General features: G+C 64.4%; 40 protein-coding genes and 1 tRNA gene (1 of these 41 cut by a window edge). 21 read left to right on the top strand and 20 right to left on the bottom strand.

Annotation, left to right across the window (positions count from 1 at the left end; genetic code table 11):
• The 5 genes from BMW72_RS04285 to BMW72_RS04265 form a co-directional block, all read left to right on the top strand.
• Nucleotides 1-486: transposase (locus BMW72_RS04285; RefSeq protein WP_208598212.1), on the top strand; the 486-nt coding region annotated here is incomplete at its 5' end.
• A 388-nt stretch (nucleotides 487-874) separates the two neighbouring features.
• Entirely contained in the window at nucleotides 875-3439 is a 2565-nt protein-coding gene (locus BMW72_RS04280) for a glycosyltransferase (protein ID WP_092107558.1), read from the top strand.
• A gap of 277 nt (nucleotides 3440-3716) precedes the next feature.
• Complete coding sequence (locus tag BMW72_RS04275; protein ID WP_092107556.1) at nucleotides 3717-4622, top strand: ABC transporter permease; 906 nt, start codon at nucleotides 3717-3719, stop codon at nucleotides 4620-4622.
• A 54-nt stretch (nucleotides 4623-4676) separates the two neighbouring features.
• Nucleotides 4677-5888, top strand: coding sequence for an ABC transporter ATP-binding protein (locus BMW72_RS04270; protein ID WP_092107554.1), 1212 nt, complete (start codon nucleotides 4677-4679; stop codon nucleotides 5886-5888).
• Between the two features lie 54 nt (nucleotides 5889-5942).
• Complete coding sequence (locus BMW72_RS04265) at nucleotides 5943-6833, top strand: glycosyltransferase family 2 protein (RefSeq protein WP_241983952.1); 891 nt, start codon at nucleotides 5943-5945, stop codon at nucleotides 6831-6833.
• Between the two features lie 58 nt (nucleotides 6834-6891).
• On the opposite strand, the gene rfbA is transcribed toward BMW72_RS04265, so the two are convergent.
• The 3 genes from rfbA to BMW72_RS04250 all read right to left on the bottom strand — a co-directional run bounded on the left by rfbA (nucleotide 6892) and on the right by BMW72_RS04250 (nucleotide 9303).
• Nucleotides 6892-7752 carry a glucose-1-phosphate thymidylyltransferase RfbA gene (rfbA, locus tag BMW72_RS04260; protein ID WP_092107552.1) on the bottom strand — a complete coding sequence of 287 codons (861 nt, stop codon included), beginning with the start codon at nucleotides 7750-7752 and terminating at the stop codon, nucleotides 6892-6894.
• Between the two features lie 5 nt (nucleotides 7753-7757).
• Entirely contained in the window at nucleotides 7758-8366 is a 609-nt protein-coding gene (locus tag BMW72_RS04255; protein ID WP_092107550.1) for a dTDP-4-dehydrorhamnose 3,5-epimerase family protein, read from the bottom strand.
• Nucleotides 8367-8427: 61 nt separating this feature from the next.
• Nucleotides 8428-9303, bottom strand: coding sequence for a class I SAM-dependent methyltransferase (locus BMW72_RS04250; protein ID WP_092107548.1), 876 nt, complete (start codon nucleotides 9301-9303; stop codon nucleotides 8428-8430).
• 267 nt (nucleotides 9304-9570) lie between these two features.
• Here BMW72_RS04250 and rfbB point away from each other — a divergent pair, with 267 nt between their 5' ends.
• From rfbB to BMW72_RS04215, 7 genes are all read left to right on the top strand, one after another.
• Nucleotides 9571-10557: a dTDP-glucose 4,6-dehydratase gene (gene rfbB / locus BMW72_RS04245; RefSeq protein WP_092107546.1), complete on the top strand. Its 987-nt coding sequence runs from the start codon at nucleotides 9571-9573 to the stop codon at nucleotides 10555-10557.
• 1 nt (nucleotide 10558) lies between these two features.
• Nucleotides 10559-11413, top strand: coding sequence for a dTDP-4-dehydrorhamnose reductase (rfbD, locus tag BMW72_RS04240; protein ID WP_092107544.1), 855 nt, complete (start codon nucleotides 10559-10561; stop codon nucleotides 11411-11413).
• On the top strand, nucleotides 11410-12552 hold the full coding sequence (locus BMW72_RS04235) for a glycosyltransferase family 4 protein (RefSeq protein ID WP_092107542.1): 1143 nt from the start codon (nucleotides 11410-11412) through the stop codon (nucleotides 12550-12552). Before rfbD ends, BMW72_RS04235 begins: the two co-directional genes overlap by 4 nt.
• A 3-nt stretch (nucleotides 12553-12555) precedes the next feature.
• A complete protein-coding gene (locus BMW72_RS04230; protein ID WP_092107540.1) occupies nucleotides 12556-12999 on the top strand; it encodes a GtrA family protein in 444 nt (147 codons plus the stop codon).
• An 81-nt stretch (nucleotides 13000-13080) separates the two neighbouring features.
• Nucleotides 13081-13341 carry a helix-turn-helix domain-containing protein gene (locus BMW72_RS04225; RefSeq protein WP_092107538.1) on the top strand — a complete coding sequence of 87 codons (261 nt, stop codon included), beginning with the start codon at nucleotides 13081-13083 and terminating at the stop codon, nucleotides 13339-13341.
• 58 nt (nucleotides 13342-13399) lie between these two features.
• Nucleotides 13400-13609 (top strand): type II toxin-antitoxin system HicA family toxin, encoded by a 210-nt coding sequence (locus BMW72_RS04220; RefSeq protein WP_092107536.1) that lies wholly within the window; start codon nucleotides 13400-13402, stop codon nucleotides 13607-13609.
• A 12-nt stretch (nucleotides 13610-13621) separates the two neighbouring features.
• Nucleotides 13622-13999 carry a hypothetical protein gene (locus BMW72_RS04215; RefSeq protein WP_092107534.1) on the top strand — a complete coding sequence of 126 codons (378 nt, stop codon included), beginning with the start codon at nucleotides 13622-13624 and terminating at the stop codon, nucleotides 13997-13999.
• Between the two features lie 120 nt (nucleotides 14000-14119).
• Here BMW72_RS04215 and BMW72_RS04210 read toward each other — a convergent pair whose 3' ends face one another.
• The 3 genes from BMW72_RS04210 to BMW72_RS04200 all read right to left on the bottom strand — a co-directional run bounded on the left by BMW72_RS04210 (nucleotide 14120) and on the right by BMW72_RS04200 (nucleotide 17156).
• On the bottom strand, nucleotides 14120-15484 hold the full coding sequence (locus BMW72_RS04210; RefSeq protein ID WP_241983951.1) for an LCP family protein: 1365 nt from the start codon (nucleotides 15482-15484) through the stop codon (nucleotides 14120-14122).
• Nucleotides 15481-15948 (bottom strand): 5-(carboxyamino)imidazole ribonucleotide mutase, encoded by a 468-nt coding sequence (gene purE, locus BMW72_RS04205; protein ID WP_092107647.1) that lies wholly within the window; start codon nucleotides 15946-15948, stop codon nucleotides 15481-15483. The genes BMW72_RS04210 and purE overlap by 4 nt, the downstream gene beginning before the upstream one ends.
• Nucleotides 15949-16019: 71 nt before the next feature.
• Nucleotides 16020-17156: a 5-(carboxyamino)imidazole ribonucleotide synthase gene (locus BMW72_RS04200; RefSeq protein WP_092107532.1), complete on the bottom strand. Its 1137-nt coding sequence runs from the start codon at nucleotides 17154-17156 to the stop codon at nucleotides 16020-16022.
• A gap of 125 nt (nucleotides 17157-17281) precedes the next feature.
• On the opposite strand from BMW72_RS04200, the gene BMW72_RS04195 reads away from it, so the two are divergent.
• The gene (locus tag BMW72_RS04195; RefSeq protein WP_092107530.1) at nucleotides 17282-17872 is read left to right on the top strand and encodes a GtrA family protein; all 591 of its coding nucleotides are present in this window, start codon (nucleotides 17282-17284) and stop codon (nucleotides 17870-17872) included.
• Here BMW72_RS04195 and BMW72_RS04190 read toward each other — a convergent pair.
• On the bottom strand, nucleotides 17849-18424 hold the full coding sequence (locus BMW72_RS04190) for a PH domain-containing protein (RefSeq protein ID WP_092107528.1): 576 nt from the start codon (nucleotides 18422-18424) through the stop codon (nucleotides 17849-17851). The genes BMW72_RS04195 and BMW72_RS04190 overlap by 24 nt on opposite strands.
• Nucleotides 18425-18432: 8 nt before the next feature.
• The gene (locus BMW72_RS04185) at nucleotides 18433-19302 is read right to left on the bottom strand and encodes a biotin--[acetyl-CoA-carboxylase] ligase (RefSeq protein ID WP_241983950.1); all 870 of its coding nucleotides are present in this window, start codon (nucleotides 19300-19302) and stop codon (nucleotides 18433-18435) included.
• 224 nt (nucleotides 19303-19526) lie between these two features.
• On the opposite strand from BMW72_RS04185, the gene BMW72_RS04180 reads away from it, so the two are divergent.
• Together BMW72_RS04180 and BMW72_RS04175 are read left to right on the top strand one after the other, a co-directional pair.
• Nucleotides 19527-21134, top strand: coding sequence for an acyl-CoA carboxylase subunit beta (locus tag BMW72_RS04180; RefSeq protein ID WP_092107524.1), 1608 nt, complete (start codon nucleotides 19527-19529; stop codon nucleotides 21132-21134).
• On the top strand, nucleotides 21134-21373 hold the full coding sequence (locus BMW72_RS04175) for an acyl-CoA carboxylase subunit epsilon (protein WP_134361023.1): 240 nt from the start codon (nucleotides 21134-21136) through the stop codon (nucleotides 21371-21373). The genes BMW72_RS04180 and BMW72_RS04175 overlap by 1 nt, the downstream gene beginning before the upstream one ends.
• Nucleotides 21374-21839: 466 nt before the next feature.
• Here BMW72_RS04175 and BMW72_RS04170 read toward each other — a convergent pair whose 3' ends face one another.
• From BMW72_RS04170 to BMW72_RS04155, 4 genes are read right to left on the bottom strand one after another with little or no spacing between them, the layout of a single operon-like run.
• The gene (locus BMW72_RS04170; protein ID WP_092107520.1) at nucleotides 21840-22937 is read right to left on the bottom strand and encodes a hypothetical protein; all 1098 of its coding nucleotides are present in this window, start codon (nucleotides 22935-22937) and stop codon (nucleotides 21840-21842) included.
• Nucleotides 22934-24289, bottom strand: a complete 1356-nt coding sequence (locus tag BMW72_RS04165; RefSeq protein WP_134450390.1) for a sensor histidine kinase — start codon at nucleotides 24287-24289, stop codon at nucleotides 22934-22936. Before BMW72_RS04165 ends, BMW72_RS04170 begins: the two co-directional genes overlap by 4 nt.
• A complete protein-coding gene (locus BMW72_RS04160) occupies nucleotides 24282-24989 on the bottom strand; it encodes a response regulator transcription factor (RefSeq protein ID WP_092107516.1) in 708 nt (235 codons plus the stop codon). Before BMW72_RS04160 ends, BMW72_RS04165 begins: the two co-directional genes overlap by 8 nt.
• 38 nt (nucleotides 24990-25027) lie before the next feature.
• Complete coding sequence (locus tag BMW72_RS04155) at nucleotides 25028-26344, bottom strand: class I SAM-dependent RNA methyltransferase (protein ID WP_092107514.1); 1317 nt, start codon at nucleotides 26342-26344, stop codon at nucleotides 25028-25030.
• Nucleotides 26345-26429: 85 nt separating this feature from the next.
• Between BMW72_RS04155 and BMW72_RS04150 the strand changes: the two genes are divergently transcribed.
• Complete coding sequence (locus BMW72_RS04150; RefSeq protein WP_174721729.1) at nucleotides 26430-27080, top strand: Maf family protein; 651 nt, start codon at nucleotides 26430-26432, stop codon at nucleotides 27078-27080.
• A gap of 85 nt (nucleotides 27081-27165) precedes the next feature.
• Nucleotides 27166-28938 carry an acetyl/propionyl/methylcrotonyl-CoA carboxylase subunit alpha gene (locus tag BMW72_RS04145; RefSeq protein WP_092107643.1) on the top strand — a complete coding sequence of 591 codons (1773 nt, stop codon included), beginning with the start codon at nucleotides 27166-27168 and terminating at the stop codon, nucleotides 28936-28938.
• A gap of 394 nt (nucleotides 28939-29332) precedes the next feature.
• Here the strand turns inward: BMW72_RS04145 and BMW72_RS04140 are convergent, their stop codons facing one another.
• Entirely contained in the window at nucleotides 29333-30769 is a 1437-nt protein-coding gene (locus BMW72_RS04140) for an NAD(P)H-quinone dehydrogenase (protein ID WP_092107641.1), read from the bottom strand.
• Nucleotides 30770-30951: 182 nt separating this feature from the next.
• On the opposite strand from BMW72_RS04140, the gene BMW72_RS04135 reads away from it, so the two are divergent.
• Complete coding sequence (locus BMW72_RS04135; RefSeq protein WP_092107512.1) at nucleotides 30952-31785, top strand: purine-nucleoside phosphorylase; 834 nt, start codon at nucleotides 30952-30954, stop codon at nucleotides 31783-31785.
• A gap of 452 nt (nucleotides 31786-32237) precedes the next feature.
• Nucleotides 32238-33920 (top strand): phospho-sugar mutase, encoded by a 1683-nt coding sequence (locus tag BMW72_RS04130; RefSeq protein ID WP_092107639.1) that lies wholly within the window; start codon nucleotides 32238-32240, stop codon nucleotides 33918-33920.
• A 74-nt stretch (nucleotides 33921-33994) separates the two neighbouring features.
• Here BMW72_RS04130 and BMW72_RS04125 read toward each other — a convergent pair whose 3' ends face one another.
• The 4 genes from BMW72_RS04125 to BMW72_RS04110 form a co-directional block, all read right to left on the bottom strand.
• Nucleotides 33995-34270: a PTS sugar transporter subunit IIB gene (locus BMW72_RS04125; protein WP_092107510.1), complete on the bottom strand. Its 276-nt coding sequence runs from the start codon at nucleotides 34268-34270 to the stop codon at nucleotides 33995-33997.
• Complete coding sequence (locus BMW72_RS04120; protein ID WP_092107508.1) at nucleotides 34267-34722, bottom strand: PTS sugar transporter subunit IIA; 456 nt, start codon at nucleotides 34720-34722, stop codon at nucleotides 34267-34269. The genes BMW72_RS04125 and BMW72_RS04120 overlap by 4 nt, the downstream gene beginning before the upstream one ends.
• A gap of 60 nt (nucleotides 34723-34782) precedes the next feature.
• Nucleotides 34783-35901, bottom strand: coding sequence for an adenosine deaminase (locus BMW72_RS04115; protein ID WP_092107506.1), 1119 nt, complete (start codon nucleotides 35899-35901; stop codon nucleotides 34783-34785).
• A gap of 186 nt (nucleotides 35902-36087) precedes the next feature.
• Nucleotides 36088-36717 carry a DNA-directed RNA polymerase subunit beta gene (locus BMW72_RS04110; RefSeq protein WP_092107504.1) on the bottom strand — a complete coding sequence of 210 codons (630 nt, stop codon included), beginning with the start codon at nucleotides 36715-36717 and terminating at the stop codon, nucleotides 36088-36090.
• Nucleotides 36718-36811: 94 nt separating this feature from the next.
• Between BMW72_RS04110 and BMW72_RS04105 the strand changes: the two genes are divergently transcribed.
• Nucleotides 36812-36884: transfer RNA gene (locus tag BMW72_RS04105), tRNA-Lys, on the top strand.
• 272 nt (nucleotides 36885-37156) lie between these two features.
• Here BMW72_RS04105 and BMW72_RS04100 read toward each other — a convergent pair.
• The 3 genes from BMW72_RS04100 to BMW72_RS04090 form a co-directional block, all read right to left on the bottom strand.
• Nucleotides 37157-37714 carry a pyridoxamine 5'-phosphate oxidase family protein gene (locus BMW72_RS04100; protein ID WP_092107502.1) on the bottom strand — a complete coding sequence of 186 codons (558 nt, stop codon included), beginning with the start codon at nucleotides 37712-37714 and terminating at the stop codon, nucleotides 37157-37159.
• Between the two features lie 107 nt (nucleotides 37715-37821).
• Nucleotides 37822-39048, bottom strand: coding sequence for a GAF domain-containing protein (locus BMW72_RS04095; protein WP_092107500.1), 1227 nt, complete (start codon nucleotides 39046-39048; stop codon nucleotides 37822-37824).
• A 91-nt stretch (nucleotides 39049-39139) separates the two neighbouring features.
• A complete protein-coding gene (locus BMW72_RS04090; protein WP_092107498.1) occupies nucleotides 39140-40462 on the bottom strand; it encodes a DUF445 domain-containing protein in 1323 nt (440 codons plus the stop codon).
• 534 nt (nucleotides 40463-40996) lie between these two features.
• On the opposite strand from BMW72_RS04090, the gene BMW72_RS04085 reads away from it, so the two are divergent.
• Nucleotides 40997-42072, top strand: partial view of an HAD-IC family P-type ATPase gene (locus BMW72_RS04085; protein WP_422386311.1) — the beginning only. 1084 nt of this gene lie beyond the right edge of the window; the window shows 1076 of its 2160 coding nt (coding positions 1-1076); its start codon is at nucleotides 40997-40999; its stop codon lies off the right edge, out of view.

Here is a 42072-nt window from a genome sequence, read left to right as displayed (position 1 = left end):
GTTGAACAGGTCGTGCCGATGATCGAGAAACTCCACGCCACGATGGGTACTCTCCCCGCCGAAGTGCTGGTGGATGCCGGGTATTGTTCAGCAGCAAACTTGGACTACGCCAAGACCGTGGAAGCCGCGAGCGACGGACGGACTGAGTTCTTCATCGCGACCGGCCGGGTGAAGCACGGGGAACGTGTTCCGGATGTTCCTCGGGGCCGGATCCCCGCTGACGCGACGTTGCGCGAACGCATGGCGCGGAAGCTGAAGACGAAGAAGGGCCGCGCGGCCTATGCGCGGCGGAAGGCAATCGTGGAGCCCGTGTTCGGTCAGATCCACACCCGACAAGGAAAATTCGTTCTGCTACGAGGGTTGGAGCAAGCAGCCCACGAGTGGGACCTGATCGCTGCCTGCCACAACCTGATGAAGCTGCACACCGTGCACACCAAGGCTCTCCTCGCCACGCAAGCCGCGCTGACAGCCCGCCCGGCAACCTAAGGTCCAGTGCAGAACCGCCCTGCCGGGCGCCAGCGGCCTCGACCTACTGCCGCCAACGCGGCACTGGCCCTATTTTCAGTCGGCACGAGAACAACGCAGACCCCGCAGTCCACGACGACCGCCACAGCAACGCCCCGCCCGCTGCGGCCAAATCGGCCCGAATCTCGTCGCATCAACTTCGAATAGGCGTTACTGACACACGCTCCTAGCGGGCGCATGGATGCGGTGCATAACGGGGGTGCATGATTTGCTGGTCTCCAAGCCACCGATCGCGCGTTCGTTATAGTTGCATGGTGGCTCGGGTAATCTCCCGGTCACCCGTGTTGACGTGGTTCTTCCGGTTACGCTGCAGGGCCCGGTACCGACCACCAAGTTTTTGGAGTGTTTCGTGCAAGAGTACAAGCCCGGATTCGTGTCAGTTATTGTGGTCAATTTCCGCGGCGCAGCGGACACTCTCGAATGCGTTCGGGCGGTGGTGGACGTCGACTGGCCCGAAGATAAAATCGAGATCCTCGTGGTAGAAAACGGATCCGGCGATGACAGCGAATCACTCCTTCGTGCCGCGATGATTGACCTCCCAAACGTCCGACTGATCGTTTCAGAGGAGAATCTCGGCTTCACTGGAGGAAGCAACCTGGGAGCGCGCCATGCTGGCGGCGAGTTCTTAGCATTTCTCAACAATGATGCGAAACCCGACGCGGGCTGGGTCCGCGGCGCTTTGAAGCAGTTTGAAGTAAGCCCCCAAGTGGCCGCAGTCGGAAGCAAAGTTCTTGACTGGGAGGGACTGAACGTCGACTTCGTTGGTGGGAGCGTGACTTGGTTCGGCATGGGATACAAAGACCATGTGACGGAGCCCGATGGCGACCAGTTCAATCGCCCGCGCGACATCCTCTTTGGAACGGGTTCTGCACTCTTCGTACGAGCTGAGGTGTTCAAATCAGTCGGTGGCTTCGACGAGCGCATGTTCATGTTTTACGATGACGTTGATCTAGGTTGGCGGCTGAATCTCCTGGGTTACCGTGTTCGTTACGCCCCGGATTCAAAGGTATTCCACAAGCATCATGGATCGATGAAATCGTTCGGACAGTACCGCGAAATGTACTTGCTCGAGCGAAATGCTCTTTTCATGCTTTACAAGAACTTGTCTACCGAGTCCTTGGCATCATTTCTGCCCGCGGCTCTGCTGCTCGCGGCTCGCCGCTCAGTTTCAAAGAGTGGGCTCGATGCAGAATCCTTCGATATCCGACGATTCTCGGGAGCACCAGATGAATTCGACCAAAAGATCTCCGTAGACAAAGAAGCCATTGCCGGGCTCTTCGCACTGGACCAGTTCGTTGCGGCCCTTCCGGGCTTGGATGTGGATCGCCTAAAGATTCAGACGCGCCGGACAAAGACCGATGCCGAACTTTTCCGCCTCTTCGGGGACATGTTCGTACCTCTGTTTGATTCGCCATATTTTGCCGATGGGCTTGAGCGAATTGTGTCGGCCTTTAACATCGATTCGTTGAAGCAGCGCCGCCGCGTACTTGTGATCACGGGAGATGCCTTAGGTCAGAAGATGGCTGGGCCTGCCATGCGGGCCTGGAAGATTTCTGAGGCCCTTTCTGTTGAAAATGATGTGCGCCTCCTGACCTGGAATGCTGCTAGCCGAACTTCTGATCTCTTCGAAGTTTCGCGAGTACGCCTTGGCAATGAGCGCGAGATGAAGGTGCACGAGCAGTGGGCTGACGTGATCGTCTTTCAAGGACATGCACTACATCACTTCAAGACACTTCTCGACTCTGACAAAATAATTGTTGCGGATCTTTACGATCCGATGCATCTGGAACAGTTGGAGCAGGGCCGCGAATTCGGCACAGACACCTGGGTGTCGCAGGTCCGTGGGGCAAATGATGTTCTAAATCAGCAGCTCGAGCGCGCGGATTTCTTCCTATGTGCATCGGACCGCCAACGAATGTTTTGGCTTGGACAGCTAACTGCACTAGGTCGCGTGAACCCCCACACCTACGCTGCCGATGAGAATCTCGAGGGACTCATTGCCATTGCTCCTTTTGGTATGGACGCGAAATCGCCAGTCCATACACGATCGGCAATTCGAGGCATCGTCCCGGGAATTGGCGACGACGACAAGGTCGTCATCTGGGGCGGGGGCATTTACAACTGGTTTGACACGCTCACCTTGATTCGCGCCATCGCTGAGGTTGCAAAGACTCATCCAGATGTTCGGTTGTTCTTTCTAGGAGTGGCACACCCCAATCCCGATGTTCCAGAAATGGAAATCGTCTCCAAAACTCGAGACCTCGTCGATCAGCTGGGGCTGACCGGGAAGAATGTGTTCTTCAATGAGCAATGGGTCGCACTAGACGACCGGCAGAATTACCTACTTGAAGCTGACGCGGGCGTGAGCACTCACTATGCCCACATCGAGACAACTTTCTCGTTCCGTACAAGAATTTTGGACTACATGTGGGCAGAGCTTCCTATCGTCACTACGAATGGTGATGGGTTTGGCGACCTGGTGGAACGCACTGGTATGGGGATATCAGTGCCTGAGCGCAACGTCACGGCCCTAGCCGATGCGCTGACTAAGGTTCTGTATGACGATGATTTTCGTCAGACCGCGCATGATGCGGTCGTTGAGGTTCGTAGGCAGTTCACTTGGACGGAAGCCCTCCGACCTCTCATCGAATTTTGTCGAGACCCGCAAATCGCTCCCGACCGAGCGATTCGCCTTGCCGGGCACCAGCCCACTCGTTCCCGCTCATCACGAAAGCCATCACTCCTGAACTCAACACCTGAGGCCCGTCTCCATGAGGCGGCAGCATCAGTAACGGGCCTCGCGCGAGAAGTCGCCCTAATCCGGCACTACGTCACAGAAGGTGGCGTGACAATGTTGGCCCACAAAGCCGGTGGACGTGTAATTAGCGTTCTTGGTGGAAAAGCCACGAAATAGCGTCCAGCCGACAGGATGTGCTGACGCAAGTGCTGGCTGTGGTCGCGCTCGCCCATGCATCACGCGGGCTGAGAAGGGTTCCTGAAAGAATCATCTGAGCGCGTGCCATCTTCGACCATTAAATTCGTGCCCTGACGCACGCCATGGCTCACGAACCTACCCGAGCATCCTCTCCGCGTAGCTACGCTGCTCCCTTGATACACGGCGTGAGAGCTGGTTCTCAGCCCAACGTTATACTGTACGAGTCCTAATCTCCCGGAAGAATTGTGGTGCTACCTTGTCCTCAGCTCAAGATCGTTTCGTCGCCCTGAGCAAGCAGCCCCTGCAGGCTGTTGGCACGGCCAACGGGGGGGCCCTGAGCACTTGGACAACCATAAAAGCGGTATTTGCGCACCGCGAAGTCCTCGCCCTGATGGTTCGACGGGATACGAAAGCACGATACAAGGACAGCGCCTTGGGCATGGTGTGGACCCTTATCCGTCCGTTGACCCAGTTGTTCATCTACTACATAGTCATGGGCAAGTTTTTGGGTGCGGAACGCGGAATCCCTGATTTCGCAATCTACGTGTTCACGGGACTGACCGCCTACGGGCTGCTTAGCGAGATTGTCTCGGGTGGAACGTCATCCATTGTCGGCAATGGCGGCTTAATCAAGAAAATCTATCTGCCCCGCGAGGTCTTCCCGCTCGCAAGCGTAGGATCAGCGCTCTTCAACTTTTCCATCCAAATGGGAGTGCTGATCGTTGCGCTATTTGCCGTCGGACACCCATCGCTGCACACTGGACTGCTGTACTTCTTTCCAGCTCTCGCGATAATTGTTATCTACGCAACAGCTTTCGCTTTTCTGCTCTCTGCGACAAATGTCTACTTGCGTGACGTCCAATATCTCGTTGATGTAATCCTCCTGATTCTGTTGTGGGCCTCACCGATCGTCTATTCCTGGGAGATGGCACGCAACATCATGGGCGAAGGCCTCCTCCTGAATCTCTATACAAACAACCCGATCACCTTGGCCGTCCTCGGATTCCAACAAGCATTCTGGGTGGGCGGCGCGCCCGCTGCTCAGTTCCCGGCTGAACTTATGATGCGCATGCTGATCGCCCTGGCAGTTGGCTTAATCCTGCTGTTCGGATTTCATCGCGTCTTCGCACGACTTCAGGGCAACTTTGCTCAGGAGCTTTAGGTGAAGGCGTCTCACACGACCTCACTTCCCAAACAGAACGAAGGAGAGCCAGCCATGGCTGATTCCCCAGAAATCGTCGTCGTCAAGGACGTATCGAAGCGGTTTGTAATTCGAAAAGACAACTCACTCAAAGAGCGAGTCGTAACTCTTGGGCGCGCTGGTAAGCGTCACCGCGAAGAGTTTTGGGCATTGCGGAACGTCAGCATGACGATTCAAGCCGGAACGACTGTGGGGCTCATCGGTCATAACGGCTCCGGAAAGAGCACGCTCCTCAAAGTGCTCGGTGGGATCTTGGATCCCACGACAGGAACAGTCGCCCGCCGCGGGCGGATTGCCGCTCTCCTAGAGCTCGGGGCTGGATTTCATCCAGACCTGACAGGCCGCGAAAATGTCTTTCTGAATGCCTCCATTCTTGGCCTGAGCAGGGAGGTAACTGAAGCTCGATTCCCGGAAATTTTATCCTTCTCCGGCATCGGAGACTTCATTGATACACAGGTAAAGTTTTATTCCTCTGGCATGTACGTTCGGCTAGCATTCGCCGTTGCAGTCCACACCGACCCAGATTTGCTCCTGGTGGACGAGGTTCTCGCTGTCGGCGACGAGGCGTTTCAGCGGAAGTGCATGGACAAGATCCGGTCGTTCCAAGAGGAAGGCCGCACGATCGTGCTGGTGACCCATTCTCTCGGCCAAGTGGCCGACCTCTGCGACCGTGCCATCCTACTCAATCAAGGTGAAGTAGTTTTTGATGGAGACCCTCGCCAGGCCGTCGTCAACTTCAGAAATATTCTGGAAGGTCGACGAATCGCGGAAGAGGAGGTCGCCCCCGTTCAAGCACACGTTGAACGGGATGCGCAAATCGTCTCGGCAAGTGCGCATGCCGTAAATCGTCGTCCTGATGAGATGCTGCAAACGGGGGATGACCTTGTTCTATCGGTAGAAGTCGAGCACCTCACGGACACTGATGAGGCGTGGGACTGCGCCATTCAGATCGATAGCGCACAAGGTCAAGCCGTGTACGCAACCTCAACCCAACTCCTAGGCGAACAGCTGCGGCCCAGCAAGGGGCCCCGTTGGGTACAATTTATTTTGAAAGATACGCGATTCGGTGCCGGCAAGTACTTTGTTAGTGTCTCGATCATGCACAAGTCAGGCGTGCACATTGCTGACTTACCCCAAGCATGCTCTTTTGATGTGGCGTACACTCCTCTCGCAATTGGTACCGTCTATGCGGCGCCCGAATTCAGCGATCTCGGCTCCTTAAAATAGAAGCAGTTTCGCTGCGTGTATCCAGCGGTGCCTCGAAATAGAATTAGAAGTTACATGTTTACCTCCCCAAATGACCCCATGGCCACGTGCCGCATTGCTGTAGTCACCGTCAGTTATGGTTCGGAAGATGTACTGGGGCCATTTCTGAACTCCCTTGGGCTCGCATCTCTCCACCCGCTGTTCGTAGTCGTGGCAGATAATAAACAGTCGAAGGGCACGAGCAAAGTTCGAGAGCTTACCGAGGAGTCGGGCGCCCTCTACCTACCGCTTGACGTGAACCGAGGCTACGGTCACGCCATCAATCAAGCTGTGCGACATTTGCCGTCGAACATTGAATTCATCGTGATTAGCAACCCTGATGTAGTGGCGGAACCGGGCTCGATCGACATTCTTGTCCAGACTCTGTCCGCGGATTCCACTATCGCGGCAGCGGGCCCCCGGATATTGTCTTCGGACGGGCAGGTCTATCCCTCCGCTCGAATGATCCCCACCCTCACGGGCGGGGTTGGCCATGCGTTATTCTCGTCAATTTGGCCAGGCAATCCTTGGACGCGATCCTACCGAAGGGACGCGGTTGCCGTTCCTGCCCGCCGGGACGCGGGTTGGCTATCGGGAGCCTTCCTCGTTGCACGTCGTTCGACAATTGAGGACTTGCACGGCTTTGACGAAAACTACTTCATGTACTTTGAAGATGTTGATCTCGGCTATCGAATCGGCAAGAGTGGTCTCCGCAACGTTTACGAGCCGTCGGCGATCGTGACCCACACGGGTGCGCACTCTACGGCGACCGATTCGCTGAACATGCTCACGGCCCATCACCGAAGTGCGAGACGCTTCCTTTCCAAGCAGTACCCCGGACCGTCACGTTGGCCGATCCGTGCAATTCTTTCAGTTGGGCTAAGCGCCCGATCGTGGCTGTTGGAGAGGAAGAATAGGCGAACCTAGGCTCTGATACCGACTTGTCACACTGGACAAGTCGGCACACATCAGAGTCGGAGTTTGCCTACTTCGCAAGTTGCGCGAGGTAGCGTCCATATCCGCTTTTGAGCAGGGGCGCTGCAAGAACGGCAAGCTGCGCATCGGTAATCCAGCCTGCCCGCCAAGCGATCTCTTCTATACAGCCCACTTTGAAGCCCTGGCGATCTTCGATAACACGAACGTACTCGGAAGCTTGCATCATGGACTCGAACGTGCCGGTGTCGAGCCACGCGGTGCCTCGATCTAAAACCTGCACCTGGAGCTTAGCTTCGGCGAGGTAATGTTCATTGATCGTGCTGATCTCGAGCTCGCCTCGAGCACTTGGCTCAATCGTTTTAGCGATGGCGACTACGGAATTGTCATAGAAATAGAGTCCAGGTACTGCGTAATTGCTCTTCGGCTTGGTCGGCTTTTCTTCAATCGAGATTGCGATGCCAGATTCGTCAAATTCGACCACTCCATACGCGGTCGGATTACTGACGTGGTAGGCGAAGATGCGAGCCCCTTCTATCTCGGCGTTGCCCCGAAGGGAGGATCCCAAGCCCGCCCCGTGGAAGATGTTGTCGCCGAGCACGAGCGCGACGCTGTCATCACCAATGAACTCTTCGCCGATGATAAATGCCTGGGCGAGGCCGTCTGGAGAAGGCTGAATGGCATACTCGATGCGAATGCCCAAATCCGAACCGTCGCCGAGCAGTGCCCTGAATTGTTCGTTGTATTCAGGCGTGGTGATGATCAGAATTTCCTTGATATCGGCCATCATTAGCGTCGACAGAGGGTAGTAGATCATAGGCTTATCCCAGATCGGCATGAGCTGCTTCGAGATGCCTTTGGTGATCGGCCACAGGCGCGTGCCCGAGCCACCGGCGAGAATGATTCCGCGCATGTGCGTCAGTTCCTGTCGTTCAATGTGGCGTAGTATTCACGAGCTGCATCCCACATTGGAAGCAGGCCGGCAGCTGCAGCAGCAGCAAGAGTCGGCGCGTCGGTGTCTTTGGCAGACAGCAACAGATCGCCGGCCTCGGGCGGGAACACGAGCGCGATCTCTTCGTCGAGAGGGCTGATGCCGTGTTCGCGGCCCGGACTGAAGGTGCTGTTCACGAGATAGCTGACAGTGGCGTTGTCGGTCAGGGCAACGAAACAGTGACCGAGTCCTTCAGCGATGTAGACCGCGCGGCGATCGATGTCGTCAAGTAGCACGCTGTCCCACTGGCCATACGTTGGCGAGCCGACTCGAATATCGACGATGTAGTCGAGAACGGCACCGTGTATGGCGGTGACGTACTTTGCCTGGCTCGGCGGGACGTCCGCAAAGTGTATACCGCGCACTGAACCTCGTTTGGACACGGAAGTGTTTGCTTGGGCAAGGTCGAGTTTGTGCCCGACCATCTCTTCGAGCTTGTCGAAGCGGTACCACTCGAGGAATACTCCTCGGTCGTCACCAAACTGTTTGGGGGTGATCTCGAAGGAGTCAGGGATTGAAAGTTCACGAATCTGCACCTTCGGAGTCTAGCAATCGCAGTTCGCGGACATCAAAAGGCGCAACGTTGGGTGGTTTTCTTCAACCTTTCTTCAGTCTTGAACCTACTACCCGGAGAGGCCGGGTCAACCTCCAGCTCGTACTGGCGCGGACAGCGAGTAGCTGCTGATTGAGTCCCGTAACGACGGCCTCGGCGGCCGATTGGCTCCTCGTCAAGTCCAGAATTTGCTTTCTCAGATTCTCGAGCGCGTCCTCCTGAAGGGAGAATTGGTTTGCCAAGAATTCCGCCTTCTGAAGTCGAACGTGAAGCGCCGCGAGACCTTCAATCTCTCCGCCAAGGCGCTGATATGATGCCCTCACCTCGTCGGGCATCGATGCGCCGGCATCGAAGAAGTCCCTCATCGCAGACGAAATATCGGCACCCACCCCGAGCACGCCCAGCCCATGAGAATGCTCGAATGAAAACGATGGATATTGATCTTTTATCGCATCCCAGAATTTCCACACTCCAAAACCGTCCTGATGTTCGACAATGTCATGAAATATGACGACACCGCGACTTGACATCTTTGGCAACCAAGCGTTGAAGTCATGACTGACATCCTCAAACCCATGCCTGCCGTCGATGTGGAGCAGGTCCACGCTTGCGTCCGGAATGGAGATCAAAGAGTCATCAAAATATCCACGTAGCAGCGTTGAGAACGCCGCGTAGTCACTCTCATTAACCGACCTAACGTAATCGAACACCTCTTCGCCATATACGCCAGCATGATCATCGCCTTCCCACGTGTCTAGGGCGAATGCCGTGGACGCTAAGCGCAGCCGTGCGATTGCTTCACAAAATACGAAGTAGGAGAAACCTAAGTGCGTTCCTAGCTCAACTACGGAACGGGGCCGAATAGCGTCCACTAGCCAAAAGGCAAACGGGGCGTGACCGAACCAGGCGGAAACTGGCATGTGGGTTGGTTTCCAATACGACGTCGATCCCAACCAAGCCTCGCTTGATATGGTTGACGAATTGGTCTCGGCTAAATCGTTCAAGTGGATCTCCCTCGATAAAGTCAGTCGAATTCTGGATTCTTTCCCAAACAAGTGGGTTCATAGTACCCGGTACGAATCCTCACACCCCGCGAATTGTTCGAGTTGCACGCGCACTCAGGAACGACCGCCCGGCCACGGTAGAATCGCGGAGGCCATTGAAGCGAACGGAACGGTTACTCCTATATGAAGATCCTCGTCACCGGCGGCGCCGGTTTTATCGGCTCCAACTTTGTTCGACGCACGATTGAAGACAAGTACCCGGGGCTGGAAGGCGCCGAGGTTGTCGTGCTCGACGCCCTCACCTACTCAGGCAACCTCGAAAACCTCGCCCCGATCGCCGACTCCCCGCGCTACTCCTTTGTGCACGGCGACATCCGCGACGGTAAGCTGCTCGACACCCTGTTTCCCGGGCTCGACGCGGTGGTGCACTTCGCTGCCGAAAGCCACGTGGACCGTTCCGTGATGGACTCGACGATCTTTGTCGAGACCAACGTGCTCGGCACGCAGCAGCTGCTCGACGCGGCGCTTCGCCACAAGCTGGCCCGGTTCGTGCATGTCTCCACCGACGAGGTCTACGGCTCCATCGCCGAAGGCTCCTGGAACGAGGAGCGTGCCCTCGAGCCCAACTCTCCCTACAGCGCGTCGAAGGCCGGCAGCGACCTGCTCGCCCGCAGCTACCACCGCACCCACGGACTCAACGTGTCGATCACCCGCTGCTCGAACAACTACGGCCCGTACCACTTTCCCGAAAAGGTCATTCCACTGTTCGTCAGCAACCTGATCGACGACCTGCACGTTCCCCTCTACGGCGAGGGCAACAACATTCGCGATTGGCTGCACGTAGACGACCACACCCGCGCCATCGCCATGGTGCTCGTTGGCGGCCGCGCCGGAGAAATCTACAACATCGGCGGCGGCACCGAGCTCACCAACAAGGAACTCACCCAGCTGCTGCTCGACTCGACCGGCAAGGACTGGTCCTACGTGGACCGCGTCGCCGACCGGCTCGGCCACGACCTGCGCTACTCGGTGGATATCAGCAAGATTCAGGCCGAACTGGGCTATGCCCCCGAGGTTCCGTTCGAACAGGGTCTCGCCGACGTGGTGCAGTGGTACCGCGACAACCGCCAGTGGTGGGAACCGCTCAAGGCTCGTGCGGCTCTGATCTAATATGACCCGTTATCTGATCACCGGCGCCACGGGCATGCTGGGCCGCGACCTGCGCATTGCCCTGGCCGGCCGCGACGTGACGGCTCTCGGCCGTGCCGACCTCGACGTGACCGACCTTGACGCGGTCACAGCCGCTGTCGCCGGGTACGACGTCATCATCAACTGCGCCGCATATACCAAGGTCGACGACGCCGAAACGAATGAAGACGAGGCCTACGCCGTGAACGCGGTGGGACCGTGGAACCTGGCGGTGGCGGCATCCGCTATGCAAGCGAAGCTCGTGCAGATCTCGACGGACTACGTCTTCGACGGCAGTGCCACCGCGCCCTACGCCGAGAACACGCCGCACAGCCCGATCTCGGCCTACGGCCGTACCAAGGCGGCCGGCGAAGACTTCGTGCAGGTGGAGAACGGGCCGCGCAGCTACATAGTGCGCACCGCGTGGCTGTATGGCAAGAACGGCCCGAACTTCGCCAAAACCATGCTCAAGGCCGCTGCCACGCGCGACACGCTGAACGTCGTCAACGATCAGGTGGGCCAGCCCACCTGGACGGTGGACCTGGCCGCGCAGATCGTGCTGCTGCTCGACTCCAACGCGCCCGCCGGCATCTATCACGGCACGAACTCCGGCCTGGCGTCGAAGTTCGACCAGGCCCGCGACGTGTTCGCTTTGGCCGGGCTCGACCCGGAACGCGTGCTGCCGACCGACAGCTCGGCCTTTGTGCTGCCCGCACCGCGGCCGGCTTACTCGGTGCTCGGCCACGCCCACTGGGCCGCCGCCGGGATTGCGCCGATGCGCAGCTGGCAGGACGCCCAGGCTGAGGCTTTCGCTGCGGGAGTTTTCGAGACTGCATGATCACTCTGCGGGTAGTCGTCGACCAGATGGTCGCCCCGGTTCCGGGCGGAATCGGGCGGTACACCGAGGAACTCACCCGCGCGCTGATCGCGAGTGCGCCGGCCGGGTGCGACGTTGAGGGCATCGTCTCGTCGTCGACCCCCGCAGAGTACGAACTGATCGAGGCCGCGCTGCCCGGCCTGGGCAACCTGCACAAGACGTCGCTGGCCCGACGCGAGCTCGCTGCGGCCTGGGCGCTCGGCGTGACCGCGTCGTCGGGCACCGGCCTGATTCACGCGCCGGGACTGCTCGCACCGCTGCGCCGCCACAACCGGGCCGAGGACGGCACCCAGATTGCGGTGACGCTGCATGACGTGCTGGCGTGGACGCATCCGTCGTCGCTGACCCCGGCAACCGTGGCCTGGACCAAGGGCATGCTCAAGCGTGCCCGCAAGCACGCCGACGCCATCGTCGTGCCCAGCCACGCCGTGGCACGCCAGCTGACCGAGATCATGAACCTCGGCGACCGGGTGCGCGTGATCGGCGGCGCCGTGGGGCGGGGCCTCGTGCTGCCGGCCATCCCCCTCGTAGAAGAGCGCCTGCAGGCGCTGGACCTCCCGTCGCAGTACCTGCTGACCTCCGGCTCGCTCGACCCGCGCAAGGCCGTGACAGCGCTGATCACGGCGCTCGGGCTGCCGGGAGCACCCGACCTGCCGCTGATCGTGCTCGGACCGGACACCTGGGGCGAACTCGACCTCGCCTCGGTCGCCGATGAAGCCGGGCTGGCACCGGGCCGCGTACGTGCCCTGTCGGGGCTGAGCGACTCCGATCTGGCCGTGGTGATTGCCCGGGCCAGCGTGTTCGTCTACCCGAGCCTCGAAGAAGGCTTTGCCCTGCCGATCATTGAGGCATTTCACCTGGGCACACCGGTTGTGCACTCCGACGCCCCGGCCCTGCTGGAAGCGGCCGGCGACGCCGGCGTTGCGGTCGAACGCTCCGACCCGAAGGAATACCCCGGCCGGCTGCTCGAAGCCATCAACCGGGTGCTCGGCGACAGCGTGCTGCGCAACCGCATGAGCATCTTCGGCGGCGACCGGTCGCGCGCGTTCAGCTGGCGCGACTCCGCCGAACGGGTCTGGCAGCTGCACGCGGACCTGTAGTTCGTGAGCTTTCTGGGGTTTCTGCGGGACCAGCGGGTGCGGTTTCTCGCGGTCGGCGCCACGAACACGGCGGTCGGGTATCTGGTCTTCTCGTTTTTCACCCTGTGGGTGTTCGCGGATGTCTACCTCGGCTACCTGATCAGCCTCGCGCTCTCCTACGTGGTCGGCATCACCCTGGCCTTCGTGCTGTACCGGCGGTTTGTGTTCGTGGTGCACGGGCACGTACTGCGCGACTTCGCCCGGTTCGTGAGCGTCTACCTGGTGGCGATCGGCATCAATGCGGCCGCGCTGCCGCTGCTGGTGGAGATCGTGCGCGTGCCGCCGCTGCTCGCCCAGCTGATCATCCTTCTGGTGACGACACTGCTGAGCTTCTTCGGGCACAAGAAGTTCTCGTTTCGCCGCGGTGGTGAGCACAGCGAGGGTGAGCCGCCGATCGCCGACGGGTGACCCACTCCTCGGTGTCCGCTCCACGATGTGGGGTCACTGTGCCGGGCCACATGTGCACGATCATCCACAGTGGAGGCTGAAATGTATACACGTTCCGCACAGGATCTTGGCGCGGTGGCGCGCGAGAAACGCGAGGCTTTGGGACTGACCCAACAGCAAGTAGCCGACCGCGCACGAGTCTCTCGGGAATGGCTCGTCAACTTCGAATCCGCGAAGGTGGGCGTGTCACTCTTTCGCGTTTTCGACGTGCTTCAGGTGCTGCAGCTCGCCCTGGATGTCAGCGATCGAGCCCCGGACCCGCACAATGTGCTTGACGATGTCTTTGCCGATCTGGAGCGATGACCGGGCATTATCTAGCCCGGGGGTGATATTGCGTTCTATCCGGGGCTAGATTACTATCATGCCAAGAGCGCAGAAATACCGAGATGTGGTTCGGTTCCTGCGATCCCAAGGTTGGGTATTACTCCGACAAGGCAAGGGAAGCCACGAGCTTTGGGGGCTTCCTGACGAATCTGTCAAGGAATCGATTCCGGCACATGGTGACGTTTCCGCAGGAGTAGTGGGCCAGCTTATGAAGAAGCTCCCAGCGTTTCCACCAAGCTGGCGATAGGAAGGAACGACCATGATTCGCAAGCTTGAAGCCACCGCCATTCGTGACGGAAAGTGGTGGTTCATTCAGATTCCCGAGCTTGACACCGTAGGCCAGGCGCGCCGGATCTCCGAAATTGACGATGCCGCGCACGAGGTCGCCGCTCTGTGGCTCAACGTAGACCCCAGCGAGGTAGAGGTCTCCGTGACGGTTCTGATTCCCGACGACGTCAAATCACTGTGGTCCGTCGCCAACGAGCAAGAATCGACGGCGCGCGAGGCTGTGAAGGAGGCCGCTCGGCTACGCCGCGAGGCAGTTCGAATGCTCGCCGATCGCGGGATCACTCAGCGCGACAGCGCACGTCTACTCGGGCTCTCGACGCAGCGAGTGAACCAGTTGACGCACTCGTAGGCATCCGCTTGCGCGATGCGGGCCTTTATCAGGCGGGTTGCGGTGCCGGGATTGCGGTCTCGGCTCGGGTGTCGAGCCTGTCCCGACACGACCAGCGGGTTGAGACTGGCGGCGTGAGGGCTACGGGGTGGGGGTGGCGGTGGGCGCGGGAGCGAGAGCCGCGGCGACCATGGCTTGGATCGCGGCGTAGTCGGGGTCTTCGGGGTCGACACCGTTCTCGGGAATCATCGGCAGCGACACGACCGGCAGTTCCTTGGTCTTCGACGCGAGGTTCACGAAGTAGCCGAGCATGCCCTGCGGCACGTCGGTCTTGACAACGCGCGTGCCGGCGGCGGCGACACCCTGAAATTTGGTGAGCACGTTCGCCGGGCTGGCCTGCGCGAGCAGGGCCTCCTGCATCTGGGTCTGACGCTGCATGCGGTCGTAGTCGCTCGTGCCGTGCCGGGAGCGGGCGAACCAGAGGGCGTGGTAGCCGTCCATGTGCTGCATGCCGGGCTCAAACCAGAACAACACCTCACTGAAGGTCTCGTCGGTGTGCACCGGCACGCGGTTCTGCACGTCGATGTCGACGCCGCCGAGGGCGTCGATGAGGTCGGAGAAGCCCTGCATGTCGATGAGCACGAAGTACTGAATCGTGAGCCCGGTGATGCCCTGCGCCGCCTCGAGCGTGGCCTGAATGCCCGGGGAGCTGCCCTCGGCCGTGGCGTTGGGATAATACTCGGGGCGTTTCAGCTCGGCTTCGGTGAAGATGGAGTTGAGCATGCAGGCCGACACGTCGCATCCGTCGATGGAACCGTAGCCCTCGGGGTAGAGCGCGCCAAGCGAGGAGCCAGCCGAGAACGGCACGTTTTCCAGGTTGCGCGGCAGGCTGATGGTTGTGGCCTGGCCGGTCGTGGCGTCGATGCTGACCACCGAGATGCTGTCGGGGCGCAGACCGTCACGGTCGGCTCCGGCGTCACCGCCGAGCAGCAGAATGTTGTACCGGCCATCGACCGGCGGTTCGCTCGGCCCGCCGACGAAGACGGAGGAGAGGAAGCCGCTCGCCGAGGTGGCGACGAACGCACCGTAACCGGCGGTGCCGCACACCACGACCATGAGCGCAGCCGAGAACGCGGCGATGATCGGGCGGGCGCCGGGAGCGGCCTTCACCAGGTTGATCAGGCCGAGGGTGTTGACGGTGAGCACAAGCCAGGTCAGCGCGTAAAACGCGAGTACAGCGGCGGCGACCCACAGGCCGACGGTGCTCGTGAAGACGGTGAGCACCACCTCGGGCCAGAGCAGGTAGACCGCGCCGGCGACGATGGCGGTGGTGACCAGCGTGAGCGTGGCGCGAAGTCCGAACCGACCGAGCCGGCGGTTGCCGGCGAGCACCTGCGCCGAGCCGGGCAGCACGAGATTGAGTACGACAAGCCACCACGCACGCGTCGTCATGATGCGCGTGGAGCCGGAATTCGGGTGCCGGATCGGGTCGGAGACACTACTCATAATCGCGTTTGGAGGTCCCGGTTCTTTTGCTCGACCAGCTCTTGGAGCTGCACAGAATAGTCTTCAAGCTTCAGGCGCAACGCGTCGTCACTCGTGGCGAGAATCTTGATCGCGATGAGCGCGGCGTTCTTCGCCCCGCCGATCGACACCGTGGCGACCGGCACGCCGGCCGGCATCTGCACGATCGACAGCAGCGAGTCGAGGCCGTCGAGCAGCCCGAGCGGAACGGGCACCCCCACCACCGGCAGGGTGGTCATGGCGGCGAGCATGCCGGGCAGGTGCGCGGCTCCCCCGGCTCCGGCGATGATCACCTTGAGGCCGCGAGCGTGTGCGCTGCGGCCGTAGTCGAGCATCCGTTCGGGGGTGCGGTGCGCCGAAACCACCTGCACTTCGTGCGCCACCCCGAAGTCCTTGAGGGTTTGCGCAGCAGCGCTCATGACGGTGAAGTCGGAGTCGCTGCCCATGACCAGGCCGACGAGCGGCTTGAGCACAGTGGATGTCTCGGTGTTCTCTGGCACGCAGATGATCCTATGGCTCAGTCCTGAAAGATTTGTGCAGTGGCACGCGCCTGGTAGACAACTTCGTCGAGATCGTCGCCGCCCGCGGTGACGTGGCCCACCTTGCGGCCGGGCCGGGAGGCCTTGCCGTAGTTGTGCACTTTCACGTGCGGATGCTGCGCTAGAGCCGCCCCATACCGGTCACCGAGTGAGCCCGAGGCCGGTCCGCCGAAGATGTTCACCATGACCGTCCACGGGTCCCTGGCACCGGTCGCACCGAGCGGCAGGTCAAGCACCGCCCGCAGATGCTGTTCGAACTGGCTGGTCGTGGAACCGTCGATCGACCAGTGACCGCTGTTATGCGGGCGCATCGCCAACTCGTTGATGAGGAGGCGCTCATCCGTGGTCTGGAACAGTTCGACGGCGAGCACCCCGGTGACGCCGATGCCCTCGGCCACGGCCACGGCGATGTCGGTGGCGACGTCGGCCAGTCGCCCCGCGGACTGGGGGGCCGGCGCAATGACCTCGGCGCAGACGCCGCCCTTCTGCACGGTCTCCACGACCGGCCAGACTGCGATCTCGCCGCTCGGGCGGCGGGCCACCACCTGGGCCAGTTCGCGGCTGAAGTGCACGAGCTCTTCGACCAGCAGGGCACCGTCGTTGCCGTCTTCGGCGAGCGCCTGAAACCAGTCGTCGACGTCGTGTTCGTGGCTGACCACGCGCACGCCCTTGCCGTCGTAGCCGCCGCGAGCGGTCTTCACCACGGCGCGGCCGCCGTGCTGCTGCAAAAAGTCGGCGAGGCCCGACGGCTCCGTTATGCGGGCCCAGTCCGGTACGGGAAGGCCCAGCTCGGCGAGTTTCTCGCGCATGAGCAGTTTGTCTTGCGCGTAGAGCAGGGCGTCGGGGCCGGGATGCACGGTGACGCCCTCACGTACGAGCTCGCGCAGAATCTGCTGCGGCACGTGCTCGTGGTCGAAGGTGATCACGTCGACGGTTTTCGCGAAGGCGAGCACGGTGGGCAGGTCACGGTAATCGCCGACGCGCACGGCGGCGAGCTCGGCGGACATGCCGTCGGCTTCGGCGAGAACCCTCAGGTCGATGCCGAGGTTCACGGCCGCGGGAATCATCATGCGGGCCAGCTGGCCTGCGCCAATCACACCGACGGTCAAAGCCATCTGTTCACCATTTTCTATGCCAGCGTTCAGCTAAACGCGCGTGGATACCCAGCCCGGGGGTTTTGAACCGCCGTAGACTGCGAGACTTCAGTGCTTTTCTACTTTACCGAACGTCGGACGGACGCATGTCGATCACCCTGAAGCAGCGCCTGCTCAGCTTTCTGAGTCAGGGCCTCAAGTTCGGCGCCGTCGGTGCGCTCGGCTTCGTGGTGGACTTCACGGTGTTCAACCTGCTGCGCACCACCGTGCTGGATTCCGCCGAGGTGCACGCCGGCCCGATCTACGCCAAGGTCATCTCGACCGTGCTGGCCATCCTGGTGAACTGGCTGGGCAACCGCTTCTGGACCTTCAGCAAGAACCGGCAGAACCACACCATGCGCGAGGGCCTGGAGTTTCTCGCGGTGAGCCTGGTGGGCATGGGCATCGGCATCGCCTGCCTCTGGTTCAGCCACTACGTGCTCGGCTACACGAGCGTTCTCGCCGACAACATCGCCGGCAACGTCGTGGGGCTGCTGCTCGGCGCGGTGTTCCGCTTCACGCTGTACCGCTACTGGGTGTTTGCGCCGAGCCGGAGCGGGGCTCCGGCTGTTTCTGCTGCTGGGGGTGCTTCTGGGGTCGGGGCTGTTTCTGGGGCTGGCGCTGCGGCATCCGCTGGTATCGGGTCGGTCAGCACGCGCACCGGAGCGATTCGGCTAACGGCGACCCCAGAACGCTGACTCGGCGGCGAGGGCCGACTGTTCCTGCCGTCGGGATCCCATGACGGTGGTCGCCTGCTCCATGAGGTCGTGCAGGGTGCTCTGCACGAGGTCGACGTTGGGAACGTCTTTCAACACGAGTGGATGCTCCAGCCCCGAATTGATCAGCACCGTACCCGAGTGGAACCCGGCCTGCACCCAGTTCTGCCGCACGCTCACGTCGTAGCCGCGGCTGTGCAGCAGCTCCTGCCGGGTGCGCACGAAGAAGCCGTGCCGAAAGATGATGCGGCGGGTGGTGATCGTGTAACGCTTGGTGAGCCAGGCGGCGAGCGGCAGCAGCCAGCCGAGCACGGCGAACACGATGGCGCCGGCCAGCAGGGCCGCGTTCTGCCAGGGCTCGGGCAGGTTGCCGAAGAAGTAGCCGGTGGCGCCGGCCAGAACGAACAGAAGCAGGGTGGGCCAGGCGAGCACCCGGGCGTGCGGGCGCAGGCGGGCGACGACCTTCTCGGGCCGACTCTCACGGGCGTAGCCGGAGGGTTCGGTCTCGTTCGTCTCGGTCTTCTTCGGTTTCATTACTTCTATTAATACCTCAGGTGGGTGACATCGCCGGCGGCGACAGACCATTGCTCGCCATCGGCCTGGCTGACGACCTGCAATCGGCCCTCACTGTCGATGCCGGTGGCGGTGCCGACCAGGTCGGTGCCGCCGGGCAGCTCGACCCGCACGACGCTGCCGAGGGTGCCGCAGAGTTGGGTGACGGCGGCGTGCAGATCGTGTTGGGCGTCGCCGTTGGCCTGCACGAAAGCGTCGTAGAGCGTGACGAGCTCGTGCAGGTAGGCGGCGAGCACCTGGTCGGGGTCGGGCGCGGTGCGGGTGACCAGCAGCAGCGAGGTGGAGGTGAGGGTGGGCAGGTCGTGCTCGTCGAGCGACAGGTTGAGGCCGGCGCCGATGATGATGCCCTCGCCGTCGGGCAGCAGCTCGCAGAGGATTCCGCACACCTTGTACCCGTCGATGAGCACATCGTTGGGCCATTTGAGAGTCGTGTCGTGGCGGGGCGTCTCGGCCTCTTTCACGTCTTTGACCGGCTGCATGCTGGCTTCGACGGTTTTTCTGACGGCCCGGGTCATGGCGGCGCCAGCCAGCAGCGGGAACCAGCCGAGGCTCGCCGGGGGAAGTTGCGGGCGCACGAGCACCGAAATGGCCAGGGCTTTGCCGGTCGGGGCCAACCACACGCGGCCGAGCCGGCCACGCCCCTGAGTCTGGTTGTCGGTGACGATCACCGAGAGGTCGGGCCAGGCTGCGGCATCCGCTGTGGCGAGTTCTTTGAGCACATCGTTGGTCGAGGCGGCCTCAGACCGGTACTCGAACCGGGTCACCTCGGCGCGGCTGAGCGAAAACTCCATGGTGACAACCCTCTCGTGCCCGCGCACCGGGTTTCTGCCGGTGGTCACCGGCCTGCGCTGTGGCTAATTCAGGATATTCGCTCGATTCGGCCCGCAAACACCCCGTTCTGACCGATATCCCGACGGATTTCCTGAATTAGCCACGAAGAGGGCGGGAGAGACAGGAACTTGGGGCTGGCTTGGGTGGCTGCAGGGGGAAACGTGCAGTGTTGCGCGGCAAAGTTGTGGAACATCGTCAACGGGGAGCGGTCGGGGGGTGCCGGTAGAGTGAAATGGTGACTGACAAGACGCCCGCTGCGGCACCCGACCTGTATACGACGGCGGGAAAACTCGCTGACCTCAAGCTGCGCTATCACGAAGCCGTGACCGCCAGCGGGGCCACCGCAACCTCGAAGCAGCACGCCAAGGGCAAGATGACCGCCCGCGAGCGCGTCGACCTGCTGCTCGACCAAGGCTCCTTCATAGAGCTCGACGAGTTCGTGCGGCACCGCACCGTGGCCTTCGGCATGGAGAAGAAGCGGCCCTACGGCGACGCCGTCGTTACCGGAACCGGCACCATCCACGGCCGCCAGGTGGCCGTGTATTCGCAGGACTTCACCATCTTCGGCGGTTCGCTCGGCGAGGTGGCCGGCGAGAAGATCATCAAGGTGATGGATCTCGCCCTCAAGACCGGAGTGCCGATCATCGGCATTCTCGATTCCGGCGGAGCGCGCATTCAGGAGGGCGTCGTGGCCCTCGGCAAGTACGGCGAGATCTTTCGCCGCAACACGGCAGCATCCGGTGTCATTCCGCAGATCTCCATCATCTGCGGTCCGGCCGCCGGCGGCGCGGTCTACTCGCCCGCGCTGACCGACTTCGTGATCATGGTCGACAAGACCAGCCAGATGTTCGTCACCGGCCCCGACGTGATCAAGACCGTCACCGGCGAAGACGTGGGCATGGAAGAGCTCGGCGGCGCCCTCACCCACAACAAGATCTCGGGCGTCTCGCACTACCTCGCGAGCGACGAGCCCGACGCGCTCGACTTCGCCCGCGCCCTACTCAGCTACCTGCCCGACAACAACCTGGCCGAGCTGCCGGTGTTCGACAGCGAGGTCGAGCTCGAAACAACGGATGCCGACCGTCGCCTCAACACGATCATCCCCGATTCGCCCAACCAGCCCTACGACGTGAAAACGGTCATCGAGCACATCGTGGACCACGGCGAGTTCCTTGAGACGCAGCCGCTGTACGCGCCGAACATCGTCGTAGGGTTCGCTCGGGTTGAGGGCCGCTCGATCGGCATCGTCGCCAACCAGCCCAACGCCATGGCCGGCACGCTCAACATCGAGGCCGGGGAGAAGGCGTCACGTTTCGTGCGGTTCTGCGATGCGTTCTCGATTCCGATTCTCACCCTCGTCGACGTGCCCGGCTTTCTGCCCGGCACCGACCAGGAATGGACCGGCATCATCCGTCGCGGGGCCAAGCTGCTCTACGCCTACGCGGAGGCCACCGTGCCGCTCGTCACGGTCATTCTGCGCAAGGCCTACGGCGGCGCGTACATCGTGATGGGCTCCAAGCAGCTCGGCGCCGACACCAACCTGGCCTGGCCGACCGCGGAGATCGCCGTGATGGGTGGCCAGGGCGCCGTGAACATTCTCTACCGTGCCGAGATCAAGGCGGCCGAGCAGGCCGGCGAAGACGTCGCCGCGGTGCGCACCCGCCTGGCCAACGAATACACCTACAACGTGGCGAGCCCGTTTCTCGCTGCGGAACGCGGAGAACTCGACGGCATCATCGAACCGGCCGCCACGCGCGTGTCGGTCGTCAAGGCGTTGCGGGCGCTGCGCACCAAGCGGGCTTCGCTGCCGGCCAAGAAGCACGGGAACATTCCGCTCTGATGCCTTCTTCTGTGAAGCCCTCAGAGTTTGATCCGTCGGAGCTGGTTTTCGTGACCACGCACGTGAGTGACGCCGAGGTGTCGGCGGTGAGTGCCGTCATCCGTGGGCTGTTGCGGGAGGAATCCGACGAGCGTCGGGCCGCCCCGGAACCCGGTCAGAGCGCCTGGCAGCAGAGCCAGCGCCCGCTTCGCAAGCCCGTGCACCCCGGCCCCGGCCGCTGGCGCGGCTTCACCGGCTAACGCTCCCGCTTTCACCCCGCTTTTTTTGGACGGGGCCCGGGCCCCGTCCACAGGCCCAGTTTATAAACTGGGCCCAGGGACGGGGCCCGGGCCCCGTCCACGTGTTGGGTGGGGCTGGGGTGGGGCGGGGCGGGGCGCAACTACCGGTATGTCTGTCCTCCTAAATGCCGACTGTGCAGGCGCATTCGTTCGGTCAGAATAGAAGTGCTCGGTGACGCTCCTGGAGTTTCACCACCAATCATTCGCTGACTAGGGTAAGCGAGCGAATGTGTTGGGGGCGAGAACGGATGGCATTCGGGTTGTCGTCCTTTCTCGAATAGTCGTTAGGGGATCAGCTTCGGCTGGTCCCCTTTCGCGTTCCTGCCGCCAGCTGAGCGCACACGGCTCTCGCCAGCTGAGCACGCCCCTCTCGCCAGGGGGATGCCGGTGCCCGCTGCGCCCCGCCCGATGCGCGGCACGCGCAGTTTTAGGCAGAGACGGCGGGCTCAGCCTGCCGGGGGATTTCCAACCACAGGTCGACCTCTTCGTTGGAGGAGTCCGGCCCGAGGGCACTCTCCGCCGGGTCGGGACTGCTCAGGCCAACCACGGTCACCGCGACGGTCGCACTGTCCGCCGACGTGCGGGCGATGATCTTGTCGGCACTCGTGCGGCCGATAGCGGTCGCGAGGGTGTTGAGTACAATCTCCAGGTCGGCACCGTTGAGGTCGTCGATGCCGCCCTCATCGAGCAGGGTCACACTGGCACCGCGTCGTCTGGCGGCCATCACCTGCTCCCGCACCGCGTGGTTGAGCAGTCGGCGCCCGCGAATTTCATCGCGAATGGCCGCTTCGAGCAGCCGGCATTCCTGGCGGTCCGCCTCACTGAGATTGCCGTTGCTGTCGCTGATGCGGCGCAGCATGGGCATGGCCAGGCGCATGGTCTGGGTGAGTCGCACCTGGCGCTCGTAGAGGTGGGCCTCCTGGGCGGCGTGCCATCCGCTGGCCTCCCGCTCGGCTCGAGCGTATTGGCGGGCGTCCCGGCCGGCTTTCACCAGCGCTTTGGAGAGCACGGCGGCGGCCATCACCCAGACCACGCTGCCGATGACGCCCATGTGCCCCAGCTCGCCGATTCCGGCCCAGACCACGCTGCCGAGGATGCCTCCCCTCCCCACGTCGCTGAGCCCCGCCCAGAGCACGCTGTGCACGACGAGAGTCCCCACACCCAGCAGCGCCAGCTGTGGGCGCTTGCGGGTGGCCGTGATCGTCATCAGGGTGCCGATCGCCGCGACATACCAGGTGGCATAGCCGAGAGTGGTGGAGGAACCGTCAAGCTGGCTGCCGACGATCAGCGGAATCGCGATGGCGACCGCCACGTTGAACAGGGCCAGCGGCAGCGACATGCGCATCGGGCTGGTGGGCCAGAGGCTCGCAATGGTCGCCACTATGTACAGCCCCATCGCCGCCAAAATCGGCATCGAGGAGGCCGGTTCGTTGATCGAATACAGGCCGAGCAGCACGTGGTAACCGGAAAAGCAGGTCGCCACTATAAGAGTCAGCGTTCGAGAGACCACCACGACACCGGTCATGATCGGATACCCCCGTCCGGCGAGTTCACGTTCAACGCGGCGCCCTCGTCGTCGGGCCGGGGCCAGGTGATGGTGATGGTGGTGCCGAGGCCGGGGCTCGTGCGCAGCACGGCCACGCCTCCGGCGCTCAGCACCCGGTCGTGGATCGACACGCGCAGGCCCAGTCGGGCGCTGTCAACGCTGGCAACGTCGAAACCGCGGCCGGTGTCACTGATGCTGATGGTGCATCCGTTCTGATCGTTGCCGCCGATGATGAGCCGGCGCGACTGGGCGGGGCCGGCATGCTGCACGCTGTTGACCATGGCCTGCACGCTCGCCGAGTAGAGCGCCTCGGCGGCGTGCTCCGGAATGCTGATCGCGTCGACGCATTGCTCGGTCACGGTGAACACTCCGGTCTCGATTGCCGCCGTACGCAGGCGAGCGACCAGCTTGCTGACGGCGACCGACGCATCGTCGAGGTTGCGTTCACCGCTGGCCTCCTGCAAGCGGATGATGGCGCTGCGAGCCATCGCCGCCGCCAGTTCCGCGCCCTTCTCGTTGCGCACGCCGGCGGCTGACAGCAGGGTGGCGAGCACACTGTCGTGCACAATGGAGTCGACCTCGACCCGTTCCACCTCGGTGGCGTGATGGCGCACTGCCACGGCATATTTGGACAGCGCGTTCGACTGGGCGGTGTCGACCTTGGCCGTGGCCTCGCGCAGCACGTAGATGATGATGAGCACCACACCGCCGAGGAGCATGGCGTAGCAGGTGTCGAGCACGGCGAGCAGGCTCTCTGCTTCGCCGCCGGAGGGCAGCAGCCGCACCAGTCCGAAGGCCACCGGGGTGACAACGGTGTACACGGCGGCCCAAAACAGTGGAAAAGCGATCGCCGCACAGGAGGTGGCGACGGTGCACAGGTACCACAGCCACGGTTTGCTCTCGAGCACCAGGGTGGGATCGATCATGACCAGCGGCCAGACGAGCAGCGCGAGCAGGTAGATGCCGCTCACCACGGCCGCCGACGTGCGAATGCCGCGCCGCAGCAGCGTGGCGACGACGAACACCAGAATCGACAGGCCGAGCAGGCCGGCGAGCGGGATCGCCGCCTCGGTTTTGCGGGTCGACAGCTGCTCGAGCATGAGCGGCAGGGTCTGCACGGCGAAGATCACCGCGACTCCGGCCACCGAGCGGGAGAGCGCAATCTCGATCTGCGCGTGACTGATCGGGTTGCGCGGCTGCCGGGACCGACCGAACAGGCTGCCCTCGGTGCCGCCTGCCTCACCGCCGACCGCCGCGAACGGCTGGGTGGCGGTGGACACCAGGGTGCTGGTGGTGCCGTGGTCGCCCACACGGGCGGCCCGTTTAGACACCGCGGTCAGCTTCGGTCACGTCGAGCCCGGGCAGAATTCCGTCTTCAACGGCGCGCCGCAGCAGATCAACCTTGGTCGGCGCCGGGCGCCCGACCTCGACGTACTTCACGCGAATGCGGTCGAGGTATTCCCGGGCGGTGGAGTGCGCGATACCCAGCTGCATGGCGACCATCTTGAGCGGCAGGCCCGAGGCGTAGAGGTGCAGCACGTCGCGTTCGCGGCGACCGAGCTGCGCCTTGGCGAAGTCCCGGTCGGCGTCGATGGCGGTGGCCCACTCGAGGTTGTTGAGCACGTCGCCACGGGCGACCGACGCGACGGCGGCCATCACCGTGGTGGTCGGCGACGATTTGGGAATGACCCCGGCCGCACCGGCCGCGAGGGCCTCCCGTACCGAGGCGACCCGGTCGGCGATGCTGTGCACCAAAACGGCGGAGCCGGTGGACTGCACCAGGTGCACGTTGTCGGTGACGAGAGATCCGTCGCCGAGGGAGAGGTCGAGCACAATCACGTCACACTTGCGACCGGCGAGGCCGTCGACGAGGGCTTGCGCCGTCGCTGCAGCGAACAACACCTCGTAGCCGGCGTTCTCGCAGGCGGCCTGCAAGCCCAGTCGCACCGACTCGTGGTCGTCGACGATGCCGACGCGCACGGGTGCCGACGTGGGGGTGGATGGTGCGGGATCGGTTGCTGCGTAGCTCACGGTGTGGCTGCTTTCGGATTGTCTAGTGTCAACGATAGCTATTTGCAGAGCAGGGCGACGGCTTCGACGTGGTGGGTGTTGGGGAACAGGTCGAAAGCGCGCAGGGTTTTTAGCTGGTAGCCCTGCTTCGCGAACAGTGCCACATCGCGGGCGAGCGCCACCGGGTCGCAGGCCACGTACACGATCTGCTGCGGGGCGAGGGTCACAAGCTGGTCGACGACGGCCGCTCCGGCGCCGGACCTCGGCGGGTCGAGCACGACGGTGGCGGCGGCGAGGCGGGCACGCTCCGCAGCATCCGCTTCGCGCAGCAGACGCTGCAGAAAACGGTCGACGCGGTCGGCTTCCGCGGTTGCTCCGGCCCATTCCTTGAGGTTGCGGGCGGCGAAGGCGACCGCGTCCGGGTCGCTTTCCACCGAGGTGATGCGGGTCGTCGAACCGAACCGGTCGCCGACGGCTGCGGCCAGCAGGCCGACGCCGCCGTAGAGGTCGAGGTTGGAGGCGCGCGGGTCGAAGATGTTCGGATCGATGATGTTCTGCACGGCGTGGTACAGGGTGTCGGCGGCCATCGAGTGCACCTGCCAGAATCCGGAACGGTCCAGTTCAAACTCCCGGTCGGCGACGATCTCGTGGATCAGCCCGTGCGGCACCCGCTTGGGCTTACCGGTGGCGTCTTTGGCCGAGACGAGCACCTGCACGTCGCCCTTGCTCGGCGCGACCAGATCGATCTTCGCCGCGTTGTGAAAGAGAGTGTCGAGCGGGGCGCGCAGTTCGAGCTCGTGCTCGGCGAGCGGCAGGTCGTCGACCGGGATGACCCGGTGGCTGCGCGCGGCGTACGGGCCGATGGTTCCGTCGTCGGCCACGTGCAGGCTCACCCTGGTGCGCCATCCGGTGCCGTCCATCGCGTCACCCGGGCTGGCTTTCGCGCTGACCGCGACCGGCTCCACGACCACATCGGTGACGATCCCGGCCATGCGCTGCAGCGCGTCGGCGAGCACCTGACGTTTGAGTTCGCGTTGGAAGCCGAGCTCGATGTGACCGAATTCGGCCCCGCCGGCGCGGTCTTCGGGAGCACGCTCCACGGAGGCCGCACTCCAGATGTGCGGCTGACGTTCGGTTGCGGCGTCGATGACAGCGACGGTCTCGGCCCGCCAGAAGCTCTTGTGGTTGGCCTCGGTGAGGCGGGCGCGCACCCGCTCCCCCGGCAGGGTGTCGCTCACGAAGATGACGCGGCCCTCGTGCCGGGCGATGAAAATTCCGCCGTGGGCGACGTTGGTGATGTCGAGCTCAAGCTCGTCGCCGACCGTCGCAGACGACGTCGGGGCGGGGGTGGCGGGCTGGCTACTCGTGTTGCTCATCTAACGATGATCCCACACCGCCTGGCCGGCTGCCGGTTGCCGCCTGCTTGAATGGATGCCCACGCCTCGTTTGAAAAGGATCATCATGCGCCTCTATCTGGCCTCCACGTCTCCGGCCCGTCTCGCCCTGCTGCGCGCAGCCGGCATCGAGCCGGTGCTGATCAACCCCGACGTGGACGAGGCGCGGGTCGTCGCCGAGACCGAGACCGTGCGCGGCTCAGCGCTTGAGCCGCGAGTGCTCGTGGAGCTGCTGGCGCGCGCCAAAGCGGAGGCTGCGGCATCCGCTCGGCTGGCCGAACCGCTAAACGGGCTGCTGCTCGGCGGTGACTCGGTGTTCGTGCTGGACGACGTGATCTACGGCAAGCCGCACACAGCGGATGCCGCGCGCGAACGCTGGGAACGCCAGCGCGGGCGCACCGGCACCCTGTACTCCGGGCATTGGCTGATCGAGCTCGCCGATGGTGTGCCCGGCCGGGCGATCGGCGCGGTTGCGGTGGCCGAGGTGACCTTCGCCGACGACCTCGACGATGCCGAACTCGACGCCTATATCGCCACCGGTGAGCCCCTCTTCGTGGCTGGCGCGTTCACCATCGACAGCCTTGGCGCTCCCTTCATCACGAGCATCGTCGGCGACCCGTCAACGGTGGTGGGGCTGTCACTGCCCACGCTGCGGCGCCTGGTGCGGGCCCTCGGACACGAGTGGCCGACCCTGTGGAATCGCCCGGGAGCGCTGTAATTGTAGGCATCCGCAAGAATCTGCCGAGTCTTTTTGTGGGACAGAACCAAAAGGGATGTGGCACGGGGCAATAGGCTAGGTGATTGTGTCACTCATAACGAAGGTCCTCATCGCCAACCGAGGCGAGATCGCCGTTCGGGTCATCCGTGCCGCGAAAGACAGTGGAATTCTCTCTGTCGCCGTCTACGCCGACCAGGATCGCGATTCCCTGCACGCCCGTCTCGCTGACGAGGCGTACGGTCTCGACGGCACCAGCGGCGCCGAAACCTACCTCGTCATCGACAAGATTTTGTCGATCGCCCGGCGGAGCGGCGCTGACGCCGTGCACCCCGGCTACGGCTTTCTGGCCGAGAACGCCGACTTCGCCCGCGCCGTGATCAGTGCCGGGCTCATCTGGATCGGGCCGTCGCCCGAAGCCATCGAGCAGCTCGGCGACAAGGTCTCGGCCCGCAAGATCGCCGAGAAGGTCAACGCGCCGATGGCACCCGGCACCCTGAACCCCTGCACCGACGCAGCCGAGGTGCTCGCCTTCGTCGACGTGCACGGCCTTCCCGTGGCGATCAAGGCCGCTTTCGGTGGCGGCGGGCGTGGCCTCAAGGTGGCCCGCACCCGCGACGAGGTCGCCGAGATGTTCGACTCGGCCACCCGCGAGGCCATCACCGCCTTCGGTCGCGGCGAATGCTTCGTCGAGAAGTACCTCGACTCCCCCCGCCACGTGGAAACCCAATGCCTGGCCGACGCGTTCGGCAACGTCGTCGTCGTATCGACCCGCGACTGCTCGCTGCAGCGCCGGCACCAGAAGCTCGTCGAAGAAGCTCCGGCCCCGTTCCTCACCGACGCGCAGACGACCGAGATGTATCGAGCCTCCAAGGCCATTCTGAAAGAGGTCGGCTACCTGGGCGCCGGCACCTGCGAGTTTCTCATCGGCCAGGACGGAACGGTGTCGTTCCTCGAGGTCAACACCCGCCTGCAGGTCGAGCACACCGTCTCCGAAGAGGTCACCGGCATCGACCTGGTGCGCGAACAGTTCCGTCTCGCCGAGGGTGGGGAGCTCACCTACGGCGACCCCGTCGCATCCGCTCACTCGTTTGAATTTCGCATCAATGGAGAGGATGCCGGCCGCGGCTTTCTGCCCGCGCCCGGCCCGGTGCACGTGTTCAAGCCGGCCGGCGGCCCCGGCGTGCGTGTCGACACCGGCGTGCAGTCCGGCGATGTGATCAGCGGATCGTTCGACTCGCTCATCGCCAAGCTCATCGTCACCGGCGCGACCCGCGAAGAGGCGCTGGAGCGTTCGCGCCGCGCCCTCGACGAGTTCGAAGTGGCCGGCCTTCCCACCGTGCTGCCCTTCCACCGCAAGGTCGTGCGCGATCCCGCCTTCGCACCGACCGACGGCCAACCCTTCACCGTCTTCACCCGCTGGATCGAGACCGAGTTCGAGAACGACATCGAACCGTGGAGCGGCAGCATGGAAGACGCCGCCGGACCGCAGAAACGCCACAGTATCGTCGTGGAGGTGGAGGGACGCCGCATCGAGGTGACCCTGCCCACCCGGCTGCTGCCCGGCGGCGCGAGCGCCCGCTCGGTCGGACCGGCACCCAAGCGTCGCGGCGGCCTGCACGCCGTCGACACCGCCACCGGAGACGCCATCAAGGCACCGATGCAGGCGACCATCGTCAAGCTGCTCGTCGCCGAGGGTGACACGGTCGTCAAGGGCGACCTGCTGCTCGTGCTCGAGGCCATGAAGATGGAGCAGCCGCTCGTCGCGCACCGCGACGGCACCGTCGGCAACGTCACTGCGGTCGTCGGCGAGACGGTCTCCTCCGGCAGCGTCCTGCTGACGGTCTCCGACGCCGCCTAGCCCCTTCGTTTTCCCGTCGGCCGTGCGTTTCGGAGGCTGGCGCATGCTTTCGAGGTAGGCCCCGGAAACCGGGTCATCCGCTCCCCGCTCAAACATTGCGATGTTCCAGGGCCCTGCGCGAAAAGCGTGCGCAGAGCCCTGAAACACCGCAAAACTCGCAACTCCGCGAATAACCCGGCCCCCGAGGCCGGTCACATGCGTTTGTCCGACGCGAGAGTATCTGCGGGACCGGGCGGGGGCGGGGTATTCGCGGGGTGACGAGTTATGCCGGTTTTCAGGAAGGGATCCGAACGCTTTTCTCGGATCTCTTCCTGGAAACCGGCATTGTTTGAGCTGAGGAGCGGATGCCCTGCCCCCAACCCCGTCGACGGAAGCATGCGCAGGGCGTCGGGAACTAGAGGACTACGTGCATCGCTCGCGCGGCATCCGTTATGGAGCCGGTGAGCGAGGGGTAGACCGGGAAGGTGCGGGCGACCTCGTCGACGGTGAGTCGGTGTTCGACGGCCAGGGCGAGCGGAAAGATGAGCTCGCTGGCCTTGGGGGCCACGATGACGCCGCCGATGACAGTGCCGCTGCCGGTGCGGGCGAACAGCTTAACGAAGCCGTCCTTGATTCCCATCATCTTGGCCCGCGGGTTTTGCGACAGGGGCAGCTTGTAGATCTCGCCCTGGGCGAGTCCGTCTTCGATCTGCTTCTGGGTGTAGCCGACGGTGGCGATCTCGGGCTGGGTGAAGATGTTCGCGGCCACGTTGCGAATCTCGATGGGGTTGACGGTGTCGCCCATGGCGTGGAACACCGCGGTGCGGCCCATCATAGAAGCCACGGAGGCCAGCGGGATCTCGGTCGTGCAGTCGCCGGCCGCGTAGATGTTCGGAATCGAGGTGCGGGCGACCCGGTTGACCTGGATGTGCCCGGAGTCGGTGATCTGCACCCCGGCCTGCTCGAGGCCGATATTGGCGGTGTTCGGAATGGAGCCGACGGCGATGAGGCAGTGGCTGCCTTCGACCGTGCGTCCGTCGGCGAGGGTGGCGACGACGCCGGTCGGGGTGCGTTCAACCGAGGAGGCTCGCGACTTGGAAAGCACGGTCATGCCGTTGCGCTTAAAGACGTTCTCGATGACGTTGGCGGCGTCGGCGTCTTCACCGGGCAGAACCTGGTCACGGCTGGAAATGAGGGTGACCTTCGCGCCGAGGGCGCGGTAGGCGGAGGCGAACTCGGCGCCGGTCACACCGGAGCCGACCACGATGAGGTGTTCGGGAATGGCCTTGAGGTTGTAGAGCTGGGTCCAGGTGAGGATGCGCTCACCGTCGGGCATGGCCGAGGCCAGCACGCGCGGGCTGGCTCCTACCGAGACGACGAGGGTGTCGGCGTCGATGCGGTCGAAGTCGGTGGCCGTTGCGTCGCCCGAGGTGGCGACGATGATGCCGGTGGTGCCGTCGAGACGTCCGTGGCCCTGCACGTAGCGCACGCCGGCGCGAATGAGCGTGGCCTTCATGTCTTCGGACTGCTGGCGGGCGAGAGCGAGCAGTCGCTTGTTCACGGCGGCCAGGTTGATGGCCACTTCGGGGCGCAGCGGTTTGCCGGTCTCGCCGCGTACGAAGAACTGCACGCCCAGGTCGGTGGCCTCGCCGATCGAGTTCGAAGCCTCGGCCGTGGCGATGAGCGACTTGGAAGGGACGACGTCGGTGATCACGGCTGAACCGCCGACACCGACGCTTTCAATGAGGGTGACGTCGGCACCCTGTTGTGCTCCGGCGATGGCCGCTTCGTATCCGCCGGGCCCACCGCCTAATACTGCGATGCGCTGCTTGCGTTCGAACTCATAGGCCATGTAGTCCATTCTCGTGGCCCGCGCACCCCTCACAAAACCGTCTGCGGGCCGACGCCGCCTGCTTTGTCCCCCGAAATGGGCGAAAACGCACCGAATGGGCGTCTCGGCGCCCGTTCGGCGCGCCGATGAGCAGAATTCGCGCAGAATCTCCATGCCCGCGATGGGGGTTCTAGAGTAGTGAAATGTTCACGAACGAGATCAACCCGTTAGACCTGCCCGAAACAGATCCGTTCGAGGCAGCACGGTCAGCCGCCGCGGAGATCGCCGGCATCACGGGAGTCCCCCGGCACGACATCGCTCTCACGCTCGGCAGCGGCTGGGCCAAGGCCGCCGACCTGATCGGTGAGACCACGCACACCGTGGCCGCTGCGGACATCACCGGGTTCAGCGCCCCCGCGCTGGCCGGTCACGCCGGCACGCTGCGCTCCATTCTGTTGCCCGGCGGCAAGCGCGCACTCGTGATCGGCGCCCGCACCCACTACTACGAGGGCCACGGTGTGCGCCGGGTCGTGCACAGTGTGCGCACGGCGGCGGCGACCGGAGCGACGACGATGATTTTGACCAACGGGGCCGGCGGCATCCGTGAATCGTGGACGCCGGGAACCCCGGTGCTGATCAGCGACCACATCAACCTCACCTGTGATTCGCCGCTCGAGGGCGCAACCTTCGTCGACCTGACCGACCTGTACTCGCAGCGGCTGCGCGACCTGGCCCGCAGCATCGACCCAACCCTCGACGAGGGTGTGTACTGCCAGTTTCGCGGGCCGCACTACGAGACCCCGGCCGAGGTGCAGATGGCCAAGGCCATCGGCGGCCACATCGTGGGCATGTCGACCGCGCTCGAAGCCATCGCGGCCCGACAGGCCGGCATGGAGGTGCTGGGCCTCTCGCTCATCACCAACCTCGCGGCCGGCATTCAGAAGACTCCGCTCAGCCACGGTGAAGTGATCGAGGCCGGTGCGCTCGCTGAACCGGTGATCAGCGCGCTGCTCGCGCGGATCGTGGCCGCACTGTGACCGGCCAGGGCGAGCCCGGTTCGGAGGTCGACCGTCCGGCAGAGCGCACCGGCGGCCGCCACTCCGGCCCGCCGGCTTCGGCAACGGATGCCGCGTCGCCCGCTTCCGTCCCCGTCACGCCGCCCAATGCTGCGCCCGTTGCGGCTGCGCCCGTTGCTGCTGCGCCCGTTGCGGCGCCTGCTGCTGCGCCTGCGACGGCAGCGGATGCCGCGCCCCGCGTCACCGACTCTGATGACGCCGACGAGGACCCGACGCCGACCCGCGCCCTGCCGATCATTCCCGACGATTCCCGCTCGGATGCCGGTGCGCCCCTCACACAGAATACCGACGATGATTTCGAACCGACGGTCGCCATTTCGACGATCACCCCGGGCAGCACCGGGGACGACGACCTCGCCACCGCTCCGCTCGCCCAGGAGACCCCGCCGGCCTCGACCGACCGCACCGCGGCGCTGCTGCAGGCGGCCAGGGCCTGGCTCAACCAGGATCCCGACCCGGAGACCCAGGCGCAGTTGCGCACGCTGATCAACGCCGTCGACGACGGCGACACCGTGGCTCTGTCGAACCTGCACTCCCGCTTCGACACCCGGCTCGCCTTCGGCACGGCCGGGCTGCGCGGCGAGATCTCCGCCGGCCCGAACCGGATGAACCGCGTGCTCGTCTCGCAGGCCGCGGCCGGCCTCGCCACCTACCTGCGGCGGCGTGCCGCCCCGGGAGTGACACCGTCGGTCGTCATCGGCTACGACGGACGCAAGAATTCCCACGTTTTCGCGACCGACACGGCGGCGATCATGGCGGGCGCGGGGGTGCGCGCCATCCTCTTGCCGCGGTTACTGCCGACGCCCGTGCTGGCCTTCGCGGTGCGCCACCTCGACACCAGTTGCGGTGTGATGGTGACCGCGTCGCACAACCCGCCGAACGACAACGGCTACAAGGTGTACCTCGGCGGTGCGAACAACGGCGCGCAGATCGTCTCCCCCGACGACAAGGCCATCTCGGACGAAATTCTGCGCGTTGCCGCCGACGAACAGGTGTTGAAGCTTCCGCGCGGCGCGTATGAGACCGCCGAGGAAGACGTGGTGCTCGCCTACATCGCTGCCACGGCGTCACTCGCGCACACACCGCGCGCGCAGGTGAACGCGGTGTACACGGCCATGCACGGGGTCGGCTGGGACACCACCCGCCGAGTGCTGGAGAAGGCGGGTTTCGACCTGCCAACCCTCGTCGACGCGCAGATCGCCCCCGACGCCGCTTTTCCGACCGTGGCGTTTCCGAACCCGGAAGAGCCCGGCGCGATGGACCTCGCCTACGAGACCGCGCGCGAGGTGGGCGCCGAACTCATCATCGCCAACGATCCGGATGCTGACCGTCTCGCCGTCGCCATCCCCGACCTGTCGAGCGCGAGCGGTTTTCGGCGGTTGAGCGGCAACGAGGTCGGCGCCGTTCTCGGCTGGCGCGCCGCCGCGCTCACCTCCCCCGATCCCGACGCTGTTGCCGCTGACAACACGGGCACGCTGGCCTGCTCGATCGTGTCGACGCCGGCGCTGCACGCGGTAGCGGATGCCTACGGCCTGCGTTTCGTCGAGACCCTCACCGGCTTCAAATGGGTATCCCGCGTGCCGGGGCTGGTCTACGGCTTCGAGGAGGCGCTGGGCTACCTGGTGAACCCGGAGACCGTGCGCGACAAGGACGGTATTTCGGCCGCCGTCGCGCTGCTCTCGCTGGTGAGTGACCTCAAGGCGGAGGGGACGACCCTCGCCGGGTATCTCGACCGCTTCAGTGAGAAATTCGGACACTACGCCTCGGGCCAGATCTCGGTGCGGGTCAGCGAGCTGTCGACGATTGCGCTCGTGATGACGCGGCTGCGGGAGTCCCCGCCGACCCACGTGGGCCGCATTCGCGTCGACGAGATCGACGACTTTCGGTGGGGGTTCGGCGACCTGCCGCCGAGTGACGTGCTGCGCATCCGCTTGACCGATGGGTCCCGTGTGATGGTGCGCCCGAGCGGTACCGAGCCGAAGCTCAAGGTGTACATCGACACCCGCAGCACGGTCGGCACCCTGGTGGAGCGGCGCTCGGCCGCTCAGGCGGCGCTCGACGAACTCGAGCGGGGCATGCACGCGCTGATCGCGTAGGCGGAGTGGGTGGAGGCCATCCGCTTGCTGGGCCCACCTTAGGAAACCGGGCCCATGATCGAAAGTGGGAGGAGCTAGGAACCCAGCGCGATCTCGAGCTTGGCGACGAGTTCGTCGACGTCGAAGTAGTTGTTGATGACGATCACGTCGGCGTTGGTCTTGCCGATCGCATCAACGAGCTCGGATGAGGTCAGAATGACCTGCGCATCGGCCGCGGCGGCCCGCACTCCGGCGACATCCGTGGCCTGCACGCTTGCCTCGATGTCAAGACGGTCGAGGGCGCGCTCGGCGTTGACCTTGAGGATCGCCGAGGTGCCGAGCCCGACGCCGCACATCACGACGATCTTCATTCGGGTGCCACGGTCTGCCCGAACACGCTCTGCACGAACTCGGCGGTGGTCGCACCGGCGAGGGCCGGGATCACCTTCGGGTCGTTGAACACGTTGGCGAGTTCGGCGACGAACTGCAGGTGGTCGTCAGCGCCGGTCACGGCCAGGCCGACGATCACGCTGACCGGGTCGTTGTGCGGGTGCCCGAAGGCGACCGGCTCGGCGAGGGTGACGACGCAGAGCCCGTCGGCGAGAACATCCGCTCCCGGGCGGGCATGCGCGAGCGCCAGACCGGGCGCGATCACGATATAGGCACCGAATTCGCGGATCACCTCGATCATGCGATCGGTGTAATTGGATGTCGCGGCGCCGGAACGCACGAGGGCGTCACCGGCCGCCGTGATGGCGGCCGGCCAGTCGTCAGCGTGCGCGCCGATCGTGATGGCGTCAAGCGGGAGGTGCGGCAGTGGCATTTTTTCTTTCGACTATTCAGGAGTGAGTCGGCTCAGCCAACTCGGCGAGCCAGACCGGTGTCAGGCCTCGCCGAAGCCGGTTTCGATGGCTTCGACGAGTTCTTCGCGGTCTTCGAGCGGCAGGAACGCGGCGTGGGCGGCGTTCAGCTGGAAGGTCTCGAGGTCGCCCAGGTCGTAGCCGAACGCGTCGGAGAGCAGGGCAAGTTCCTGGGTGAGGGTGGTGTCGCTCATCAGGCGGTTGTCGGTGTTGACGGTGACCTTGAAACCGAGCTGGTAGAGCAGGTCGAACGGGTGGTCGAACAGTTCCTCGCCCCAGGCGGCGACCGCTCCGGTCTGCAGGTTCGAGGACGGGCTCAGTTCGAGCGTGAGTTCGCGGTCGCGAACCCACTGGGCTACCGGGCCGAGGGTGACGAAGGTGTTGTCGTCGTCCTGGCGTTCAATGGTGACATCTTCGGCGAGGCGCACACCGTGGCCGAGGCGCAGCGCGCGGCCGTCGAACAGGGCACCGCGAATGCTGTCCAGGCCGTCGGCCTCGCCGGCATGCACGGTGACCGGCATGAATTCGCGGGCCAGCAGGTCGAAGGCGGCGCGGTGGGTGCCGGCCGGGAAGCCGGCTTCAGCGCCGGCGATGTCGAAGCCGACGACGCCGTCGAAGCGGTAGCGCACGGCGAGTTCGGCGATTTCGAGTGAGCGGTTGGCGTGGCGCATCGCGGTGATGAGCTGGCCGATGCGAATGCTCCGGCCAGACTTTTCGACGTTCTCGATGCCGGCTTCGATGCCGTCCTGCACGGCTTCGACGACCTCGTTGAGGGTGAGTCCGCGGGCCAGGTGCTGTTCGGGAGCCCAGCGAATCTCCCCGTAGATGACGCCGTCGTCGGCGAGGTCTTCGACGAATTCGCGGGCAACCCGGCTGAGGCCCTCCCTGGTCTGCATCACGGCGGTCGTGACGTCGAAGGTTTTGAGGTATTCCACGAGCGAGCCCGCGTTGGACTGGTCGGCGAACCATTCGCCGAGCGCGTCGGCATCCGTTGTGGGAAGCACGAATCCGATGGAGTCGGCCAGTTCGATGATGGACTGCGGGCGCAGGCCGCCGTCGAGGTGGTCGTGCAGCGAAACCTTGGGCAGGGTGTTGATGCTCGTGCCGCCGCCGGGCATGAGGAATTCCTCGATCAAAGTCATACGAACAAGCTCCTCGGTACGGGGGCGGAAGTGAACTACAACCGCGCGCCCAGCTTATCGGAGCGGCTCTGGACGGACCATGAGAAAGCGGCAAGCGGATGCCGCGCGGGCGGCTGGCTGCGTGGCCGAGCGGATGCCTGCGGCAGCGCCCCAACCGGGCGGCCCGGCGACACCACCCGTGCCGGGCTACTCCAGGGAGTCGCGGCGCCAAAGGCGCGCGCAGGCCGCGAATTCGGCTGCGGTCGTGGAAAACCGCAGCGCCCGGGTGGTCAACTCGGAGGAACGGTGAGGCTCGGTCAACTCGAGGTCATCGGCGATACTCGTCGCGCCGATTGCTGTGACCCGGCAGTAGGCCGCGCCGCGATCCAGTGCCACGGCGAAGTCTCCGGTGAACAAGCCGCGCAGAATTTCATCGGCCAGCACCATGATCTCGGCCGGACCGGTGGGCACCGCGGCGCCCGCGACGAGCGGGTCGATCGTGGCGGCAGCATCCGTTCCCCGTTGGTACAAGAACGCGCACCCCTCGGGATCCTGCCGAATCAGCATGCGAATGAGGTAGATGCGCCAGAGCGCGCCCGGCAGGCTGCGCGGCGCGGCCCGCGACCACAGCTCGGCGACCGCGTCGATACCGTTCTCGTCGGTGTAGGCGACCAGGCGTTCGACCGTCTCCGGATCGGGGTCGCTGCGCACCCGGTTGAGCAGCGCTTGCGCGGTCTCGTGCGCGACGCGGCTGATGTAAGCCGGATCGTCGCCGCCCTGGAAGGCCTCGAATTTGTTCGCGGAGAACAGGGTGGGCTTGTGAAAGTTCTCGGCCACGGCGGGTTCTCCTTCGGTTCAGGCAGCTGGTTTTTGCTGCCCTCCACGCTACCCAGAAAAGCTGAGCGCGAATCCACGGTAGATTAGAACCTACGGGCCTCTAGCTCAGTTGGTAGAGCAAAGGACTTTTAATCCTTGGGTCGTCGGTTCGAGCCCGACGGGGCCCACAATGATCGCGCACGTGGCGCGGCAAATGCGCACCGAATCCACTGGATTCGGTGCGCATTTCTGTTCCAGGGCCGGTGCCCCAGGGCTCTTCGGGCCGGTGCCCCCATGGCGCTCGGTGACTTGCTGCGGCGGTGGCTAATTCAGGAAATCCCCGGCCCGATCGTGCCGCCGCCCGGCGTGGCCCCGGCCAGTCGAAAACCTGGGCCCGGATTTCCTGAATTAGCCACCAAAACCCGGGCAGAGCCGGGCAGCGGATGCCGCGGGGCGCGGTTTAGAGCACGTAGCGGTGCCGAATGTGGTGGCGATCGCCGCTCGCCTGCCAGAATTCGACCTCGGTGGGGTGCAGCGCGTACAGCTGCCACTGGGGGTTGGCCTGACCGTCAGCTCCCGGGCGTTCCTCCCAGTCCGCAGCGGATGCCTCCGCCGACAACACCGAAACCTCACCCACCACGCGCACCTGCCTCCCGAGGGCCGCCCAGTAGAAGTTCAGGGCCGCGTGCGGGTTCGCGGTGAGTTCGCGCCCCTTGCGGGATGTGCGTGTGCTCGCGAACTGCCAGACTCCGAAGTCGACGCCCGCTGTCGCGCCCGAGGAAGCCGGCTCGAGGTTCTTCAGAATGAGCATGCGCGACGACACCAGCCCGGTTGCGGTGGCCGTGGCCGTGGCCAGGCTGAAGGCGTGGGGCTGGGGCACGCCGGCGTCGAGCGCGTGCTCGAACCAGTCCAGAAAGAGGGCGACTGGATCGGCTGGAGCCGTGGCCGGATCAAACGACGGCAGGTCGGCGGGAAAATCGGGCAGGGCGCGCAGGCGCCGACGCAGGGAATCGCTCACGCCGCGAGCCTACCCGCCGGCATCGAGCATCGAACACCGAGGCACCAGGCACCAGGCACCGAACACCGAGCACCGAACATCAGCTGGCAGACACCTGGCACCGGCAGCTACCGCGCCTTCCGCCCCACCCGCAGCTCGCGCTGCACCAGCAGGGCGAGCTCCCGCAGCAACACCTGGTCGACGTCGGCCGCCGAACGCGGTTTCGGATCGAACACACACAGGGCGCCGATGCGCTCACCCGACGGCGATTCGATGGGAAACCCGGCGTAGAAGCGGATGCGCGGATCACCCTGCACGAGCGGGTTCTCGTTGAATCGGGCGTCGCTGCGGGCATCCTCGACGATGAGCGGGCCGTCGTCAGTAATCGTGATCGCGCAGAACGAGTCGGAACGCGGCACTTCGGTTGCCGCCAGCCCGACCCGGGCTTTATGCCACTGCCGGTCGCGATCGATGATGGTGATCAATGCCGATTCGGTGTCGAACAGACGCTGCGCGAGCAGCACCAGCCGGTCGAACCGGGCCTCCGACGGGGTGTCGACAATGGCGAGGCCGTCGACGGCCGCCTGCCGGGTGCGTTCCCGGCCGGCGACATCCGTTTGGCGTGCTGATTCGGGGCCGGTGAGGCCCAGGCGCGCCGCGTCGAGGCTGTCGGACATGGCATTGGCCAGAAGCACCGCCCAGCCGCGATAGTCATCAGCGGTGCGATGCCGATCGACGTCGACGGTCGCCGCCGGCGAGAACGGCACAAACGTCGTGCGCGGTGCCTCGTGGGCCAGGCGGGTGCCGACCGTGTTGAGGTCGGTGGCCGACCAGTCGGCGATGCCTACCAGCGGGCGTCGGAAGATTTCAATGCTGCGAATGGGCGGAATGCCGAGCACGAAGATTTGGGTGCTGCGCGAGGTCTCGTGCTCCAGCACCGCGAGCAGGGCCGCCAACCGGTCGCGCCATTCGCTGACGCTGGTCAGGTCGAGGGCTTCGTTGAGGCCCAGAATGACGACGACGGCGTCAAACCGACCGAGCCGGGTGCCGTTCAGCGCCACGAGAGCATTCGCGGCGGTCATGCTGCGGCTGGCCACGAGGTCGATGTCAACGCCGCGACCAGTGCGCGCGGCCAGTTCGCGGGCGAGCGAGCCGGGCAGGGCCACCTGGTGGCTGAGCACACCCCAGCCGACAGCGGGTCCGGAGCCGAGAATGAGCACACGATCGCTGTCGATGCCGGCGGCATGGGCCTGCGGGGCGTCGCTCGGACGGGGCAGATGGCGGTCCTGACGTTCGGCGGACGCCGTCCAAGCGCGCATCAGCGGGCGGAGCGCCCACCGGGTGAGGTCGTGCATTTAAGCCTTTCGGGGACAGCAGAAAAACTCAGTCTGCCCCTTATGGGGGAAACCCCGTGAATAGACCTCCAATTCCCAGCAAGTTTGCGGTTCAGAGCAGCGCGGCCACCGCGTGCGCGAGGGTGAAAATGACCAGGCCGGCCAGGGCGCCGACCACCGTTCCGTTGATGCGGATGAACTGCAGGTCACGCCCCACCTGCAGCTCGATCTTCGCGGCGGTCTCGGCCGCAGGCCAGCGCTCGACCGTCTCGGTGATGACCCCGGCGATTTCGTGGCGATAATTGGCCACGATGTAGCTGGCCGTGTCGGCGAGCCAGCGGTCGATGCGGGAGCCGAGCGCGGCATCCGTGGTGAGGCGTTTGCCAATGTCTTCGAGGGTCGAACGGATGCCGACCCGCAGCGCGCTCGTCGGCTCGCCGAGGGCCTGGGTGAGCGATGATTTGATGGCTTCCCAGGTGTCGCCGGCGAACTCGCGCAGTTTGGCGTTGTCGAGTACCTCGGCCTTGAGGTTCTCGACCCGGTCGATCATGGCCGGCTCGTACTGCAGGTCATGCATGACCTCGTTGAGATAGTCGTCGAGGGCGGTACGCACCGGATGCTGCCGGTTCTGCCGCGCGGACGCAACGAAGGCGAGCACCTCGCGGTACGCCTTGTCGTCGACGAGTTTGTCGACGAATCCGGGCAGCCAGGTGGGCAGCCGCTGCGAGACGACCCGGCCGAACGCTTCGGGATGGTCGCGCAGCCAGCCGTCGGCGCGGTCGAGCAGCAGGTCGACGGCAGCGTGCTGCTGCCCACTCGTGACGAGGCGCTCCCCGACCCGGCCGAGGCTCGGGCCCCACTCTGGCTTGATCAAATGTTCGCGGGCGACGGATTCGATGAGGTTCTTGATGGCGTCGTCGCCGAGCAGGTTGAGCAGCCCCTGGCCGGCGACGGCGAGTTCATCGGTGAGTCTCTCGGCGTTCGTGTCGTCGCTGAGCCAGGCTCCGAGTCGGCGGGCCGGTTTCATCGACTCGAGCTTGCCGCGGATGACCGCCTCGGAGAGAAAGTTGGTCTCGACGAATTCGCCCAGGCTCGCGCCGATCTCGTCCTTGCGATGAGCGATGATATTGGTGTGCGGAATGCGCAGGCCCAGCGGGTAACGGAACAGGGCGGTCACGGCGAACCAGTCGGCGATCGCGCCGACCATGCCGCCCTCGGCCGCGGCGCGCACGTATTCGAGCCAGGGATAGCGGCTTTGCAGGGCGAACGACACCGTGAAGATGACAGCCATGAGGGCGAGCAGGCCGGCCGCGAGCCGTTTCATGCGTTTCAGCGCGGTGCGGCGGGCTGTCTCGTTCGGGGACTCGACGGGTCGGGCTTCACCGAATGTCGTGGGGGTCGCCGTTTCGGGTTGGGGGGCTTCGCTTAGCGCCATGGTTCAAGCCTGCCCGATCGCGGTGCTGCGCGCGTGCACATTTACGCGCGGTGTGCCAGCGGGTTGCGCCCATCCGCTACTTTCGGGTGCCAAGCCGTGAGTCTCTACGCGATTTAATCGATTCAACGGCCTGAAACTCACGGCTCGGCGCAGGTCACCGGGTGAAACTCACGGCTCGGCGCGTAGGCAGCACGGAACGTTCAACTTTGCGCAGGGACGGCAGGACGGATACTCTAGGGGGGTATGCGGCATACTCGCGCCGCCAGGCACGCGTCGACGGAGGTGGCATGAGCCCGAGAACGGTCGCGGCCGCATCCGCTTCGAAGGGTGCGCTACTGAACCCGCGCACCGCGTTACGCACGATCTACCCCTGCCACATTCTCGGCATGAGGATGCCGGCATGGGCGTCGTTCACGCCCCCTGGCGGGCGCGATCAACCCCTTTTTGGTATACCCTTGGGGGGTATTACTCTTGAGAGAACCGGCTTTGAGGAATGACATGACGCAGCCCGACCTAAACCAAACCGATCACGCAATGATGGACCACACCGCGATGAACCATGGCGCGATGAACCACGCCGGTCACGGCGATCACGTGGGGCAGTTTCGGCGCCTGTTCTGGACCATGCTCGTCATCGCGCTGCCGGTCGTGGGGTTCAGCCACATGTTCTCGAGGCTTGTCGGGTACGCCCTGCCCGACATTGTCGGCATCGGCTGGGTCTCCCCCGTGCTCGGTACCGTCATGTATGTCTGGGGCGGCCGGCCGTTCCTCACTGGAGCGGTCAGTGAGCTGAAGGCTCGAAAGCCCGGCATGATGCTGCTGATCGCCCTGGCAATCACGGTCGCCTTCCTCGCGTCGTGGGGCGCGAGCCTCGGCCTCATCGATGCTGAGCTCGACTTCTGGTGGGAACTCGCGCTGCTGATCGTGATCATGCTGCTCGGCCACTGGATCGAAATGCGGTCGCTGGCGCAGACTTCCACCGCCCTGGAGTCGCTCGCCGCGCTGCTGCCGGATGAGGCCGAACGGGTCGAGGGCGACGCTGTCGTCATCGTCTCGCCGAACGATCTGGTGCTCGGCGACCTCGTCGTGGTGCGTCCCGGCGGGCGGGTGCCGGCAGACGGGCAGGTCGTCGAGGGCACGGCCGACGTCGACGAATCGATGATCACCGGCGAATCGCGTCCGGTGCAGCGCACAGTCGGCGACCAGGTCGTGGCGGGCACCGTCGCGACCGATTCCGCCCTGCGGGTGCGGGTCACGGCAGTCGGCGATGACACCGCGCTGGCCGGCATCCAACGGCTGGTCAGCGAGGCGCAGAGTTCGTCGTCGCGGGCGCAGCGCATCGCCGACCGGGCGGCCGGCTGGCTGTTCTGGTTCGCGCTCGGTGCCGGAATGCTCACCGCGATCGTCTGGACCCTGCTCGGCCAGCCTCAGGATGCCGTCGTGCGCACGATCACCGTACTCGTCATCGCCTGCCCGCACGCACTTGGGCTCGCCATTCCGCTCGTCGTGTCGATCGCCACCGAACGCGCGGCGAAGGGCGGCGTACTGATCAAGGACCGCCTCGCCCTCGAGAGCATGCGCCAGGTGACCTCGGTACTGTTCGACAAGAC

The sequence above is a fragment of the Cryobacterium luteum genome (genome assembly GCF_900110125.1).
Lineage (GTDB): Bacteria > Actinomycetota > Actinomycetes > Actinomycetales > Microbacteriaceae > Cryobacterium > Cryobacterium luteum.
Note: the sequence above shows the minus strand (reverse complement) of the source record. Positions and strands in the feature narration are given on the sequence as shown.

What these genes read in the sequence shown, in the direction of transcription:
- BMW72_RS04095 (WP_092107500.1), bottom strand. Translation starts at nt 39,048, where the DNA reads ATGCACGACCTCACCCGGTGGGCGCTCCGCCCGCTGATGCGCGCTTGG.
- rfbD (WP_092107544.1), top strand. Translation starts at nt 10,559, where the DNA reads ATGACCCGTTATCTGATCACCGGCGCCACGGGCATGCTGGGCCGCGAC.
- BMW72_RS04180 (WP_092107524.1), top strand. Translation starts at nt 19,527, where the DNA reads ATGGTGACTGACAAGACGCCCGCTGCGGCACCCGACCTGTATACGACG.
- BMW72_RS04120 (WP_092107508.1), bottom strand. Translation starts at nt 34,722, where the DNA reads ATGCCACTGCCGCACCTCCCGCTTGACGCCATCACGATCGGCGCGCAC.
- BMW72_RS04150 (WP_174721729.1), top strand. Translation starts at nt 26,430, where the DNA reads ATGCGCCTCTATCTGGCCTCCACGTCTCCGGCCCGTCTCGCCCTGCTG.
- BMW72_RS04115 (WP_092107506.1), bottom strand. Translation starts at nt 35,901, where the DNA reads ATGACTTTGATCGAGGAATTCCTCATGCCCGGCGGCGGCACGAGCATC.
- BMW72_RS04090 (WP_092107498.1), bottom strand. Translation starts at nt 40,462, where the DNA reads ATGGCGCTAAGCGAAGCCCCCCAACCCGAAACGGCGACCCCCACGACA.
- BMW72_RS04200 (WP_092107532.1), bottom strand. Translation starts at nt 17,156, where the DNA reads ATGGCTTTGACCGTCGGTGTGATTGGCGCAGGCCAGCTGGCCCGCATG.
- BMW72_RS04140 (WP_092107641.1), bottom strand. Translation starts at nt 30,769, where the DNA reads ATGGCCTATGAGTTCGAACGCAAGCAGCGCATCGCAGTATTAGGCGGT.
- purE (WP_092107647.1), bottom strand. Translation starts at nt 15,948, where the DNA reads ATGGGCAGCGACTCCGACTTCACCGTCATGAGCGCTGCTGCGCAAACC.
- BMW72_RS04195 (WP_092107530.1), top strand. Translation starts at nt 17,282, where the DNA reads ATGTCGATCACCCTGAAGCAGCGCCTGCTCAGCTTTCTGAGTCAGGGC.
- BMW72_RS04270 (WP_092107554.1), top strand. Translation starts at nt 4,677, where the DNA reads ATGGCTGATTCCCCAGAAATCGTCGTCGTCAAGGACGTATCGAAGCGG.
- BMW72_RS04170 (WP_092107520.1), bottom strand. Translation starts at nt 22,937, where the DNA reads ATGACCGGTGTCGTGGTGGTCTCTCGAACGCTGACTCTTATAGTGGCG.
- rfbA (WP_092107552.1), bottom strand. Translation starts at nt 7,752, where the DNA reads ATGCGCGGAATCATTCTCGCCGGTGGCTCGGGCACGCGCCTGTGGCCG.
- BMW72_RS04210 (WP_241983951.1), bottom strand. Translation starts at nt 15,484, where the DNA reads ATGAGTAGTGTCTCCGACCCGATCCGGCACCCGAATTCCGGCTCCACG.
- BMW72_RS04235 (WP_092107542.1), top strand. Translation starts at nt 11,410, where the DNA reads ATGATCACTCTGCGGGTAGTCGTCGACCAGATGGTCGCCCCGGTTCCG.
- BMW72_RS04135 (WP_092107512.1), top strand. Translation starts at nt 30,952, where the DNA reads ATGTTCACGAACGAGATCAACCCGTTAGACCTGCCCGAAACAGATCCG.
- BMW72_RS04190 (WP_092107528.1), bottom strand. Translation starts at nt 18,424, where the DNA reads ATGAAACCGAAGAAGACCGAGACGAACGAGACCGAACCCTCCGGCTAC.
- BMW72_RS04225 (WP_092107538.1), top strand. Translation starts at nt 13,081, where the DNA reads ATGTATACACGTTCCGCACAGGATCTTGGCGCGGTGGCGCGCGAGAAA.
- BMW72_RS04175 (WP_134361023.1), top strand. Translation starts at nt 21,134, where the DNA reads ATGCCTTCTTCTGTGAAGCCCTCAGAGTTTGATCCGTCGGAGCTGGTT.
- BMW72_RS04125 (WP_092107510.1), bottom strand. Translation starts at nt 34,270, where the DNA reads ATGAAGATCGTCGTGATGTGCGGCGTCGGGCTCGGCACCTCGGCGATC.
- BMW72_RS04250 (WP_092107548.1), bottom strand. Translation starts at nt 9,303, where the DNA reads ATGCCAGTTTCCGCCTGGTTCGGTCACGCCCCGTTTGCCTTTTGGCTA.
- BMW72_RS04265 (WP_241983952.1), top strand. Translation starts at nt 5,943, where the DNA reads ATGTTTACCTCCCCAAATGACCCCATGGCCACGTGCCGCATTGCTGTA.
- BMW72_RS04155 (WP_092107514.1), bottom strand. Translation starts at nt 26,344, where the DNA reads ATGAGCAACACGAGTAGCCAGCCCGCCACCCCCGCCCCGACGTCGTCT.
- BMW72_RS04220 (WP_092107536.1), top strand. Translation starts at nt 13,400, where the DNA reads ATGCCAAGAGCGCAGAAATACCGAGATGTGGTTCGGTTCCTGCGATCC.
- BMW72_RS04215 (WP_092107534.1), top strand. Translation starts at nt 13,622, where the DNA reads ATGATTCGCAAGCTTGAAGCCACCGCCATTCGTGACGGAAAGTGGTGG.
- rfbB (WP_092107546.1), top strand. Translation starts at nt 9,571, where the DNA reads ATGAAGATCCTCGTCACCGGCGGCGCCGGTTTTATCGGCTCCAACTTT.